This window comes from Pandoraea sp. E26, from assembly GCF_000681415.1.
GTDB lineage: Bacteria > Pseudomonadota > Gammaproteobacteria > Burkholderiales > Burkholderiaceae > Pandoraea > Pandoraea pnomenusa.
The window spans coordinates 57,284-114,954 of the sequence record NZ_AYXJ01000034.1 but is presented as its reverse complement, the minus strand read 5'-3'; the positions used below and the strand labels follow the sequence as shown (position 1 = coordinate 114,954).

The following is a 57,671-nucleotide window of genomic DNA, read 5'->3' as shown; positions in this document are numbered from 1 at the left end:
CAGGGGGATCCGCGCCTGGTCGTCACGTTCCCGGTGGAGCTGCCCGCCAGCGTCACCCCCGACGAGGTCGAGCAATGGCTCTCGGCGTCGGGCTACACGCGCGTGCAGGCCGAGCGGGAGGTCGCCACGGCCGAGGGCGCCCGCAAGGTGCTCGACGTCGTTGCCGACCGGTTCCGTTTGCAGAACACCGAGAAAGCGCGCGCGATGGAGGCCATCGAGTCGTCGCTCAAGCGCGGCCGCGGGCGCGTGAATGTCTATCTGCCGGTTGACGAAGGCGAGCCCGAGATCTGGCGTTACTCGCAGGATCTTCATTGCCCGGACAGCGATCTGCACTACGCCGATCCGCAACCCGCGCTCTTCTCGTTCAACTCCGCCTACGGCGCGTGCGAAGCCTGCCGCGGGTTCGGCCGGGTGATCGGTGTCGATCTCGGACTGGTGATTCCCGACGAGCGCAAGACGTTGCGCGGCGGCGCGGTGAAAACCATCCAGACGCCGGCATGGAAGGAAATCCAGGACGATCTGCTCGAATACGCGGGCAAGGCCGGCATTCCGCGCGATACGCCCTGGTCGAAGCTCTCGCCCGAACATCGAGAATGGGTGATCGAGGGCGATCCCGGGTGGAAGGGCGAGTGGAACAAGCAGTGGTACGGCATTCGTCGCTTCTTCGGCTATCTCGAGTCGAAGGCGTACAAGATGCACATCCGCGTGCTGCTCTCGAAGTACCGCAGCTACACCACGTGCGAGACCTGCGGCGGCGCGCGTCTGAAGACCGAAGGGCTGCTGTGGCGCCTCGGTACCAAGGAAAACGCGGACGCCGTGCTCCCTCCCGCACAGCGCTTCATGCCGCGTGGGGTGTCGTGGTCGCGCGAGCAGCTCGAGGCATTGCCGGGCCTGACGATGCACGACCTGATGCTCATGCCGATTTCGCGCGTGCGTCAGTTCTTCGATTCGCTGACCTTGCCGTCGAGCCTGCTCGACGACGCCCTGAAGCTGTTGCAGGAAGAAGTCGGCACGCGCCTGAAGTATCTGTGTGACGTGGGCATCGGCTACCTCACGCTCGATCGCCAGAGTCGCACGCTCTCGGGCGGCGAAGTGCAGCGTATCAACCTGACGACCGCGCTCGGCACGTCGCTCGTCAACACACTCTTCGTGCTCGACGAGCCCAGCATCGGCCTGCATCCGCGCGACATGGACCGTATCGTTGCGGCCATGCACCGGCTGCGCGATGCGGGCAACACGCTCGTCGTGGTCGAACACGATCCGGCCGTGATGCTCGCGGCCGACCGCGTCATCGACATGGGGCCGGGCCCCGGCGAGCGCGGCGGCCGCATTGTGTTCGACGGCACGCCCGACGAGGTGCGCAGCGCCGACACGTTGACCGGCAGTTACCTGGGCGGGCGCAAGCACGTGGCCAACGCGTCGAACTGGCGGGCGCGTCCCGTCGACGACGCCACGCCGCGCCTCTCGCTCACCGGTGCGCGCGAGCACAACCTCAAGCACGTCAGCGTCGACATTCCGCTCGGGCGCCTCGTGTGCGTGACCGGCGTGTCGGGCTCCGGAAAATCGACGCTCGTGCAGGACATTCTCAGTCCGGCGCTCGCGCGTCACTTCGGCGATCCGACCGAGGCGCCGGGCGCCCACGATTCGCTCGTCGGCGCCGAACAACTCGCGGGCGTGGTGTTCGTCGACCAGTCGCCCATCGGCAAAACCGCACGCTCGAATCCGGCAAGCTACGTGGGCGCGTTCGACGAGATCCGCAAGTTGTTCGCGGCCGAGCCGGTCGCCCTGCAACGTGGGTACAACGCGAGCACGTTCAGCTTCAACTCGGGCAACGGGCGTTGCCCGACGTGCGGCGGTTCGGGTTTCGAACACGTGGAGATGCAGTTCCTGAGCGACGTCTACCTGCGCTGTCCCGATTGCGACGGCAAACGCTATCGCGCCGAGGTGCTGGACGTGAAGATTCAGCGCGCCGTACCCGGCGAGGCGATGCGCGAGCTAAGCGTGTCGGACGTGCTCGAGCTGACCGTCAACGAAGCCGTCAAACTGTTTTCCTCGGATCGGGACGTGCTGCGCGTATTGCAGCCGATCGTGGACGTGGGCCTTGAGTATGTGAAGCTTGGCCAGCCGGTCCCGACGCTCTCGGGCGGCGAGGCCCAGCGCCTGAAGCTCGCGGGGTTTCTCGCCGAGGCGGCGCAGAAGAAGACGGCAAGCGGGCAGAAGGTGGCGCATCGCGGTCGCCTCTTCATCTTCGACGAGCCCACGACCGGCCTGCACTTCGACGACATCGCCAAGCTCATGCGGGCGTTCGCCAAGTTGCTCGACGGTGGCAATTCCCTGCTGGTCATCGAACATAATCTCGATGTGGTGCGCGCGGCCGACTGGATCATCGATCTGGGGCCGGAAGGCGGCGAAGGCGGGGGTGAAGTGTTGTGCGCGGGCACGCTGGCCGACGTCGTGGCGTGCGAGGGCTCGCACACCGGCCGTGCGCTGGCGGATTACGAACGCACCGTGGTAGCGCCGACGCGGACTGTTGCGGCCAGGGCGGGCGATCCGGGCATGCCGCTGCAAACGGCGTTGCGCGCCGCGCGCGCGCATCGCAAGCCGGCGGGCGGCGACGACATTCGCATCGTCAATGCGCGCGAGCACAATCTCAAGTCGCTGGACGTCGCCATTCCGCGCGGCAAGTTCAGCGTGATCACCGGCGTGTCCGGCTCGGGCAAGTCGACGCTTGCGTTCGACATCCTCTTCAACGAAGGGCAGCGCCGCTACCTCGAATCGCTCAACGCCTACGCCCGCTCCATCGTGCAGCCGGCCGGGCGTCCGGAGGTGGACGCCGTGTACGGCATTCCGCCCACGGTGGCCATCGAGCAGCGGCTCTCGCGCGGCGGGCGCAAGAGTACCGTGGCGACGACGACGGAGGTTTGGCACTTCCTGCGGCTGCTTTACGTGAAGCTCGGTATTCAGCACTGTATCCACGACGGCGCACCCGTCACGGCACAGAGTCCCGATTCCATCGTGGCCCAGCTCATGCGCGATCGTCGCGGCCAGCATGTCGGTTTGCTCGCGCCGCTGGTGGTCGGCCGTAAGGGCATCTATACCGATCTGGCGAAGTGGGCCAAGGCGCGCGGTCATACCCACTTGCGCGTCGACGGCGTGTTCCTGCCCGTGGACCCGTGGCCGAAGCTCGACCGTTTTCGCGAGCACACCATCGAGCTGCCGGTGGGCGACGTCGTCGTCACGCCCGAGAACGAAGGGCTGCTGCGCACGCAACTGGCGGCGGCGCTCGAACTGGGCAAGGGCGTGATGCACCTCCTCGCACCGCTCGACGGCCTGGGCGACGCCATGAACGGCGCGCAGCCGGGCGAAGGGGCGGGCGAAGGGGTCGGCGACATCGAGGTGTTTTCGGTCAAGCGCGCTTGCCCGGTGTGCGGCACGAGCTACCCGGATCTCGATCCGCGCATGTTCTCGTTCAACAGCAAGCACGGGTGGTGCTCGACTTGCGTTGGCACGGGGCTTGCGCTCACGCGCGAGCAGCGCGAGGCGTTCGACGACACCGTGCTCAATCAGGACAATCGCGGACGCGAGCATTCGCTGCCATCGCAGGAGCAGGAGCCGGAAGACGTCGGCGACCAGCCGTGTCCGGATTGCCACGGCGCGCGGTTGAACCCGGTCGCGCGCGCGGTGACCTTCGATAAGAATGCGATCTCCGATGTCGCGCAGTGGACCGTCACCGACGTGCGCGTCTGGATTCAGGGCCTCGAGCTGAAGGGGCGCGACGCGAGCATCGCACGCGATCTGATCAGCGAGATTCAGGGGCGTTTGGAATTCCTGGAGGAAGTCGGGCTTGGCTATCTCACGCTCGATCGCGCAGCGCCGACGCTCTCCGGTGGCGAATCGCAGCGCATTCGTCTCGCGGCGCAGCTCGGCAGCAATCTGCAGGGCGTTTGCTACGTGCTCGACGAACCCACCATCGGATTGCACCCGCGCGACAACGGCATTCTGCTCAGCGCGCTGCGCAAGCTCGGCGATCAGGGCAACACGCTCGTGGTGGTCGAGCACGACGAGGACACCATTCGCCGGGCCGATCACATCATCGATATCGGCCCGGGGGCGGGCAAGCGCGGCGGTACGCTCGTCGCGCAGGGCAACGTGGCCGATCTGGCGGCGCATCCCGATTCGCTGACGGGTCAGTTCCTCGCGCATCCGTTGCAGCACCCGATCGCCCCGCGCCGCGAGGTGGTGGCCCCGGCGAAGGGCGTCGATGCCGTGCCGCCGCATTGGCTGACCGTCCACGGCGCCACGCTGCACAACCTGAAGCGTGTCACGGCGTCGTTGCCGCTCTCGCGGCTCACCGCGATTACCGGCGTGTCGGGTTCGGGCAAGTCGACCCTGGCGCGCGACGTGCTGATGACCAATCTGCTCGACGCCGTGGGACGTTCCGTGCTGTCGTCGCCGGCGGAACGGCGCGCCCGCAAGGGAGCGGTGCGCCATGCCGTGAAGGCGGACGGCCGTCCGCGAGCGAAATCGGAGGCGTCCGCTGAGCCGCGTCGCCCGGTGGTCCACGCGTGGCACGGTTGCGAATCGGTCACGGGGTGGGAAACGATCGATCGCGTGCTCGAAGTGGATCAAACGCCGATCGGCAAGACGCCACGCTCCTGTCCGGCAACCTACATCGGCTTCTGGGACACGATTCGCCGCCTGTTCGCCGATACGCTCGAAGCGCGCGCACGCGGCTACTCCGCCTCGCGCTTTTCCTTCAACACCGGCGAGGGGCGTTGTCCGGCATGCGAGGGGCAAGGTGTGCGCACCATCGGCATGAGCTTCCTGGCGGACGTGAAGGTGTTGTGCGACGTTTGTCACGGCCAGCGGTTCAACGCCGAGACGCTGGCGGTCACGTGGCGTGGCAAGAGCATCGGCGACGTGCTGACGATGGAGGTCGACGAGGCCGTGGCGTTCTTCGCGTCGATGCCCAGCATTGCGCATCCGCTGCAACTGATGAAGGACGTCGGGCTGGGTTACCTCACGCTGGGCCAGCCCTCGCCGACGCTCTCGGGCGGTGAGGCACAGCGCATCAAGCTCGTGACGGAACTGACCAAGGTGCGTGACGACGTCACCCGCCGCGGACAGAAGTCGCCGCACACGCTTTACGTGCTCGACGAGCCGACGGTGGGCCTGCACATGGCGGACGTGGCGCGTTTGATCAACGTGCTGCATCGTCTGGTGAACGGCGGGCACACGGTCGTCGTCATCGAGCACAACCTGGATGTGATTGCCGAGGCCGACTGGATCGTCGATATGGGTCCGGAGGGTGGCAAGGACGGCGGCACCGTCGTGGCGGCAACTTCGCCCGATGCGCTGGCCAGGGTGGCGGCGAGTCACACCGGCATTGCGCTCAGACCGGTGCTGGCGCAAACGCCCGGCGCCAGCACCGCTGCGAAGACATCGCTCGACGCGACCGCCACGGCGAAATAGAAAATCGTGCGACGCATGGGCCGGCGGCCTCGCATCGCGAGCCGCCGTCGGTGCCTCATCACCACGGGACACCCACGGGTGTCCCGTTTTCATTCGGAGATCGCCAACCCGAATCGATGATTCGAAGTGAGCACACGCCACGCCTCCTGCGAAGACTTGCGGTGGTTTGTCGTTTATTGTTTCTGAAAATGAAATTAAAAATAGACGACTATAGACTTTATTGCGAATGATGATGGCAATAGACTGCAACTGTCGACGATGAATTGAACATCGCCGCGTTTCAAACAGACAGGAGAAACCATCATGAAGCGCACTCTTATCACCTCTGCCCTGATTTCCGCCATGCTGGCCGTTTCAGCCGGTTCGGCTTTTGCCAGCGATGCCTTCGACGGTCCGTCGGAGTTCTCGTGGGTTCCTCAGACCAGCGTACTGAGCCGCGCACAGGTTCGTAACGAGCTGGTGCAAGCGCAACAGGCCGGCCTGCTCCAGCAGCATGACTCGGTGTATCCGAAGCTGGTCGCCACGGCGGGCGGTGCAGCCGCAGCCGGCGTGACGCCGGGTTCGGTCGGTCAGATCGCCCAGGCTGGCAGCACGTACTTCGGCAACTGATTGCCGCACCGATCGCGATACTCGCATTGCCCGTGAGCCTGTGCCATCAGGGCGCAACGTGACTCCGGGTAGCCGTCTCCGATGACAAATCGGCCGCACTTATGGCGGCCGATCTTGTTTTGTCCGCCGGTATTCGAGCGGGCGCAGCCTGTGGACAAGCCTGTCGATAACGCTGTGTACAACCTGTGCCAAAGGTGTGGGCAACCCTGTGGACTGTATGTTGGAAAAGCGGTGGATAGCCCGTGGATATCCAGTGAATATCTCGGGGAAAACGCGATTGAATGCGGTGGGTAACCTGTGGGTATCCAGTGAACAGGTGGTGCATAAGTGGCAAAAATGCGTGGATAAGCCAGTGGATTTCCTGTGGAAATCCGAGGTGTGCCGCTATTTGTCGAAGGCCTTGGCGAGAAAGGCGGTGACGCGCTCGATGGCGTCGGCGCGCGCCTCGGGCTGCGTGCCGGTGATCGGCACCACATGCGTGACCGGATTGGTGAACTCCGGGCGGCGCCGTACCGGCAGGTTCGGATAATCGAAGTCATGCACCGCGCCGGGATAGAGGTGGAAGGTAACGGGTGAGCCTCTTGCGATCACGTCCTGCATCAGGGCCTCACACGGCGCCGCTTTGCTCCAGACATCGTCGGCCCCGCTCAGCACCAGCAGCGGGATGCGCGTGGACCAGTCCACACCCTGCGCCCTCGTGTTGCACCAGCCGGGGTAGAACGCCACAGCGGCGGCAAAGTCGGGAGGCTGTGCGGCGTCCGGGGCGCTGGCAGGGCCTCTGGGGCCGATGGAAAACAGAACCGTGCCGCCACCGTGCGACCAGCCCATCAGCGCTATGCGATCGGGGCGAATGCCGGGCTGGCGCTGCAGGTAGCGCAATGCCCCGTAGGCGTCCTTCGGACGTTCGACGGAGGCACGCGCGGTGCCGCCACCCCGGCACTCGCTGGCCTGCCCGCGCGAAGTGAAACTGTCCACCGCAAGCACGGTGTATCCGAGCGCATTGAAGCGCTGCGCCCAATCGAGTTCGCGCCGGTCGATGCCGCCTTTGCGCGTGAACATGCCATTGCACCCATGCATGAACACGACGGCGGGCGTCGGGCTTGTGGCGTTGGCGACGGGAAACAGGTACGCGTCGATCATCTCCGGCTTGCCGTCACCGTCGGTGTCCAACGAGGGCAGGCTGACTTTCTGCTGGGCGAACGCCGCGTCGCTCAGGACGAGCGCGGAAAAGGCGACGGCGGCGAATCCGACCCGAAGCACAACGGGTAATCCTTGGGGGAGTGCGACGGCGAATCTGCGCAGCATGATCGAATGCCTCCTGAAGACGCGGGCCTCCCGCGGTGCCGGATCGGCCCCGTGCGATGCGATGAGCGCGACGAACGCTGCCACCGCCGCCAACGCCGCCAACGTGGCTGCCGTCACGGCGAACCCGATGCGAGACGAGTATAGCCAGCCGCGGGTGCGCCAGATAGCGCGTGCGCCGTCTCCCATATTACGAACGATTGCGCGCCTGCCGGGTCCCCAACTCACCGCAGCCAAGCATTCGCAAAACGAAGATAAGCCGGGAGCGGGCAGCCGTTTAGAATGGCCTCGGATACCTAACCAATGCGCTCCGCAAAGAGAGAGCGCCAAACCTGTCCGGAGACATTCGACATGACCGAGAAGACGAACGCAGCCCCGCAAGCCCCGCAATGGCGTCTCGAGACGCTGGCCGTGCATGGCGGTTACCGACCGGACCCGACCACCCGCGCCGTGGCGGTGCCCATTTACCAGACGGTGGCCTTCGCCTTCGACGACACCCAGCATGGTGCCGACCTGTTCGACCTGAAGGTGCCGGGCAATATTTACACGCGCATCATGAACCCCACGCAAGACGTGCTGGAGCAACGCGTGGCGGCACTCGAAGGTGGCGTGGCGGCGCTGGCGCTCGCGTCGGGGCAGGCTGCGGTCACCTACGCGATCCAGACGATCGCCGAAGCGGGCGACAACATCGTCGCCGCGAGCGCGCTCTACGGCGGCACGTACAATCTGCTGGCGCACACGCTGCCGCTCTCGGGCATTACCACCCGCTTCGCCGATCCGCGCGACCCGGCGTCCTTCGAGCCACTCATCGACGACAGGACCAAGGCCATTTTCGCGGAATCGGTCGGCAATCCGCTGGGCAACGTCACCGATGTCGCGAAGCTTGCCGACATCGCCCATCGTCACGGCATTCCGCTCATCATCGACAACACGGTGCCCTCGCCGTACCTGCTGCGCCCGTTCGAGCACGGTGCGGATATCGTGGTCCACTCGCTCACCAAGTACCTGGGCGGTCACGGCACGAGCCTCGGCGGCGCCATCGTCGACTCGGGCAAGTTCCCCTGGGCCGAGCACAAGGCGCGCTACAAGCGGCTCAACGAGCCGGACGTGAGCTATCACGGCGTGGTGTACACCGAAGCGTTCGGCCCGGCCGCGTACATCGGACGCGCGCGCGTGGTGCCGCTGCGCAACACGGGCGCGGCGATCTCGCCCTTCAACGCCTTCCAGATCCTGCAAGGTATCGAAACGCTCGCACTACGGCTCGATCGCATCACCGACAACGCCCTGAAGGTCGCGCAATTCCTGCAGACGCACCCGAAGGTGGAGTGGGTGAACTATGCCGGTCTGCCCGACCATCCGGAGCATGCGCTTGTCGAGAAATACCTCTCGGGTCGCGGCCCCGGCATTCTCACGTTCGGCGTGAAGGGGGGACGCGAAGCGGGCGCCGCATTCCAGGACGCCTTGCAGCTCTTCACGCGCCTGGTCAACATCGGCGATGCCAAGTCGCTCGCCACGCATCCGGCGTCGACCACCCATCGCCAGCTCTCGCCCGAGGAACTGCGCAAGGCCGGTGTGAGCGAGGAGACCGTGCGGCTGTCCATCGGCATCGAGCATATCGACGATTTGCTCGCCGATCTCGATCAGGCACTGACAGCACGACGAAACTGAACGGGCCGCCGTGCCGCGCGGCGCGGCGGGTGCCAATCCCGGATGGCAGTCGTTTCTGACGGCGTATCATGCGCGGCAGCCGGTGGCGGGCAAGCGACCGGCGCCGTCGCCATGTGACCGTCATGAAATTGTCACGAACGCGGCGTAGTGTCCTTGCCCATTTCAAAAGGATTGCGCATGGACTATTTGCAAGTGCTCGTGCTCGCGATTGTGCAGGGGGTCGCGGAGTTACTTCCCGTGTCGAGCTCGGCACACGTGATCATGGCCGAGAAGGCGATGGGACTCGATCCGTCGGCGCCTGCCATGACGTTGCTGCTCGTCATGCTGCACACCGGCACGATGCTCGCCGTCATCGTCTACTTCTGGAATTCGTGGCGCGAGCGGTATTTCTCGTCGAAGCGCGACTTCGTGCACAACGCGAAGCAGGTCGTCATTGCGACCGGCTTTACCGGGGTGATCGGTCTGGCGCTGATGTTCTTCATCGAGAAGGTGCTGATGCGTGGTAGCGAGCACGCCGAGATCGAGCATCTGTTCGGCAACCTGTACATCATCTCGGCGGGCCTTGCGATGGCGGGCGTTCTGATCCTGATCTCGGGTCGCAAGCGCGCGCCGATGGGCGATCGTCCGATGCGCGCGGGCGACTCCGCGTGGATTGGTGCGGTACAGGGCTTGTGCCTGCCGTTTCGCGGCTTCTCGCGCTCGGGCTCGACGATCTCCACGGGCATGCTTCGCGGGCTCGACAAGGTGCGGGTGGAGGAATTCAGCTTCGCGCTGGCGGTCGTGCTCACGCCGCCCGTGATCGCGAAAGAGGCGTACCGCCTGTATAAGTCGGGTGGCGCGCAGACGCTGTCCGGTCACTTCATGACCGTGCTCACGCCGAGCCTGGTCGGCATGGTCTTCAGCTTCCTCGCCGGCCTCGTGGCGCTACGCTGGCTCTCGCGCTGGCTCGAGCACGGCCGCTGGTACCTGTTCGGCATCTACTGCCTGGTGGCGTCGGTTGCCGTGCTGGCGTCGAGTCGGATCCTGTAACACCGAAGTGCCGCAGTAACTGATTGGCGGGGGTGGCCGCGCATCCCCGCCGCACGTCACACCAGACCCGCGACCACCTCCAGAAACGCCGCGATGACCCGCGCGGCGCGGCGCTCCGCCAGGCACACAACGACGGTGGTCGTCTCCACGCGCGCATTGCTGATCGACACCGTGGCGAGCCGCTCGTCGGGCGTATGTTCGCGGGCCGACACGGCGGCAATCCCCAGTCCCAACATCACGGCTTCGCGAATCGCCTCGCGGCTGCCGATCTCCATCGCCACCTTCGGTGTCACGCCCGCGTCCTGAAGGGCCGCTTCGAGCGCGTGACGCGTGGTCGAGCCCGGCTCGCGCATGAGCATCGGCTCGCTGGCCAGTTCCGTGAGCTTCACGCTGCGGCGCCGCGCGAAGCGGTGCGTGCGCGGCACCAGCAGCACGACCGGATGTGTGCGATACGGCACGGTGTGCAACCGCGCGTCATCGTGATAGCGCGCGAGCACTGCCACATCCGTGCGATACGCGAGCAAGCCGTCGATCATCTCTTCCGAGTTGCCCGGCCGCATCGAGATGCGAATGCCCGGATAGCGCGGTTGGAACGCCGCCACGATTTCCATCGCGTGATGCGGCCCCACGGCGCCCAGCCGCAACTCCCCGGTGCGCAGCCCGCCATGCTCCTTGAGCAGGCCGAGCGCTTCGGCCTCGTCCGAGAAAATGCGCAGACTCACCGCGTAAAGCGCCCGGCCCGTCGGCGTGAGCGTCAATCCCCGGCCGTGCCGGTAGAAGAGTTCGACGCCGTAGGTTTCCTCCAGCGCACGGATCTGCGTGGTCATGGTCGGCTGGCTCACATGCAACGCCTGCGCCGCGCGCGTCACGCTGCCGTGGTGAGCGACCGCGTGGAATGAGCGCAATTGGGTAATTCGCATCGATACCGCTCCTGGAGGGTCTCTCGCGAGGTATAGGTTTTATCAATACTTCGTCGAAAAAATGTGAATTGGAAGTATAGGAGAACGCTCACCATAATCCAGCTCAATCTTCGTCAATCGATCGCAACGCCTGCGGGCGCGGCGGCACCGCTCTCACCATGACAGCTCGTTCCCATTTTCATAATCCGGTCGATGTTCACTTCGGTGCAGGCGCACTGTCGCACTTGCCGGCGCTGGTCGGCCCTCGCCGCGCGGTACTCGTCACCATGCCCGAAGCGCGCGCGCTGGGCATGACGGGGCAGGTCGAGGCGTTGCTGGGGCAGCGCCTGGCCGGCGTGATCGACCAGGTGAATCCGAACCCGGACGTGCGCGAGCTGGCGCCGATGTACGGCGACTTCTGGCGGCGTTACGGCCAATGCGAAGTGATTGTCGCGTTGGGCGGCGGCAGCGCGCTCGATACCGCCAAGCTGTTGATGGTGGCGGGCGACGACGACCGTTTCGCCACGCTCGTGGACGCGCTCGACGCGGGCGTCGCCCTGCGGCCGACACGCACCAAGCGTCTGATCACGATTCCCACGACCGCCGGCACCGGCAGCGAAGTCACGCCCTGGGCGACGCTCTGGGACCGCCATGTGAAGCGCAAGAAATACTCGCTGCACTTGCCGCAGACGTGGCCGGAAGCCGCCATCGTCGATCCGGATCTCACGCGCTCGCTGCCACGCGCCGTGACGTTGCAAAGCGGTCTGGACGCTTTGTCGCACGCGCTCGAGGCGATCTGGAACGTCAATGCCAATCCGATCTCGGACACGTTCGCCGTGACGGCCGCGCGCGACATGATGCGCGTGCTGCCCCGTCTCATGGCGTCGCTCGACGATGCCGATCTGCGCGCGCACGCGGCGCTCGCCGCGCTGCAGGCCGGCATGGCGTTCTCGAACACGAAGACGGCGCTCGCGCACTCGATTTCGTACGACATGACGCTGCGGCACGGGCTACCGCACGGCATCGCCTGTTCATTCACGCTGCCGGCGGTGATGCGTCTGGCCATTGGCCGACGGCCCGATCGCGACGCGGTGCTCGCCCGGGTTTTCGACGGCGATATCGCGAATGCACCCGGGAAGCTCACGGCGTTTCTCCATGACCTCGGCGTGGCCACGGAATTCTCCGCTTACGGCGTGAGCGAGACCGAGTCGAGCGCGATGATCGCCGCCGCGCTGGACGGCCCGCGCGGGCGCAATTTCATCGGCGCCGCAGCCTGAGAAGCCTGAGCGGCCCGGGCTGCTGTCGGCACCATCGGCGCAATCGTCGCCAAGGGCGCGCCTGCGCTCGAATGGGCCCGACCGATGTGTTGGGCGCATGCCCGTGCGCATGCGTGTTTTCGAGTCTTACCCGCAGTCCCCGCAATACCCATCATCACAACAACCGCCGCGTCATGAACTCGCGGCACCGAGACATCCAGGAGACAGACGCCCGGCGCAGACCGGTGCGTCGCAGCGCGCCGCCATGGCGCGGCGCACAACAGGAGGCGCAATGGAACAGGTTCTCACCGGTGTCGGCGACCGCGCTGCCGCCAATGCCGAAAAAGCGGTGCGCACGGTCGCGCTGGCCAGTCTGATCGGCACGACCGTCGAGTGGTACGACTTCTTTCTGTACGGGACCGTCACCGGGCTCGTGTTCAACAAACTCTTCTTCCCCAGCGGCGACGCGTTCGTCGCCACCGCGCTCGCCTACACCGTCTATGCCGTGGGCTTCGCCACGCGCCCGCTCGGCGGGATTCTCTTCGGACACTTCGGTGACAAGCTCGGGCGCAAACCCTTGCTGATCGTTACGTTGACGATCATGGGCGTTTCGACGTTCCTCATCGGACTCGTGCCGACCTACGACAGCATCGGCATTGCGGCGCCGCTGATCCTGCTGTTCCTGCGCCTGTTGCAGGGCATCGGGCTGGGCGGCGAATGGGGCGGCGCGGTGCTCATGGCATTCGAATACGCGCCGAGAGACAAACGCGGGCAGTTCGCCGCCTATCCGCAGATCGGTCTGGCAGTGGGATTGTGTCTGTCGACGGGTGTGGTCGCGCTGCTCTCGTCCACGCTGACCGACGCGCAGTTCATGGCCTGGGGCTGGCGTCTGGCCTTCATGCTCAGTCTGGTACTCGTGGCCGTGGGCATGTTCATCCGGCTACGTGTGCTGGAGACACCGGAGTTCGCCCGCATCAAGGACAGCCAGCACGTGGCCCACGTGCCGCTCTCGGAGATCGCTCGCGACTATCGGCGCAATGTGTTGCTCGGCTGGGGCGCGCGCTATATCGACGGGGTGGTGTTCAACGTCTATGCGGTGTTCGCGATTTCCTATCTCGTAGGCACGCTGCATTTCCCGAAGACACCGGTGTTGCTCGCGGTGACGGTGGCGGCGCTCGTGCTGATCGTCACGATTCCTTATGCGTCGAAACTCTCGGATCGCGTCGGGCGTCGCCGCGTGTTCGGCTGGGGCGCGCTGGCATGCGGCGTGTGTTCGATCCCGGCGCTGGCGCTCATGCATTACTCGTCGAACGTCTGGTGGGTGTCGCTTGCGGTGATCGTGCCGCTGGGTGTGGTGTATGCGTTCGTGTATGGGCCCGAGGCATCGATGTTCTGCGAGCTGTTCGACACACGCGTGCGATACACCGGCATCTCGGTGGTCTATCAGGTGTCGGGAATCGTCTCGAGTTCGATCACGCCGCTCGTGGCCGCAACGCTGCTCGAATACGGGGGACACAAGCCGTGGTGGATTGCGGTGTACGTGCTCGTGGTGGGATGCCTGTCCGCGGCCTGTGCGGCAGCGATGAAACGGACCTATTGAGGCAGACGCGGCGCAGGGGGAAGGCGGGGAGAAGGTTGCGCGAGGAGGCGCGCGAGAGAGAAATCTCGTCCCGGTGAGTCGGGAGCGCGGCAGGCCGGTGGATGGCTCCCCGGCTTGCCGCTTTTTTTACGGACTTACTGGCCGAAGTAGATCGAACCGGCGCGGTTCACGCGACCCGGCACTTCGTACACCGGAGCGACGACCGTCGACGATTGTGCCGCGACCGGACCCGGCTGGGCCTGTGCCTGAGTCTTCGCCTGAGCTTGCTGCTGGGCTTGCTGCGGCTGAGCGGCCGGCTGCTGTGCGCTCTCTGCGGCGCTGGCGGCACCGGCGACGAGCGCGAGGGCAAGGGTCGAGGCAATCAGAATCGGCTTCATTTTCATTTCTCCTGTCTGGCGAGACGTCCACCATGGGCGTCGTCATGGTTGCCAAATCTACGCTCGCGCGTGAGGGAGAAAAATGCGATCCCGAGGAAGGGCGCATTGCTGAAAACGAAATAATCACCCTTCAAAAATGCCGATTTTCCCTATTGGGCGGCAAGTCAGGGACGATATGTGCTCGCGCCGACCCGACGTGTCGGCGACATCCTTTTTGCAGTGCGGCAAGGCGTGCGCCGTGCGCAACTTACCGGCGGGTGATACGTACCGGCTGGCGGCGCGCACGCGCGGCGCGGCTGCGCAGATACGAGGCGGTCAGCAGCGAGGCGCTCACCAGCAAAAGGAAAGACCCGAGGGCAGCCATGGTAATGCTCCTGTTCGAACCGGGTCGTCCGCGGTGCGGCGCACCTTGCGAGCCACGATGCCGGTTGACTTCATCATGTTGTCACTCTACTGCCGACGCACTTTGCAATAAACCCCGTCGCGTCAAAGACCTTGTTGCGCGTGGCGGCATATCCGGTCGATTTCGCGCCCCGAAGGTGTCATTTACCTGCCACTTATGAGGTTTAACGGCGCTAACAAATTGATTTTCAATAGTTTTTTCGAATCGGACGATCGGTTGCGTTTTGTGGACGCTTAGTTGCGAAAAAACCACGGGTTTTCCCTAAGATTCATCCATGCCAACGCGACGGACACCGCAACGCAACAAACCAGGTGGTTCGATGCCCCGAACGCTAGCTGACCAAGCCGTTATCCAACATTGACAGGAGTCTCACCATGAACACTCGTATCCTTGCCGCCGTGGTTGCCGCCGCTTCGTTTGTGTCGGCCTCTGCTTTCGCCGATGCACGTTATGACAACAACGTGCCCGACATCGCCGTGACCGGTCAAAGCCAACTGAGCCGCGCCGAAGTGCGCAGCGAGCTTGCTCAGGCCGCCGCTGCCGGTGTGCTGAATCAAGTCGAAACCGGCGCACCGCTGGTCACGGCCAACCCGACGCAGGCCGCCGCGATCGCCGATCCGCTCACGCGTGCCGACGTGCGCGCTCAACTGAGCGATCGCACCCTGCTGCAGGACAACCGCTCGTAAGCTGCACACACGTCGATATCAAGCGACGCGAAGCCGCCAGCCCACACGGGCCGGCGGCTTTGTCGGTTGTGCGATTGCAGACAAGTGTGGCGCGTTCTTGCCGCCGGGCCGATCCATGCGTCGGCAGACGGTTACGGCGATGTTCGCAACCCCTGAGTGGCGGTGGGGACGACACGGTCGTGCACATCGCCGTCACAGGAACAACACCGGCGCCTGTGCGATCAGGTACAGCACGGCGCCAATCAACCCGCCGACGAGCGTGCCGTTGATGCGGATGTATTGCAGGTCCTGTCCGACGCTGAGCCGAATCTGCCGCGAAAGATGTTCCGCGTTCCAGCCGTGCACCGTGGCGCGGATGTGCTCCGTCACGAAGTCGGCGAAGCCCGGTGCCATGCGCTCGGCGGTGTCGAGCAGTTGGGCGTCGAGCGCGCGGCGCAACGATTCGCTGCGGGCAAGCTCCTGGCCGATCCACGCCGCGGCGCCCGTGATTTTCGCGCCGATGACGGAATCGTCGCGCGCGAGGTCGTGCTTCACCCAGTTTCGCCATTCGTTCCACAGCCCGCCCACGTAGGCGTTGAGCGCAGTATCGCCCTTGAGCTGGGCCTTGAACGCATCGAGCTTGTCCTGCAAGGTCGCGTCATGCTTGAGCCGTTCGATGAGCCCGGCGACCGCACGATCGAATGCCTGCCGCAACTGGTGCGTCTCGTCGGCTTCCATCTGCGCAAGCAAGCGCGTGAGGGCCGCCGAGATCATGTCCGATCCCTTGTCGCCGATCCACTCCGAGGGCAGCACTTTCTCCTTTTTCGGGTGATCGCTCTTGAGCCAGTCGACGATGCGCGCCGAAATGAATTCACGCGTGCGCGGTTCGTTCAGGAGTGCGATGAGATAGTCGAGCGTCTCGTCGAGCAACGCCTGATGACGCCCGTCGCGCGTGAGGGTATCCAGAATCGCCGCCGCCGATTGCGAGAAGTCCAGCCGGTCGATCATCGTGTCGAGTGCGCGACGGATGAACGCCTGCACGTTGCGCTCGTCCATCACGTCGAGCACGCCGCCCGTCACCTTCACCAGGACGGCACTCAATTGCCGGGTGTTTTCGTACGAGCCGAGCCAGTGCGTGACGGCGTCCGCCGGATTCTGCTGTCGAATGAGCCGCACGACCGACGGCGTGTCGAGAAACTTCTCGCGCACGAATCGGGCCAGGCCGTCGCCCAGCGCGTCCTTCTTTCGAATGAGAATGTTCGTGTGTCGCGAAAGCCCCGGAATCGGGATGCGCCGGAACAGCGCTTCGACCGCGAACCAATCGGCCAGCCCGCCGACCATCGCGGCTTCGGCCGCCGCGCGAATCCAGCCCGTCACGAAGTGCACGGGCATGAATAGCGTGGCGATGAAGATCGCCAGCGCGACCAGCAGAAAGGACAGGGCCCGGCGCTCGGCGCGCTGCAAGGCAATGGCGGGATCGGCGGAATCTGCGGAATCCATGCGCAGCCGGCTCCTGAAATGACGACGACGCTCGACAGGTTACCGCGACGGCCGCGTGATGATAAGTCCCGAATTCGCGTTTGCAAGCCCGTGTCCGCGCGCACCGGCGCGCTCGCGTGCGCGGTGTTGGGCCGATTCGCGCTGTCCGTGAAGCGAAACCCGGAAGTCGCGTTGGCGGACCGGGGAGGACACTTTGCGCGTGCTTCGACGCCATCGCGCCAAGGCGTGCGTCGTCGTGGTGCATCGTGACGTCGGTCCGACGCGCAGGCGCGCCGTCCGGACGCGGCGTTCCCGAGGATCTTGCCCGCCACGCGCGATAGGAGCCATGTCATGCCATCCACTGTTGACTACTGCGGCAACCACCCGCCGCTTTCCCCGGTGACGCCGCCGGCCCAGGATTTGCCGGACACGGATGACTTTTTCGAGCGAACGCTGACCGACATCATCGACGGCAAGTATCTCGTGGTCGTTCAAGGATTTGCGAATTCGGAATACGCGCAACCCGAGGGACTGAAGCTTGCGCTTACCCAGCAGTTGCTGACGACGCGCGATGCGCAGAATGGACGTCGGATCGTCGTCATCGGGGGCGGTAGCGATGCGAATATCGGGGTTGTCTACGCCCTGGCGCAGGAACTCGGCATGACGACGGCCGGCATCTACCTCGAGGGCGCGCTCGACACGACCCATTGTGATCGGTTTGTCGAGGTCAAACACGTGCCCGGTACGTCCGACCGGGGCACCGTGATGCCGACCTCCGGGGAGGATCTGTTCGTGGCGGCAATGCGGATCGCCAACGGCCCCAGGGGGCGGGTGGCACGATGCTGTGCTTCGGCGCCGACTCACCCACCGAAGCGCGCGCGAAGGCGGCGCACGAGGCGGGATATGACGTCACGCTGTTCCGGGAACACTGGCCGCAGGGGCAAGCCGCGGTCGTCGACTACCAGGACGTCATCGGCTCACTCATGGCGGCGGGTGTCGACGTGCGTTGAACAACGTTTTCGTTCCCCGGCGTGCAGACGTTGCGGCGTCGCCGCAATGAGAAACGCCCGGCGGGGATTCCCCACCGGGCGTCTTGTGCCGTGACCGGACGCCGCGATACAACGCGGCATCCGTCACGCGTCATCAGCCGCGTTGCTTCGCCTTCAACGCCAGACGGTACTTGTGCAGCAGCGGTTCGGTGTAGCCGTTGGGCTGCGTGAGCCCTTCGAACACGAGCGCGCTGGCCGCCTTGAACGCGAGCGAATCGTCGAAGTTCGGTGCCATCGGCACGTAGTGCTTGTCGCCAGCGTTCTGCTTGTCGACCACGACGGCCATGCGCTTCATGGTCTCTTCGACCTGCTCGCGCGTGATGACGCCGTGACGCAGCCAGTTGGCCAGGTGCTGGCTCGAAATGCGCAAGGTCGCACGGTCTTCCATGAGGCCGATGTCGTTGATGTCCGGCACCTTCGAGCAACCCACACCCTGATCGATCCAGCGCACGACGTAACCCAGAATGCCCTGTGCGTTGTTTTCGATCTCCTTGCGGATTTCATCGGCAGTCCACTCGGCCTTCGCCACGACCGGCACCGTCAGCAGACCGGTGAGCAGTGCGTCGCGCTCCTTCGCGTAGTCGATCTTCTCGAGCGCCTGCTGCACGGCTTGCACGTCGACCATGTGGTAGTGCAGCGCGTGCAGCGTGGCGGCGGTCGGCGACGGCACCCATGCCGTGTTTGCTCCGGCCTTCGGATGCGCGATCTTCTGTTCGAGCATCGCGTGCATCAGGTCCGGCATCGCCCACATGCCCTTGCCGATCTGGGCGCGTCCGCGCAGCCCGGCCGCCAGGCCCACGAGCACGTTGCTCTTTTCATACGCGGTGATCCATGCCGACGACTTCATGTCGCCCTTGCGCATCATCGGACCGGCTTCCATCGCCGTGTGCATTTCGTCGCCCGTGCGATCGAGGAAGCCCGTGTTGATGAACGCCACGCGCGCCGCCGCGGCTGCGATGCAGGCCGAGAGGTTCACGCTGGTGCGGCGTTCCTCGTCCATGATGCCCATCTTGAGCGTGTTGCGCGGCAGGGCGTACAGATCTTCGATGCGACCGAACAGTTCGTCGGCAAAAGCCACTTCGGCCGGGCCGTGCATCTTCGGCTTGACGATGTAGATCGAGCCGGTGCGCGAGTTCAGCTGGTGCTTGCGATCGTGCAGCGCGGCGAGCACGGTGACCACGCCGTCGAGAATACCCTCCGGAATTTCGTGGCCATCGCGATCGGTAATCGCCGGGTTCGTCATCAGGTGGCCGACGTTGCGAATGAACAGCAGCGAGCGCCCATGCAGCTTGACCGGCTTGCCATCGGCGCCGGTGTATTCGCGGTCGGCGTTCAGGCGGCGCGTGAAGGTCTTGCCGCCCTTGGCGACTTCCTCGGTCAGCGTGCCCTGCATCAGGCCGAGCCAGTTGCGATACAGGTCGACCTTGTCGTCGGCGTCCACGGCCGCGACCGAGTCTTCGCAGTCGATGATGGTCGTGACGGCGGCCTCGACGAGCACGTCCTTGATGTGGGCGGCGTCGGTCTTGCCGATCGGATGATTGGCATCGAACTGGATCTCGAAGTGCAGGCCGTTGTGCTTGAGCAGCACGGCGGTCGGTGCGGCAGCGTCGCCCTGGTGGCCCACGAACAGCGACGGCGTGGCCAGGCCGGTCGTGCCCTGCTTCGTGGTGACGACGAGCTTGCAATTCTCCACCCGATAGCCGGTCGCATCCTTGTGCGAGCCTTCGGCCAGCGGCGCGGCCTGATCGAGGAAGCCGCGCGCGAAGGCGATCACGCGTTCGCCGCGCTTCGGATTGTAGCCCGCGCCCTTCTCGGCGCCGTCGGTCTCGGGAATGGCGTCGGTGCCATACAGGGCGTCGTACAGGCTGCCCCAGCGCGCGTTCGCGGCATTGAGCGCGTAGCGGGCATTGGACAGCGGCACGACGAGCTGCGGGCCGGCCTGCTGTGAAATTTCGTCATCGACGTTCGCCGTGGTGGCCTTCACGCTCGCGGGCGCGGGCAGCAGGTACCCGATCTTCTCGAGGAACGCGCGATACGCGGGCGCGTCGGCGATCGGGCCCGGATTGGCGCGGTGCCAGTTGTCCAGTTCGCCTTGCAGGCGGTCGCGCTCGGCGAGCAGGGCGCGGTTCTTCGGCGCGAGGTCGTGGACGATGGCGTCGAAGCCCTTCCAGAATGCGTCGACATCGACACCGGTGCCCGGCAGGGCTTCCTTTTCGATGAACGCGATCAGATTGTCTGCGACCTTCAGGCCGCCACGCTGGGAAGTGGAAGTCATGATGCTGTACTCGAGTTTGAAAACCTGGTTGACGCGACTTCGTCGCCCGGCTTCGACGTTCCGGCACTCGTTTCACCGGGGAGTCGTCGGCAGGGCGGACGATAAGGGGCAGTCTTATATAAGACTCTGAGTGTAATCCTTCTCCGCGCGCTCGGAAACCCGGGATTTCAGGTGGCGACACCACCGTCGGTTATAGGTGGCATAAGGGTTTGCGTATGACGTCGGTGCGACAAGGCTTTGCGCCCCGTGCGCATTTTTTCATCGTCAGTTGCAGCATTCGATATGGCGTTTCACTTCATGAGAAATGGCCGCGACCCGCCGGTGGCGCGCGATGGCCATCGGATACCCCGGAATTTGTCGGTTCGTGCGGCGGGTACACTCGATGCTCTGGCCGGCCGATCCGGCGTGGTCCCCCGAGAAATTCTTTGCCCCCGGAGGCATGTGTCGTGAAACAGATTCTGATGATGAGCAGTTCCCGCAAGGGCAACCTGGGGTATCTGGAGCAGGTCGACGATCAGGTGCACGCGGTACTGCGCGGGCGTGCCCGGCGTGTGTTGTTCGTGCCGTACGCGGGCGGCATCACGTCCAGCTTCGATGACTACGAGGCACGCGTGAAACCGACCTTCGAGCGGCTCGGCTACGCGCTCGAGTCGATCCACCGAAGCCCGGACCCACGCGCCGCGGTGGCGCTCGCCGACGCGGTGGTGGTGGGCGGCGGCAACACGTTCGCCCTGCTCGATCGCCTTTACAACGCGGGACTCGTGGGTCTGCTGCGCGAGCGCGTGAATGCGGGCATGCCGTATGTGGGGTGGAGCGCCGGGGCGAACGTGGTGTGTCCTACGATTCGTACGACGAACGACATGCCCATCGTCGAGCCGCCGACGCTCAAGGCCCTCAACCTGATTCCGTTCCAGGTGAACCCGCATTTCATCAGCGGCAAGCCCGTCGGCCACAACGGCGAGTCGCGCGAGGAGCGGCTGGCGGAGTATCTGGCGATCAATCCCGATGAGTGCGTCGTCGCCATTCCGGAAGGCACCGCGTTGCACGTGCAGGGCGATCAGGCGACCGTGATGGGAGATTTCGACGCGTTGTGCTTCAGGCAGGGCGGCATCGTCGAGAAGCTCGCCCCGGGCAGCACGTTCGCGCTGGCGTCGATCTGATCAGGCGTCGTCGTCGAGCCAGGGCACTTCGACGTCGGTCAGGAAGGCGACCATGGCCAGCGGACGCGCCTCATGGCGCCCCATCTTGCCGTCGGCGCGATGCCACACGACCTGGAAGGTCTCCGGATGCCTGTCGGCGATCAGTTGCACGGTACGCAACTCTTCTTCGTCCGCGTCCTCGATCGGACCGTCGAACGACAGCACGAGCGTCTGCGGCCACACACCGTCTTCCGGGTCGTACACCTTGTCGCCGTTGGGCACGTCCACCACCGCCTCGACGCCGATCGTTGCCGACGCCGCCACGATCATCTCGCCAAGTGCGCGCAGCAGCGCCGTGGCACGGGCGGAGTTGATCTGGCGCATGGCGAGATCGCCGCGCGTCAGGGCTTGTTCCAGCTTGGGATTGGTTTTTTGATTGGACATGCGGTTCCTCGGTAAAACGTTGACCACCCCTTGGCGGCCGTGTCATGTCATTGCGACGCCGGTGCCTTGCAGGGGGTTCCGATGCTACCACCGTCGCGCATGCCGGGGCGCATTACAATGCGGTTTTCGTTACTTGCGGTGCTCCCGGTACCTGTCGTCATGGATTCCCCAAAGCCTCTCCCGTCCGACCCATCCGCCCAGGCCGCTGCCGCCGGGGCAAGCGACACCTATCTGCGTCTGCTCGGCGAGACTGCCAAGATCGACTGGAAGGACCTGGAGTCGTTCTTCGCGCGCGGCGCGCTCCTCTACGTCGCCCCCGGCGTCGATCTCGTGTCGGTCGCGCAAGCGGTTGCCGACGACGACACCACCACCGTATCGCAGTGGCTTTCGTCGGGCCTGGTGCAGCGAATGCAGGCCGAACAGGCGTCGGATTTCGCGGCGCGCACGCCCGAACTTTGGGCCGTCGTCGTGGCACCGTGGGTGCTCGTGCAGGAGCGCGGCACCGTCGCCTGACGGGCCTGCGCGGCCGCGCCCTCCGACGTGTTCCCCGCCGCTTATTCGGTAATGCCCGCCTCCACGAGGCGGCGCGTGCAATCTTCCAGCAAATCCTGCGCCACCACCGACGCGTACGCATAGTCCGCGTCGAGGGATTCCATCATCTCGTGCGCCGTGTATAGCCCCGCTTCGCGCGAGAGCGTGCCGGCCAGTTCGCGCGCAAAGTCGTCGCTCAGTGTCGAGAGCAGACGCCGCTCTTCCAGCGGCAATTGCAGCTTCGAGCGCGACAGCCACATCTGCGCGAGCGTCGCGCCCTGCTTGTCCGTCATCCACTGCCCATGTTCGTAGAATGCCGACAGACGCTCGGCCGTCAGCGCGAACAGCAGCGCGCGACGCGTGTTGAAATTCAGACGAATCGGGGTATTTTCCGGCATGACGGGAACCGCAGAATGCGGACAAAAACGGGATCAGGGGGCAAAGGTATCACGCGAACAGGCGCAACAGCGCATTGCGCGCGTGGCGGATCAGCTCCGTTTCGTCGGCGCGTCCGGGCAGCAGGTGGAATTCCGCGCGCGGCAGCGGCGGCAGGCCGAGCGATGGCGGGCAGACGACGAGGTCGGCGGTGAGCGCCGATTCGTTCAGACACGAAATACCCAACCCTGCGCTCAGCGCCAGCTGCATGCCGGCGACGCCCGCCGCCGAGTGCGATACGCGATATGGCACCTTGTGACGCTCGAGCACACCCAGCACGAGGCTTTGCAAAGCGCACGACGGCGGCAGGGTCACGAGCGGCAGCGGCTCGCCGACGGGCTCCGTCAGCGTCGACGACATGGCCCACACGAGACGTTCGCGCCGCACAAGCGTGCCTGGCGTGCGATACCCCAGCGCCCTGGCGCCTTTGCCGATATCTTCATTCATCAGCCGCAGCGCCAATCCCACGTCGAAGTGCTCGCCGGTCATCGCCGTTCGCTCGATCTGCGCACTTTGCATGGCGCTCACATGCAGCCGCAACCGCGGGTACAGACTCGTGAATCGCTTGAGCACGCGACCGACGTCGTGCGGTCGGTAGTAGTCCGTGATCGCGATGCGCAGTTCTCCGTCGAGCAACACGCCCTGCAGGTCTTCGAATGCGGCTTCGGAGAGCGCCGATATCTGACGGGCATACGCGAGCAGCCGTGTCCCCGCGGGCGTGGGGCGCATGCCCTTGCGCGAGCGCACCAGCAGTGGCTGTCCAGCACGTTCTTCGAGCTTCTTGAGTTGCTCGCTGACGGTGGACTGTGACAGGAAGATCTGTTCGGCCGCGGCGGAAATGCTGCCTGCGTCGTGAATGGCGATGAAGGTGCGCAACTGCGTGAGATCGAAGGCTCGGGCGTTCATGGCGGCTCTCGGATGTCGCGGAAACCCCCGACGGGAATCATGCCCTTCGCAGGCGCCCGTGACGACGCCTTCGGCGGATCACACCGCGCGGTTATCGGGCAGGACCCCGTCCGGACGAACGGGAGTATCCGTTCTGGTTAATCCGGAAAACACGATATAAGTCATCGAATTTTCCCGCTTTTCCGATGCAATGTCCATCCGTAGGATGAGGCCGTGGCGTTGGACTGTCCCCATGGCTGCATGGCCGAGGGGACGCGACGCCGCCGACCTCCCTCCGCTCTGAGTCGCGTGCCGTTCGGTTCGCGCACCGTGTCATCCATGAATGAACGTCTCTGTCCTGCTCCCGCCGTTTCCCCGAAGGCAGCGGCGCCCACTGCGTCGACGCCGCCCATCTCAGGGGGTCTCGGCCCAAACCATCGCTGGAAGGTGCTCGGCGTCGGTGTGGTCGCCAACGCCAGCTTTGCCGCCGCGATGGGCGGCATTCCCGCGACGGCCGTGCAAATGCGCAGCGCCTACGCGCTCGGCACCGGCGATCTCGGTATCGTGCTCGGCATGATCGGCCTGGGCATCGCCCTGTCCGAATTGCCGTGGGGCATGTTGACCGATCGTTGGGGCGACCGCAGGGTGCTCCTCGTCGGTCTGTTGGTGACGGCGCTGGCATTCGTCGGTCTGGGGGCCTGGGTGGTGCCCAGGGCGCCGTTCATTCCGTCGGCGCCGGTGCTCGCGGCGGGCATGCTGCTCATCGGCGCGCTGGGCGGCAGCGTCAATGGGTCGAGCGGGCGCGCGATCATGCGTTGGTTTCACGATCGCGAGCGCGGTCTCGCGATGAGCGTACGGCAATGTGCCGTGCCCCTGGGGGGCGGGATCGGTGCGCTCGTACTCCCGGGCACCGCCGTGCACTTCGGCTTCGGCGCCGTGTACATCGGGCTTGCGGCGGCGTCGCTGGCGGCGGCCGGCATGGCCTGGCTTTGGTTGCTCGAACCGCCGCAGGGGGCGAACGGCAGTGCGGCGCCGCCGGCGAGCGTCGCGGCGAAAGCGCGCGACGCCAACCAGCCGGCCCCGACCAACGGCGGCGGCTTGCCGATGCAGGACAGGCATTACTCGCCGCTGCGAGATGCCCGACTGCTGAGTACGGCGCTGGGCATGGCGGTGCTCGCCATGCCGCAGATCGCCGTGCTCACGTTCGGCACGGTGTTTCTCCACGACTTCGCGCACGCCAGCGTGGCGACGATTTCGCTCACATTGGGCGCGGTGCAGGCCGGTGCGGCGATCACCCGTGTGTGGAGCGGACGCTTTACCGACAAGCGTCGCAATCGTCCGCAGTATCTGCGCGTGTGCACGATCGTGGTCGGCGCGGTGTTCGCGCTGCTCGCCCTGCTCGTGGCGCTGCTATCGCTGCGTCCCGACTGGCTCGCGCACGGCACGCCGTGGGTGGTGATCCTGCTGATTGCGGGCGGTGTGGTGGCGTCGGCGTGGCACGGGGTGGCGTTTACCGAATTGGCCACGCTCGCCGGCGCGTCGCGCGCGGGCACGGCACTCGGTATCGGAAACACCGGCGTCTTCCTCACGATGTTCCTCACGCCGCTCAGTATCCCGCTGCTGCTGTCGATCGGTGGATGGGGGCTGGTGTGGGTGGGCGGCCTGCTTTGCGCGGCCATCGCGTGGCCGTTGTTTGTCTGGTCGCACCGCCAACGCGCGTGAATCGCGTGAATCGCGTGGCTCGTGTGACTCTGAGCCGCGCTAACGGCCTTTCTGTCTGTCGGTACGCTACGTACGACATACGTGCGTAGCGCTCGCGCGCTCGGGCCGCCGCGTCAGGGCAAGTGCACGTTGTCCACGAGGAAGTCGAGAAACGCTCGCACGCGCGCAGGCAAATGACCGCCCTGCCCGACGTACACTGCGTGCACCGGCTCCGCCTCGCCCGCGTTGTAGTCCTCGAGCACGGTGACGAGGCGTCCGGCGCGCAGGTCGTCGTCGACGTGGTACCGCGCATGACGCGCCAGCCCCACCCCCTGGAGTGCGAGCTTGCGCATTGTCTCGCCGTCGCTCAGCGACAGGTTGCCGGTCTGGTGGAAGTGCGTGACGCCGCCCGAGCCGTCGCGAAACGGCCAGCCCTGCACCTGGCGATCGAAGTTGAACGCCATGACGTTGTGATGCACCAGGTCGGCAGGCGTGCGCAGCGGGGCGCTGCGCGCAAGATAATCGGGCGACGCCACCACGTGCACCTGACTTTCGCCGAGCTTTCGTGCCACGAGTCGCGAGTCGCGCAGCGGACCGGCGCGCACGGCGACGTCGGCGCGCTGCTCCAGCAGGTCGACGACGGTGTCGGTGAGCGTGAGATCGAGCCGGATTTCGGGATACCGGGCGAGGAACGCCGGAATCACCGGCAAGAGGTAGTGGGTGCCGATCGGCACGCTCGAATTCACCCGCAACCATCCGCGCGGCACGGCGCCCGCAGCCGCTTCGCGCTCGGCCGCGTCGATATCGGCGAGCACGCGCATCGCGCGCTCATGGAATGCGCCGCCCTCGGGGGTAAGTTGCAGCCGACGAGTCGAACGGTTGAACAGGCGCGTGCCCAGACGCGTTTCGAGCCGCGCGATCAACTTGCTCACGGCCGAAGGCGTCATGTGCAATGCCCGCGCGGCGGCAGAGAACCCACCGAGTTCCACCACACGCGTGAATACTTCCATATCGCCGGAGCGATTGACGTCCTGTCGACCCATTCGATACCCGTGATTCCTGTCTGTCTCGGCCGCCCGGGCGGCCGCCTGCGTCCCGCCTTGTCCCTTGGCGTCCCGCCTCAGCGCCCGCTGTTCGCCGATTTGTGCCTTGATGTCACAAATCATATTCCCGGCGGCAGTCTATTTCATCAATGAAAGGACGTCTATATTCCGCACATTGCCGCGCCGTCGAACATGTCGACGGCGCGGCCGTTCCCTCGTTCAGAAAGGAGTTTTCCGTGCCCATCGCCCTTTACGCCCTCACCGCCGGTGCCTTCGGCATCGGCGTGACGGAGTTCGTCATCATGGGCCTGCTGCTCAACGTCGGCGCCGACTTCGGCGTGTCGATCGCGGCGGCGGGCCTGCTGATTTCCGGCTATGCCCTCGGTGTGGTGGTCGGCGCCCCGGTCATGACCACCGCGACCGCCCGCTGGCCGCGCAAGACCGTGCTGCTCGTGCTCATGGCGATCTTCACTGTCGGCAACGCCGCCTGTGCGCTCGCCCCGACGTACGGCGCGCTCATGGCCGCGCGCGTGCTCACCTCGTTCGCCCATGGCACGTTCTTCGGCGTCGGCTCCGTGGTCGCGACCGGATTGGTGCCGCGCGAGCGTCGGGCGTCCGCCATCGCCGTGATGTTCACCGGACTGACCGTCGCCAACATTCTGGGCGTGCCGTTCGGTACGTGGCTTGGACAGCATTTCGGATGGCGCGCCAGCTTCTGGGCCGTGACGGCCATTGGCGTGATCGCATTTCTGGTCATTGCGGGGTTCGTGCCGAGGATTGCCGCACCGACGCACGCGGGTGACTGGCGGGCCGACCTGCGCGCGCTGGCGCGCCGTCCGGTGTTGCTGGGCCTGCTCACGACCGTGCTCGGCTGGGTTGGCGTATTCGGCGTGTTCACCTATATCGCGCCGCTGCTGACCGAAGTGACGGGGTTTGCGGAAGGGGCCGTGTCGCCGATCCTGCTGGTCTTCGGCGGGGGTCTGGTCGTGGGGAACCTGCTGGGCGGCAAGCTCGCGGACCGTCATGTCGTGCGTACGGTATTGGGAAGCCTGATGGCGCTCTCGGTCGTGCTCGGCCTGATGACGTTCGCCATGCACTCGCACTGGCTGGCCGTCGTTTTCGTGGCGCTGCTCGGCGTGACCGCCTTCGGGACGGTGGCACCGCTGCAGTTATGGGTGATGGAGAAGACGTCGGGGGCGGGCGAGAGTCTCGCATCGAGCTTCAACATCGCCGCGTTCAACCTCGGCAACGCCATCGGCGCGTGGCTGGGCGGCTTCGTGATCGACCACGGCCCCGGGCTGGCTGCCGTGCCCTGGGTCGCGGCGCTGGTGCCGCTCGCCGGCGCCGGCGTGGCCGTGCTGAGCCTGCGACTGGATCGACGTGATGCCCTCCGTCAGGCCGTGCCGAACTGCGAAACGCCAGCGCTGTAAATCGCATGGCGGCCGGGGTCCCCGTCTTCGGGGCGTCAGGCCACCGCGCCATCAGGCCATCACACCGATGATCACGCTGGCGGCGGTAAACGCGGCCGTGGCCCCCACACCCGGCGCCAGCCCGCGCGCCGCGAGCGTATCGTGCGGCATGACGGCTGCGAGCCGCGTGCCGCCGGGCAGGGCGAGGATCACTTCGGCCTGCCCCTCGTCGTCCTCGATGGCGTCCACCGTGCCGCAGAGCCGGTTGGCCGTGGGCAAGCCGGCGAGATCGACACCGCGCGCGATTTCGATCCAGGGCGCTTTGATCAACGCAAACGCCTCGCCGCCGGTCGCCAATCCCAATGCCTGCGCGCTGTGATGGGTGAGCGACGCGACGATGGCCTCGCCGCCCGGCAGCGTCAGCGTCACTTCGTCGTTCACGCCGCAATGCCGGATGCCGCTGATCGTGCCGTGCAACTGGTTGCGCGCGCTGGTCTGGAGTCCGAGGCGCGCGATGATCGGCCACTGTTCGTCGAAACGCTCTAGATCGGCCGCGACGCGCGCGAGGAATTGCTGCTGCGCCGCCTCCACGGCACGGAACGCGGCGACCAGTTTTGCGCCGCGGGCGGTCAGCCGCGTACCGCCGCCGCCGCGCCCGCCCGTGCTGCGCGCCACGAGCGGCTCGCCTGCCAGTTGATTCATGGCGTCCACGGCATCCCACGCGGCCTTGTAGCTCATGCCCGCCGCCTTGGCCGCCGCCGTGATCGATCCGGTGGTGGCAATGTGTTCCAGCAGGGCGATGCGCGCCTGGCCTCCGAGCGACGAATTGCCACGATGCAACCACAGCGAACCGCTGACTTGCAGAGAGGTGTCCATTTCGTTGTGCAAAACGCCGGGCGGCGTTGAAGAAGGTTCGGAAACCATAATGATTTTTTCGATTCAATACAGCGGGTGGCCGCATTGTAGAGGGCGGGCGAACCGGCGGAAAACAACGCTGGACGGGGAACTGTTGCGGCGCACCAACGAAGCACGCTTCGGAGATTCCTTTGGGGGACGAATGGGGGACGTTTCTCCTCTACATTGAATTTGCCGCATGCCCCCCAAAAAGCCGGTCGTATCGCGTCAGGTCGAGTTTTGGCCGGATCAGCGCGCACCGGGAATGCGACGTTTGCCGAAGTGCCCACTCACCTGACACAACAGAAACGGGGTGAAATGATGCGCGTCAGGAATATCAAGGAAACGGTTGACGGGGCTCGATACTATCGTCTGGTTCGCACGCTGCCCAACGGCAAGCGACATCAGATGCAAATCTCTTTCTCCGCAGGTGAAATGCGCTTCAGAAGTTTCGTCGCACAGCGATTGTGGTTGCTGCGCGCCGAAATGCGGGCCAGCACGCGCGCGGCCGCCACGCCGGCGCCTCGCAGCAACATGCCGCAATTGGTCTTCTGACGTCCACGGCAGGATCGAAGTCGCGAAGCGCCGGCCTGGGCCGGCGTTTTCGCGATGCGTCTGCGTCGCCTCGGGACGGGGCATCATCCCGTCATGCGTGGAGACGGCAGCCGGGACGGCGCCGGCGCCCCGCGCTTGACCGCCGTCAGCCCGGTGCCCGCATGGGCGATTGCGAATTGCACCAGCTCGTCGAACGAGATCGGGCGGGCAAACAGATACCCCTGGGCATAGGTGACGTTGCGCGTGCGCAGGTAGCTCGCCTGCATCTCGTTCTCGACGCCCTCGGCCACGATCGTCATGTCCAGCCGCTCCGCGAGGTGGATGATGGAATCGCAAATGTTGCGCGTGACCACATCGTCCTCGGTCACGGGCAGGAATTCCTTGTCGATCTTCAGATAGTTGAAGTCGTAGCGCTTGAGATACCCGATGGAGTTGTTCTCGGCGCCGAAATCGTCGAGCGCGGTCTCGATGCCGCGCCGCTGGAGCTCGGCCATCACGCCGCGTGCGGCGGCCGTGTCGCGAATCACGTAGCGCTCGGTGATCTCGGCGACCATCGGATAGGTGTCGTTCAGCGTGCCGTAATACCGCTCGATGTCATGCACGATGGTCATGTCGCGCAAGTGGCGCTCGGCGAGGTTAATGCCGATATGAAAGCCCTGCGGTAACGCGCCTTTGGCCACGTCGTTGCGAATCTGACGCAACAGCGAGCGGGTGAGTTCGATGATGAGGCCGTTGTCTTCGGCAATCGGAATGAACGCGTCGGGCCGGACCAGCCCCGCGACCGGATGATGCCAGCGCACCAGCGCCTCGGCGCCCGCGCAGCGGCCCGTCGCCAGCTCCATCACCGGTTGGTAGTAGACCTTGAATTCGTTATGCCGAATGCCCTGCGCGATCTGTCGCTTCATGAACTGCGCAGGGCCCAGGCGGCGGAATGTCATCACGCCGAGCAGGAATGCGACGACCCCTCCGAACGAAAGAAAGATCGGCGCCTGGTTGGCCGCGAGCGATTGCATCAGCGACGGGCTGCCTGCGAGCGACGTGACGAAGTGCTCCGACGCCAGCGTTACCTGCGCGCCGCGTGTCGCGATCCCGGCCGACTCCAGTCTCGGACCCTCGGAAGTGAGTGCCACCTTGCCCACCGTCATGGCGGTCCAGGCCAGGTCGCTGTTCTTGATGCTCAGGAGGGTTTCCGTGAGATAGATGCCGTCGACGAAGCCGAGCACGCCGTCCGTCGCCGAGGTCGGCACGTAGAGGGCGAGTGCCGGTGCGTCGGGGACGTACGGCGAACCGCCGACGAGCAGGGTACGCGTGCCGGTCAGCATCGGCACGAGATCGGCGGGTAGCGGCAAGCTCACGGGCATATCTGACCGAACCACCGACGAGCAATAGAGCTGGCCGCGAGAGACAAGCCAAATGGAGCGGAAGTATGGGCTGAGCGTGCCGGCCGCCTGGAGCGAAGTACTCACTTCGCCGCAAGCGCGCCCCACCCAGGGGGCGGCGCCCCGGAGCGTACCGTCGGCTTGCGCGATGATGCGCTCGATGGCATCGCGCTGACGTTCGGCATTTTCCTGAAGCACCGATTGCGACATGTGATAGATGCGCAACCAGCCCAGCACCAGGACGACGACGAGCGTGACCGCCACGACAAGTCCGGTCACCAGCCACTGCACGACTCTGGAGTGTTGAATCATGTTCTGCTGCCAACCAAGGAAAGCGTCGGGCCGCCGACTGCACCGGGCGCGTCGACCATCCGGGACCCCTGGAATGCCGCTCGCGCGCGCCGTGTTGCACGGCACAACTCGTCAATCGACTCTACACGAATCCCCGACGGCGTCCGACCCCCGATAAACCCGCACAGCCCCGGAAAACCTGCCGCCGAGCCTCGGGATGTGTGATTTGCCGCGAGTCCACCGCAGCAGGATGCGCCCGGATCGTCTTGCGATTTCAGGCGTCATCGGTTTTCGAGGAATCCGCAGTTTGCGGAGACTGGAGATGGCGCAATCGCGACAAAACTTGGCGTAACGACGATTTACGCATGCTCTACACTTCAGTCATTCCATTTCCGACGAAAATTGGGATTAATCCCAACTTTTGCGCATAGCTGGGCGAAAGCCGTCGGAATTGCCGCGTTTTCCTAAGCCTTTGACGTCATTGTTCCCGTCCATGTCGAGTCAACCTGCAACGACCCTTCCCGGCACCCCCGCGCCGGCGGCGCAGGGCACCGCGTTTCGCGTGCTGTCCGCGATCAGCTTTTCCCATCTGCTCAACGACATGATCCAGTCGTTGATCCTGGCGATTTATCCGCTGCTCAAGGCCGGCTTCAATCTGAGCTTCGCGCAGGTCGGCCTGATTACGCTGACGTATCAGGTCACGGCGTCGCTGCTGCAGCCGGTGGTAGGCCTGTATACCGACAGGCATCCGAAGCCGTACTCGCTGCCGGTCGGCATGGGCTTCACGCTCGTGGGCCTGCTGCTGCTGGCCGTTGCACCGAACTTCGGCGTGCTGCTCGTGGCGGCGGCGCTGGTGGGCATGGGTTCGTCGGTGTTCCATCCGGAGTCGTCGCGTGTGGCCCGAATGGCCTCGGGGGGCCGTCACGGTATGGCGCAGTCGTTCTTCCAGGTCGGCGGCAATGTGGGTTCGTCGCTCGGGCCGTTGCTCGCCGCGCTCATCATCGCACCGCACGGCCGCGGGAGCGTGGCGTGGTTTTCGGTGGCGGCGCTCGTCGCCATCTTCGTGCTGTTCCAGGTGAGCCGCTGGTACGCCGCGCAGCGCGCCGCGCACCTGGGCAAGCCGGCCGCGCGCCGTGGCGGCACGGCGCATCTCTCGCGCAACCAGGTGATGTTCGCGATCGGCATTCTGCTGGTGCTGATCTTCTCGAAGTATTTTTATCTCGCCAGCATCAGCAGCTACTTCACGTTCTACCTGATCAGCAAGTTCCACGTATCGGTGCAAAGCGCGCAGGTGCACCTGTTCGTGTTCCTGTTCGCCGTGGCGGCGGGCACGATGATCGGCGGTCCGCTGGGCGACAGGATCGGTCGCAAGTATGTGATCTGGGGCTCGATCCTGGGGGCGGCGCCGTTCACGCTGATGCTGCCGTATGCCAACCTCTTCTGGACCGGCATTCTGACGGTCGTGATCGGCCTGATTCTCGCCTCGGCCTTCTCGGCGATTCTCGTCTATGCGCAGGAGTTGATTCCGGGCAAGGTGGGCACGGTCTCGGGCCTGTTCTTCGGCTTCGCCTTCGGCATGGGCGGCGTGGGCGCGGCGGTGCTCGGTCAGCTCGCCGATGCAACGAGTATCGACTTCGTCTATCACGTGTGCGCTTACCTGCCGTTGCTCGGCATCGTCACGATCCTGCTGCCGAACGTCGAAGGCCACAAGAAAACGGCAGCCGCCTGACGCGGGAAGGCGCACGACATTGCCGGTATCCGCACACCGGCACCGCCATGAAAAAAGCCGGTTCCGAGATGTCGGAACCGGCTTTTTCCTGTCCGCGCGGCGACGCGGTTCGGATGGCTGCCACGGCGCGCTTACTTCGAACCGCGCTTCTGCAATTCCCAGCGGCCGTTCTCACCCTTTCGGCACGCCGCCAGGCGCAGCGTGACTTCCTGACCGCGCGCGCCGAGCAGCACGATCAGATCGCGGCAGGTCTGGGCGTCGGTCTTCTGGGTGTTGGTCGGGGTGAGTTGCGCGGTGATGGCGGTCGGATTGCCCGTGCCCTTGTTGCTCCACTCGACGGTTTCGTTGTCTTGCTGATCGGACAGCGCCGCACCCGCGGCCTTGGCGATCGAGGCGTTGTCGGCCTTGCGCATGAAAGCGAGCGGCGAGTTATCCATGAACGCGAGATTCGAAGCGGCGAACGCGGGCGTGAACGCGCCTGCGCCGATGGCGAGCGCCGTGCCAAGCGCGAGGGAGCGGGCACGCGACAAGCGGATATGTGACATTCGGAGTCCTTGAGATTGTGGACAGGGGACGGAGCCTGCACGACACCGGTCCGGCGCTTGGGCCGGCGCCCGGCGGCAGGGAGCAAAGCGATCATAAAAGAAACAGCGGGCGGCGTCATCCCGGCGGGCCGAAGATGCTGCCCCTATTGCCGTCTGGCGGCGCGCACGACATCGGCGACTTGCCTGAGCGCCGCTTGCAGTGCCTCGTCGCTGCCGGGCGAGCCGAGCGCGACGCGAATGGCCGACGGCGCGCTTTGGCCCGGCGCGGCGAAGGCATCGACCGGCGTGACGGCAATGCCTCGCGCGTGCAGGGCGGCGACCGCGTCGTCGCAGCGCATGGGCGCGGGCACCGGCAGCAAGCGATGGAAGGAACTGTCGTGTCCCGTCGAATCGAGCCCCGCGAGACAGGCTTTCGCGATAGCCTGACGCCGCTGCGCCAGCGCGCGCTTGCGCCCGATCCAGAGATCGAGCGTGCCGTCCTCGAGCCATCGGGAAGCGAGTTGCGCCATCAATGGCGCGGCGCTCCACACGCTGGCCCGCATAGCGGCATGCACGCGCGGCAGCAGTTCGGGCGGCGCGAGCAAATACGCCACGCGTAAGCCCGGGGCGCCCGGCTTGGAAAGGCTGCAGACCTCGAACGTGCGCTCCGGGGCCAGGTGCCGGAGCGGGGGCGGTGCGTCGGCCACGAGAAATCCGTACGCGCTGTCCTCGATGAGCAGCAGATCATGGCGGCGGGCGACCTCCACCAGGGCGGCACGCTGCGCCAGCGGCATCACGCCGCCCAGCGGGTTGTGCAACGTCGGCATCGTGTAGACGATCCGCAACCGGCCGGCATGCGTTCGGCAAGCCGTGTCGAGTGCGGCGGGGTCCATGCCGTCGGGCGTCATGGCGACGGCGACGAGCGGTATGTCGCGCAATGCGGCCAGCGCCTTCCAGCCGGGATAAGTCAGCGACTCCACGGCAACCGGTTCGCCCGCCCGGCACAGCGCCAGCTGGAGCACGTCAAGCGCGTGCTGGCCACCGGCGCACACCACCAGGGCATCCGGCGAGAGCGCCACGCCGTCGCGACGCGACAGCCATTGCGCGGCCGCGCGCCGGTCGTGCGGATGGCCGTCGTGCGGAGCATGAGTGAGCAAGGCGCGCAGGTCGCCGGCGGCGGCCGTCTCCCGCAATGCCTGCCGGAATGCCTCGGTCTGTTCCGGCAACACCGGGTAGTTGAACGCCAGATCCACGCCGCCGAGGGCGCCGGGCGCCGGTGACCACTGGGCAAACGCGGCCGCCGCGCCGACGGCGGGCGACCGCACGAACGTGCCGCGCCCGACCTCGCCGACCGCAAGGCCGCGACGCGCCAGCTCGGCGTAGATCCGGGTCACCGTGGAGACCGCCAGGCCGTGCGCATCGGCGTAGTCGCGCTGCGGCGGCAGACGCGTGCCCGAGGCCAGATCGCCGCGGGCGATGGCGTCAGACAGACGTTCGACATGTTCGAGATAGCGGGCAGGGGCGGCCATGTGCAATCCATGCGCAACGCAGGGAAGCGCGCGGGGGAAACATTGATATCAGGACAATTCAATAATTGCACCGAGGTGGCGGCGTGGCAATACTGGGCGCGTGCCTTGCGCCAGTCGTCTTCCCCAACGGATTCGCCGTATGTCTCGTCCAACACCTGCCCCGACGCCCGCGATTCGCGTGCCGCGCCACGCCATTCCGCTGCTCGCGCTGCAACTCTTTCTGGTGACGTTCTCCGTCAATCTTCAGGCGCCGCTGGTGCCGCACTACGCCGCCGCGAGCGGCTACGGCGCCGGCGCACAGGCGCTGGCGTTCGCCTGTTACGTGGGTGCGCTCGTACCGACGCTGCTGCTGCTTGCGGGACTTTCGGACCGGGTGGGGCGGCGATTGCCGCTCGCCGCCGCCTTGCTGCTCGGGGTGGCGGGCACGTGGTTGACGCTGAAATGGCCGACGCTTGTGGCCCTGGGCGGCGCGCGCGCGTGTTATGGACTGGCGACCGGCCTGGTGGCGGGCAGCGGCACGGCCTATATGACGGAGCTGTATGGCGCGCGCGAGGATGCCGCCACGCGAGGCGCGGCATTGGTGGCCGCCGCCACGTCGCTCGGGTTCGGCACCGGCGCGCTCGTGACGGGGCTGTGCCTGATCGGGGCGCCGACGACGTTGCCGCCGGTGAGCCTGTGGGCCTACCTGCCGGTGGCGCTGATGGCGGCTATGGCCGTGATCGCGCTCCCGTCGCCCGCGCGTCATCCGGGCGCTGCCTGGTTGCGCTGGCCGGTCGTGGCCCCGGGCACCGTGCCCCTGGGTGTGGCGATTTTGCTCGCCTGGGCGGCGGTGGGCGTGGTCATCGGCGTGGTACCGGCCGCGCTGGCGGTGCACGGGCACGCGGCGTGGGCGGGCTTCGCCACGTTTTTCGTCGTCTCGACCGGGTTGCTGTTTCAGCCGGCCGCGCGACGCCTGTCACCCGTGCGCGCGGTGGGCATCGGGCTGGTGCTCGTGCCGTCGGGCTTCGTCGTGCTGGCGCTTGGCGTGGTTCATGCGAACCTGCCGGCGCTGCTCGTGGGCGCCGCCATCGCGAGTTCGGCGTGCTACGGCTTCACATACCTGGGCGGACTGGCGGCCGTCAACGCTGCCGTGGCACCGGCCTTGCGCGCGCGCGCCGTCGCCGGCTATTTCCTGTTCGCGTACTTTGGCTTCTCGGTGCCGGTGGTCACGAGCGGGTGGCTTGCCGATCGCTTTGGCATGCCGGTGGCATTGATCGTGTTCGCGGGGGCGCTGATCGCGGGCAGCGCCGCACTCGGGCTCAGCCTGCGCCGCGGGACGGCGTCGGTCACGCGTCCGGTTTGACGCGCGCGCCCGCCGGGGTGACGTAGGCGCCGGTGCCGTGCAATTGATCCTCGGCCATCTCCAGCGCGCGCACGGCGCCGCGCCCCTTGCGGGCGAGCAACATTTCCACGAGTGTCTCGACCACGGCAATGCCCGCCGTGATCGACGGGAAGAACGACGGACTCTCGTGCGAGAACAATACTGTCACGTCGGCGTCGAGCGCGAGCGGCGAGACGGTCGAGTCCGTGAGCGCCAACACCCGTGCGCCGGCCGCGCGCGCTGCGCGGGCCACGATCAGCGCCTCGTTCGAATAGGGCGCAAAGCTGATCACTACCACGACGTCGCGTGCCGACAGCGCACGCAATTCCATCTCCAGCGTGCCCGCTTCGCCGCGGATCAGATGCACCGTCGGGCGGAACAGCCGATAGACATACTGAAATGTGAAGGCGATGGGAAAGCACGCCCGAAAGCCCGCGACATGCACGGTGCCCGCGTTGGCGAGCAGGTCGACCGCTGCGCCCAGCGACGCGTTCGCGCCCGCTTCGGTCAGGTCGAGGTTGTTGTGCTGAACGCGAAACATTTCCGGCACCATGCGCGCGGCGTCGCCCTCCCGGATCACCTGACGCGCGCGGCTCGCATACGGTTGCGGCCCGAGGCGGATCGATTCGAGAAACAACTCGCGCAGGCCATGCCAGCCGTCGAAACCCAGGTGTTGCGCGAGTCGTACGAAGGTCGCGGGCTGCACGCCCGCCTCGGCGGCTATCGCCCGCATGGAACTGATCGGCACGCGCTGCGGATGGTCGAGCAGAAAACGCGCTCCCGACTGAAACTGCGGGCTGAGCTGCGAATAGCGCTCGCGCAACAGGGTATTGAGTTGTTCGAGCGTCTGCGGCGGCGCTGAGACTTGTGTCATTGGGAAAATGGCAACACGGCGGCGAAAGAATGTAACGATTGTTGCATGAAATGCCGCGACCGCGCACGCGCTTTCCCCGACGTTCGTCGGCTGCGACGCAACATCGTGTGGGGTAATGGGGTTGCGCGAAGTGTTGCGAAGATAAAATGAATGAAACATATGTTGCGAATGCGGTGCGTTGCGCCTACACTGAGCGTCATCGTTCGCGAGGCGACGGCCGGGTGGCCGTGGTGCCCCACCGTCTCGCGTCAACTTTCTCCGTCAGAGGTTCAGGCATGACTCACGTGTTTCACCGCAATCCGCGCCAGACACTGCCCGTCGCGGTCGGCGGCCAGGGAATCGAGTTGATCGACAGCACCGGCAAGCGCTATCTCGACGCATGCGGCGGCGCGGCCGTCTCGTGCCTGGGTCACGGACACCCGCGCGTGATCGAGGCGATGCAACGCCAGGCGGCGCAACTGGCCTATGCCCACACGTCGTTCTTCACCACCGAGGTCGCCGAAGCGCTGGCCGATACGCTCGCGGCGAGCGCGCCGGGAGACCTGAATCATGTGTATTTCGTGAGCGGCGGTTCGGAAGGTGTCGAAGCCGCGCTCAAGCTGGCGCGCCAGTACTTCGTCGAGATCGGCCAGCCGCAGCGTCAGTACTTCATCGCGCGGCGCCAGAGTTATCACGGCAATACGCTCGGGGCGCTGGCCATCGGCGGCAACGCGTGGCGCCGCGAGCCGTTCCTGCCGTTGCTGGTGCCGGCGCACCATGTCTCGCCATGCTTTGCCTACCGCGAGCGATTCGAGGGCGAAACCGACGACGCGTATGTGCAGCGCCTGGCCGACGAGCTCGAGGCGAAGATTCTCGAACTCGGTGACGACAAGGTGATCGCCTTCGTGGCGGAAACGGTGGTCGGCGCGACGGCCGGCGCCGTGCCGCCGGTGGGCGATTACTTCAAGCGTATCCGCGCCGTGTGCGACAAGTACGGCGTGCTGCTGCTGCTCGACGAAGTCATGTCGGGCATGGGCCGCACCGGCTATCTGTTCGCCTGCGAGGAAGACGGTGTGGTGCCGGACATCCTCGTCATCGCCAAGGGGCTGGGCGCGGGCTACCAGCCGATCGGCGCCATGCTGTGCTCGGACAGGATTTACGACGCCGTGGTGGGTGGCTCCGGCTTCTTCCAGCACGGTCACACGTATCTGGGACATGCGATGGCCTGCGCGGCGGCGCTCGCCGTGCAGCAGACCATTGCCGAATCGCGCCTGCTGGAGAACGTGCAGGCACGCGGCGAACAACTGCGCGCCCGTCTGCGCGAGGTTTTCGCCGAGCATCCGAATGTGGGCGACGTGCGCGGCCGGGGTCTGTTCGTCGGCGTCGAGTTCGTTGCCGACCGGACGACCCGGCAGACGCTGCCCGTGGAGGACAGGACGCACGCCCGGTTGAAGGCCGCGGCGAAGGCGCGCGGTTTGCTGATCTATCCGATGGGCGGCACGGTCGACGGCGTCCATGGCGACCACGCGCTCATCGCGCCGCCGTTCATCTGCGAGCCGGGCGACATCGACCGTATCGTGGCGTTGTTCGCGCTGGCCGTGGGCGACGTGGTGGGCGCGAAGGTCGGGGTCGCGGCATGACGCGCGCCTTTGCACTGGCCGTCGCGCCGAACGGCGCGCGACGCACGCACGCCGATCACGCGGCGCTACCCATGACGCCCGCCGAACTCGGCGACTGTGCGAAGGCCTGCCTGGCGGCGGGCGCGGCCATGATCCATCTGCACGTGCGCAAGGCGGACGGCACGCACAGCCTCGAAGTGGCGGACTACACGGCCGGCATCGACGCCGTGCACCGCGCCGTCGGCAACGAACTGGTGGTGCAGGTCACGACCGAAGCCGTGGGCATCTACACGCCGGCGCAGCAGATCGAGACGGTGCGTGCGTTGCATCCTGAAGCGATTTCGGTGGCCCTGCGCGAAGTGCTGCCCGATGCCGCGCATGAACCGGCGGCGCACGCGTTTTTCGCCTGGCTCTGGCAGGAACACATCACGACCCAGTACATCCTTTACGACACCGAAGACGTGGCGCACTACTGGCGTTTGCGCGCGAGCGGCGCGATCCGCCCGGGCCGTCACTGGGTGCTGTTCGTGCTGGGCCGCTACAGCAAGGGGCAGTTGTCGTCGCCGTCGGACTTGCTGCCGTTCCTCGCGGCCTGGGAGGCCGGCACGCAGGCGCAGGGCGAGGCCGTCACCGCAACGCCGTGGGCCATGTGCGCCTTCGGTCCGCGCGAGGCGGAATGCGCGCTTGCGGCCGTGTTGCATGGCGGCCACGCCCGCATCGGCTTCGAGAACAACCTGTATCTGCCCGACGGGAGCGTCTCGCCGGACAACGCGGCGTCGCTGCGCGCGCTCACGGCCGCCGCCGCGCCGCTCGCGCTCGCGCCCATGACGGCGCAGGCGCTGCGGGCGCTGACGCGCTGAGCGGCCCGGTGCCCGCGCGCATCGCGGTGCGTTCATTGCACGCGCTTTCGGAGGCTTGATGTCACGCGCCGGCACGCCGGAAACCAAAAAATAAAAGCAAATACACGTCCTGTCCGGCATTGCCGGGCCGGGACGCTGTAATAGAATCGGCGTAACCTCAAAAAAGGCCCGCGTCGCCCTCCCCCGGCACCGGGCGTGAACAACGAACGGGAGCGCGGCGTGAAACACTGGTCGATCCGACATCGCATTCTGGCCAGTTTTGGCCTGATCCTCGCCTTGATGGCCTTCATGGCCGGCATCGCCTACACGCGCCTGGTTGCCATCGATCAGGAGGCCAACAGTGTGGAGACCGACTCCACGCCGGGGCTTTACTACAGCACGATGTTGCGCGGTGCCTGGTTCGAGAGCTATCAACTGCTCCAGCAGGCCGTGGCCATCGACGACAACGAGAAGACCCGTGCGGTCGACCTGGACGCGCTGCGCGCCGCCGAAGCCCGCATCGACGGCTGGATCAAGGACTACGGCACCACGGTCAATCGTGCCACCGACCGCGCGCAGTACGACGAAGTGCGCGGGGTGCGTCAGCAATACAGCCGCGTGGTCGGCCAGATCCTCAAGCTGACGGCGGACGGTCAGATCGCCGCCGCGCGTGCGGCGCTCACGGAACAGCTGTATCCCGAATGGGGGCGCGGGCGCGTGGCGACCCAGCGACTGGTCGACATCAACAAGGCGTTTGCCGAGGCGTCGACCCACAGCATCGGTGAATCGGTGGCGGCCGCCAAGGCGACATTGCTCATCGCACTGTGCGTGGCGCTCGCGGCCGCGATACTCGCCGGATGGTTGCTGTTCCGCGCGATCAGCGTGCCGCTGGCGAGCGTGATGCAAATTCTGGAGGTCATGCGCTCGGGCGACCTGACCAAGCGGCTCGATCTGGCGCGTCGCGACGAATTCGGCGCCCTCGAATCGGGCTTCAATCGCATGACGGACGAACTCACGGGGCTCGTCGGGCAGGCGCAGAAATCGGCATTGCAGGTGACCACGTCGGTCACCGAGATCGCCGCCACGTCGCGCCAGCAGCAGGCGACCGCCTCGGAAACCGCCGCGACGACCACCGAAATCGGCGCCACGTCGCGCGAGATCTTCGCCACTTCGCGCGACCTGGCCCGAACCATGACCGAAGTCGCGGGCGTGGCCGAGCATGCGGCGTCGCTCGCGGGCACCGGCCATGTGGGCCTCACCCGCATGGAAGACGCCATGCGGCACGTGATGGACGCGGCCGGGTCGGTCAATGGCAAGCTCGGCATCCTCAACGAGAAGGCGGGCAACATCAACCAGGTCGTGACCACGATCACCAAGGTCGCCGACCAGACGAACCTCCTGTCGCTGAATGCGGCGATCGAAGCCGAGAAGGCGGGTGAGTACGGGCGCGGCTTCGCGGTCGTGGCCACCGAGATCCGCCGCCTTGCCGATCAGACCGCCGTGGCCACCTACGACATCGAACAGATGATCAAGGAGATTCAGTCGGCCGTGTCGGCCGGTGTGATGGGCATGGACAAGTTCTCGGAGGAAGTGCGTCGCGGCATGGACGAGATGCGCCAGGTGGGCGACCAGCTCGCCCAGATCATCGCGCAGGTGCAGACGTTGCCGCCGCGCTTCCAGGTCGTCAACGAAGGCATGCAGGCTCAGGCGACGGGGGCGGAGCAGATCAATCAGGCGCTGGTGCAACTCTCGGAGGCGGCGCAGCAGACCGCCGAATCGCTGCAACAGTCGAGCCAGGCCATCGAAGAACTCAATCACGTCGCCAACGGCCTCAAGAGCGGCGTGTCGCGCTTCAAGATACAGACGCTCCCGCCCGCCGGGCTCGTGTGACGGGAACGTGCCGCGCACAGCGCTCACCGAGCCGTTTTAGCACGCTGTCTTCGACCATCGCGCACACCGATATGTTGTTCCTGCGTTTCGCCATCGCGACCGATCACTATGTCATCGAGGCCAGCCATGTGGCCGAGGTGCTGCCGTGGCTCGCGCTCAAACGTCTGCCGGCAGCCCCGCCCTGGGTGGCCGGGGCGTTCAGCTATCGCGGCGAATCCGTACCCGTGATCGACCTGACGCATCTGGCGACTGGCGTGCCGGCGCCGGCGCGACGATCCACGCGTCTGGTGCTCGTGCACTATCCCGCGCCCGGCCCGGCCGCGCGCCGGCTCGGGGTGCTCATCGAGCGTGCGACCGACACGCTGCGGGCGGACGCGGCGGCGTTTCAGCCCAGTGGTGTCGATCTGTCCGAGGGCCGCTACCTCGGGCCGGTGCTCGACACCGACGACGGGCTCGTGCAATGGGTGCGAGTCGATCAGTTGCTCACGGATGCGGCACGCGCCCTGCTCTTCGACGCCGCGCGCGATGCGATGGCCGAAGCCGCCGCGGCGCGCCCGGCATCGGGAGAGTCGCCATGAGCCATGTGCGCGACATCGAGCGCCTGCTGCGCGACACGATGGGCCTCGATGCCGAGACGCTCGGCGCGAACGCGGTGGAGCGGGCGGTGCGCGCCCGGCTTGCCGCGCTCGCCGAATCGTGGCCGGAAACACGCGACGGTTCCGCCGACGTCTTGTATTGGCAGCGATTGCAACAGTCGCCGGACGAATTGCAGGCGCTGATCGAGGCGCTTGTGGTGCCGGAGACATGGTTCTTCCGGCATCGCGACGCTTTCACGGCCCTCGCGGAAATGGCGCAGGATGAACGGCGCGCGCGGCGAGGCACGGTGCGCGAGGCGCAGCCGCTGCGTTTGCTGAGCCTGCCGTGCTCCACCGGTGAAGAGCCGTATTCGATGGCGATGACCCTGTTCGATGCGGGCTTCGGCGCCGACGAATTCACCGTCGATGCCCTGGACATCAGCGAGCGCGCGCTCTCGGTGGCGCGCGCGGGGGTCTACGGCCGCAATTCCTTTCGCGGTCCACCCGCCACCCTGCAGTTTCGCGACCGGTATTTCACGCCGGTCGGCGAGCATCATCGCGTCGTCGATGCCTTGCGCACGCAAGTGCGCTGGCACGCGGGGAATCTGTTCGACGAAACACTGATCGACCGGCTGGGTACGTTCGACTTCGTCTTTTTCCGCAACGTGCTGATCTACTTCGACCGCGATGGGCAGCGACGCGCCATTGCCGCGCTGGAACGCCTCATGCGCATGGGGGCGACGCTGTTTGCCGGACCCGCCGAGGGCGGCACGCTGACCAGCAACGGCATGACATCGACCGGGCACGTGCAGGCTTTCTCGTTTCGTGTCGCCGGGCCGGTGCGCGACGTGACGCCGCCCGCGCCAGGGGCGCCGCGCTTCACGGGCACGCTCGACACGTTCAGCACCACGGCGCCCGCCAACGCGATGGCGGCGTTCGCGCAGCGGCTCACGGCATCTGGCCACGTTGCGCCGACGGCACCGCTCGCACCGGTCGCGCCTCCCGCGTCTTCCTCGCCCGCATCGCCGGCACGATCGGCACGATCGGCGCCCGCGCCCGTGGCTTCGGTATCCGCCGCCGTGGCGCGCCCCGCCGCGCCGTCGGCGCAGCGGGCCGACACGGGCGCATTGCTCGAACAGGCGCGCCTGGCGGCCGACGCGGGCGACTTCGTGCGCGCCGTCGCGCTGTGCCGCGACGTGCTCGCGGCGGATCGTGCCAACGCGCAGGCGGAGTACTTGCTGGGACTGGTCGAGGACGCACGCAACAACGCACAAGGTGCGATGATTCACTACCGCCGGGCGTTGTATCTCGACCCCGGCCACTACGAGGCCCTCGTGCACTGCGCGGCACAACTCGAAGCGCGCGGCGACACGCAAGGCGCCCGGCGCCTGCTCGAACGCGCCGGGCGCGTCGCGCCTGCCGAAACCCCTGATCGCGACCATCGTCACGGGACCCGACATCGATGACTCAACGCGACATCGCCCATGAGGCCGGCTCCGTGTCCGGCGAGCACCCGCGAATGCTGCGACCGGACGCGGACCGCCAGTCGCTGCATCGGCAGGCGGCGACGCTGCTCGACCGGCTGCCGGTCGTGCCCGCCGATCCATCGCCGTGGCGCGCCGCACTCGATGCACAGGGCGCCACGCGGGGGGCATCGCTGCTGTTGTTTCGGCTCGGCGACGAATGGCTCGCATTGCCGGCGTCCGCCATCGAGGAGGTCGCGCCGATGCGGGGCTGGCATTCCGTGCCGGGGCATCGCCAGCGTGCGCTGCTCGGACTGGTGAATCTGCGTGGCGCGCTGGTGCCGTGCCTGTCGCTGGGCGAGTTGATCGGCGTACAGCCCACGGTTGCCCAGACGACACCCACAGGCGCTCCGCGCGCGGGCACGTCACGATTGCTGGCGTTGCGCCATGGCCACCATCTGAGCGCCTTCCCCGTGACCGAAGTGCACGGCACGGTGACGCCCACGACCGAACGGCTCGGGGCCGTGCCCGCGACGGCACTCGGCGCGGCCGACGGGTTTTCCGTGGCGGTGCTGCACTGGCGCGAGCAGGTGGTGGGCGTGCTCGATCCGTTGCGGGTAGGCGCGGCGTTCGATCGGAGTCTCGCATGAGCGACGATCTGCGCAACGCCACGTTGCTCGACCTGTTCCGAATGGAGACGGAAACCCAGGCGCAGGTGCTCGGCGACGGGTTGCTGGCACTCGAGCGCACGCCGACCGACGCATCGCGCCTCGAAGCGTGCATGCGCGCCGCGCATTCGCTCAAGGGGGCGGCGCGCATTGTTGGCGTCGACGCCGGCGTTGCGCTGGCCCACGTGCTCGAGGACGCGTTCGTTGCCGCCCAGCGCGGCGCGCTCGCCATCGACGTCCCGGTCATCGATCGCATGTTGCAGGGCGTCGATTTGCTCATGCGGCTTGCTCACCCGCCCAGCCATGATCCGGGATGGGCGCAGGGCGCCGGCAAGGCAGAGATCGACGCCTATGTCGCCGCCTTCACCGAAGCCCTCACGGGGCTGACGAACGATGCTGCGCACGAACCCGCACCGCAGACACCGCAGGGCTCCGGGCGGGACGCCGCCGCCGGAGGCGCGCAAGGGGAGGCGTCGCTGGACGAGGACGCCGCTTTCGATTACGCCAGCTACGGGGGCGAGACGGCGGCGGCAACCGAGGCGAGCCGGGAGGTCCCGGAGGCATGGGCGCCTGATGGTGGCGTCGACCGCACCGGAATGCGCGGCGGGTGGCGCGACGACGGGCATGACGATGGGCGCCAGGACAAGACCGACGGCGAAGGCGTGGACAACGCATCGCGGGCGCTGCGCGTTTCCGCCGACAGTTTGAACCGGCTGCTGCGTCTGTCGAGCGAAGCGCTCGTGGCGTCGCGCTGGTCGCAGCCCTTCGCGCAGTCGCTGCTGCGGCTCAAGCGTCATCAGCATGAGGCGGGCGACGCGCTCGATCGCGTGAGTGCCGCACTGGAGGGTGTCGCGGACCGTGCCGACGAGAACCGTCAGATGTTGCTCGCGGCGCTGGCCGACTTGCGTCGCGCGCTGGGCGTCGGCGGCCAGTTGCTCGCCGAGCAGATTCACGAGCTCGACCAGTTCGACCGACGCTCGACGCAACTGTCGCAGCGTCTGTACGACGAAGCGCTCGCGTGTCGCATGCGTCCGCTGGACGACCGCCTGGGGGGCTTCGCGCGCATGGTGCGCGATCTTGGACGCTCGCTCGGCAAACCCGCGCGGCTCGAGATCCGCGGGGCGGACACGCAGGTCGATCGCGATATTCTCGACCAGCTCGAAGCGCCGCTTGGACATCTGTTGCGCAACGCCGTCGATCACGGTCTGGAGAGTCCGGCGCTACGGGCAGCGGCGGGCAAGCCAGCCGAGGGAGTCATCACGCTCAGTGCGCGGCACAGCGCGGGACTGCTGCTCGTGAGCGTGGCCGACGACGGTGCGGGAATCGATCTCGAACGGGTGCGTGCGGCGGTGGTCGCGCGCGGTCTGGCACCGCCGGAGACCGCGCAGCGGCTCGACGACAACGAGCTCGTCGAATTCCTCATGCTGCCGGGCTTCACGCTGCGCAGCACGGTAACGGATATCTCGGGACGCGGCGTCGGCCTGGACGCCGTACGCGCCATGGTGGCGCAGGTGCGCGGCACGGTGCGTATCGAGCATGCGCGAGGGCGCGGCACGAAAGTCATCCTTCAGTTGCCGCTCACGCTTTCGGTCATGCGCAGTCTGCTCGTCGAGATTGCGGGCGAGCCCTATGCCTTGCCCCTCGCGAACCTGTCGCGCACGCTTGCGTTGCCGCGCGAACGGATCGACATGCTCGAAGGGCGCCCGCATTTCACGCTGGACGACAGGCAGATCGGGCTCGTCAGCGCACAGCAGGTGCTGTGCGGCAGCGAGCCGTCGGCCGCGCCGGGGGATCAGCCGGTGGTCGTGTTCGGCGACGGCGAGTCGCGCTATGGCCTGGCGGTCGACAAATTCCTGGGCGAGCGCATGCTGGTCGTGCAGCCGCTCGATCCGCGGCTCGGCAAGCTGCCGAATATTGCGGCCGGGGCGCTCAACGAAGACGGCTCGCCGTTGCTCATCATCGACACGGCGGATCTGGTGCGCTCGATCGCCAAGGCCGTGGAGATGGGCTCGCTCGAACGGCTGCCGGTACGCGCGGCACAGACGAGCGGACGGGGCCGCAAGCGCGTGCTCGTCGTCGACGATTCCTTGACCGTGCGCGAGCTCGAACGCAAACTGCTCGCGGCGCGCGGCTACGAAGTGAGTGTCGCCGTCGACGGCATGGATGGCTGGAACGCGGTGCGCAGCGAGACGTTCGACATGGTGATCACGGACGTCGACATGCCGCGCATGGACGGTATCGAACTGGTCACGCTGATCAAGCGCGACGCCCGTACCGCGGAACTGCCGGTCATGATTGTTTCCTATAAAGATCGCGAGGAAGACCGTCAGCGCGGGCTCGATGCGGGCGCCGACTATTACCTCGCGAAAGGCAGCTTCCATGACGACGCGCTGCTGCGCGCCGTGGTGGATCTCATCGGGGAGTCGGGGTCATGAAAATCGGTATCGTGAACGATTCGGCCATTGCGGTGGAGGCGTTGCGCCGCACGCTCGCGCAACGACCGGGTCTCGAAGTGGCGTGGGTAGCGCACGACGGCGCACAAGCCGTTTCGATGTGCGGGCCGAATCCGCCGGACCTCGTGCTGATGGACCTCGTCATGCCGGTCATGGACGGCGTGGCCGCCACACGGGAAATCATGCGGCGCACGCCCTGCCCGATCCTGATCGTGACGTCCGACGTCGGCCATCATGCGAGCCTGGTGTTCGACGCCATGGGCGCGGGCGCGCTGGACGCCGTCGACACTCCGGTGCTCGGTGCGGCGGACATGACACGCCCGGCGTCGTCGCTGCTCGCGAAGATCGACGCCGTGGCGGCGCAGCAGGCCGACGCGCGCAAGCCCGCGCTCGTGGTGGCGCCCGCGGCGGCGGCAGTCAGCGACGCGCTGGTGGCGATCGGCGCGTCGGCGGGCGGACCGGCGGCGCTTGCAACGCTGCTCGGACGCCTGCCCGCTAACTTTGGCGCCGGGGTGATCGTGGTGCAGCACGTCGACGACGCGTTCACGCCCGGCATGGCGACGTGGCTCGATCAGCAGACGGCGCTCACGGTGCGCCTCGCGAAAGCGGGCGACCGGCCGACGGCGGGCACCGTGTTGCTCGCGGGCGGCAATCGCCATTTGCGGGTCGACGGGAGCGGACGCTGCACGTACAGTGACGAACCGAAAGACGCGGTCTACCGGCCGTCGATCGACGTATTCCTGAGCAGCGTGGCCGAACACTGGCGCGCGCGCGCCGTGGGCGTGCTGCTCACGGGCATGGGGCGCGACGGCGCGGCCGGGCTCGGCGACATGCGCACGCGAGGTTTCATTACGATCGCGCAGGACCGCGCAACGAGCGCGGTGTACGGCATGCCCAAGGCGGCGGCCGAGGCAGGGGCCGCGTCGGAGATTCTGCCGCTGCCGACCATTGCGCCACAACTGGTGGCGCTATTTGGAACCGTATGACAGGAAGCCAATCATGACGACAACCCCGCGCCAACTCAATCCCGCAGTGCAGCCGATCGGCGGCGAGAGCAGCCTGAACGATTCGTCGGCGATGGTGTTGCTTGTCGACGACCAGGCGATGGTTGGCGAGGCGGTGCGGCGCGCGCTGGCCGGCGAGTCGAACATCGACTTTCACTATTGCGCCAATCCGGACGACGCGTTGCGCGTGGCCGAGCAGACGCGCCCGACCGTGATCCTGCAGGATCTGGTGATGCCGGGCACCGACGGTCTGCAACTGGTTCGCCAGTACCGCGCAAGCCCGCTCACGCGCGACATTCCTATCATTGTGCTGTCCACCAAGGAAGAGTCGACCATCAAGCGCGAGGCGTTTGCCGCGGGAGCGAACGATTATCTGGTCAAGCTGCCCGACACGATCGAACTGGTGGCGCGCATTCGCTATCACTCGCGCTCGTACATGAACCTGCTGCAACGCGACGAAGCGTATCGCGCGTTGCGCGAGAGCCAGCAACAGTTGCTAGAGACCAATCTGGAGTTGCAGCGTCTCACGCATTCCGACGGTCTCACGGGGCTGGCGAACCGACGTTACTTCGACGAGTATTTCGGCGCGGAATGGCGCCGTGCATTGCGCGAGCAGCGCGAGATGGCGCTGTTGATGATCGATGTGGACAACTTCAAGATCTACAACGATACCTACGGCCACATTGCCGGCGACGACGTGCTGCGGCGCGTGGCGGGCACGATCGCTGAAGCGGCGGCGCGTCCGGCCGATCTCGCGGCGCGCTTCGGTGGCGAGGAATTCGTGATGGTGCTGCCGAACACGTCGCCTGCCGGTGCGGCGGTGATCGCCGAAAAGGTGCGCGCGCAGATCGACGCGATGGCGATTCCGCACATCGGCTCGGCCAACGGCCGCCACGTGACAGTCAGTGTCGGCGGCGCGGCGCTGGTGCCGCGCACGCACATGGCGTCGACGTCGCTGATCGAGTCGGCGGATCTGGCGCTGTATCGCGCCAAGCAACAGGGCAAGAATCGCGTGGAGATGCAGCCCGGCGCTTCCTGAGCCCGAGGAGGGTGCATGACCTTCGAGCTGTTCTATTGGCCGGGCCTGCAGGGGCGCGGCGAGTTCGTCCGGCTTGCCTTCGAGGCCACCGGCACGCCATATGTGGAAATCGTGCGGGGCGATGGCACCGGTCAGGGACTCGACGCGCTGCTCCACGCGATGGACGATCCCGCGTGCATCGATCCGCCGTACGCGCCGCCCTTCCTGCGCGTGGGCGACGAGTTGATCGGGCAGACGGCGAACATCCTCGCCTATCTCGGTCCGTTGCTTGGTCTCGTGGGGGAATCGCCGCGTGCGCGACGCTGGGTCAATCAACTGCAACTCACGCTGGCGGATCTCGTGGCCGAAGTGCACGACGGTCACCACCCGATCGCCAGCCGGCTTTACTACAGCAATCAGCGCGCCGAGGCGCGCAAGCGCACCGCCGACCTGATCGACTACCGCCTGCCGAAGTTCTTCGAGTACTTCGAGCGCGTGCTGGCGCATAACCCGCACCCCGGTGGGTGGCTCTCGGAGGGGGCAATGTCCTACGCCGACCTCTCGCTGTTCCAGGTCATCGAGGGGCTGCACTACGCGTTTCCCCGCGCGATGACGGGCTTTGCCAAGGCATTCCCACGCTGCCAGGCGGTGCGCGACGCCGTGGCGCGTGAACCGCGCATCGCGGCATATCTGAAGTCTTCCCGCCGTATCGCCTTCAACACCACGGGCATCTTCCGGCATTACAGGGAACTGGACCGCGCCTCGCCGTTTTGACCCTTGCCGCTCGAGCGGCGCGTCAGCGCGATGACTCGGGCAGCGTCGCATCGCCGGCGTTGAGCGGGCGTTGCATGAGCACGGTGTCGACCCATCGGCCGAACTTGAAGCCGACCGATCTGAGCACGCCTGCCTGAACGAAGCCGCAGGCGCTGTGCAGCGCAAGCGAAGCCACATTGCCGCTGTCGCCGACGTTCGCGATCAACTGCCGCCACGGACCGCCCTCGCACCGCGCGATGAGCGTGAGCAGCAGCGCGCGCCCGATCCCCTGTCCGGTCGCGTCGGCGGCGATGTACACCGAGTCTTCCAACGTGAAGCGGTAGGCCGAGCGCGGTCGGTAATGGGTGGCATAGGCATAGCCGAGCACCTTGCCGTCGCGTTCGGCGACGAGATAAGGCAGACCGGCGTTGAGTACCTTCGCGCACCGCGCGCGCATCTCGGACTCGTCCGGCGGAATTTCCTCGAATGAGGCCGATCCAGTGCGCACGTGGTGCGCATAGATGGCCGTGATGGCCGGCAAATCGGCCTCGGCTACGGGACGCACGGCGCAGGCGCTGCGCGCCAGCTCGGTGCCCACGCGTTGCGCATTGCTGGATGAGGGGACGGCAGACGACGGCATTCGGACACGCTAATTCGTTGAGGAACACGACGGACCGGCGAACCGGCCGCTACCTGCGGGCAGTGTGCGCCGCGTACGTCCATAAGAAAAGCTTGTGCTCATTATGAATTGCATAAGCATTACTTTGAGATGCCGCCGGTTCGATCGGCTCAGGCGCTGGCGCCCGCCTCGGGCGGCACCCCTCCGGCGCGCTGGACCGCGTGCGCGCCCGCCAGCCCGCCCGCACCCGCGCCGACGGGCTCGGGGTGCATGGCATCGAGCCGCTGGCGCACGAAGCCGATATGCTCGCGAAGCACATAAAACTGATCCGCATAGGCGAGCGGAATCTTCAGCCGGTTGACGGCGGCTTCGATGGCGTCGAGTCGATGCCGCAGGTTCGTGGATTCGGCGTGCGCGTCGTCGGCCAGCGCCTCGCGCTCGAGCGCGATGAGTGCGCCGTACCAGCGGTAAAGACGCGATTTCACGCGCCAGCTGTACAACGCCGGTACCAGGCGGAACGCGGGAATCAGGACCACGATGATGGGCACGAGCAGCACGACGATGCGATCGGCGAGGCTCGCGATCCAGAACGGCAGATGCCGGTACAGGAATCCCTTGCCTGACTGGTAGTAGCGCGCCGCATCGTCGGAGAGCGGGAATTCGTGCACCTGCGCGGACGGGAATTCCCCTGCCCGTTGCAGCAGGTTCGCCTTGCCGTGCACTTCCTTCGCGGCCTCGATGAGCAGATCCGACAGCGCGGGATGCAGGCTGTCGCGGGCCACGAGTTCGACGGTCGGGCTGATGACGTGGACCGCCTGCGCGGGCAGGTTGCGTCCGAGATCGAAGACGCCACGCGGCAGCGTGAGCTGATTCAGATACGTGAAGCGGCGCGTGTACGCGTCGGCCTGCGCGAAGTCCATCAACCGGATGCCCGGTTCGCGGATGAGCTTGCCCATGGTGGGGCCGGTGGCCGTGTCGCCGGTGAGCATGGCGGCGTCCACGCGTCCTTCGATCAGGGCCTGGGCGGCTTCCTGGCCATCGTACGCGGTGAGCGTCGTGGGCCCGCCCGGCTCGATGCCGTTGGCCTTGAGCAGCGTCAGGGAGAGGGCACGCGCGCCGCTGCCTTCGCGGCCGATCGCGATGCGCTTGCCGGTGAAGTCGGAGAGCTTGGTCACGCGCGGACCGCGATAAAACACGGAAATCGGCGCGTAGAACACGCTGCCGAGCGACACGAGTCCGTCGACGTTCAGGCCTTGCGATACGCCGCCCTGCACCAGACCGAGATCGACGTTCTGCGAGTCGTCGGCCAGACGCTCGACGTTCTGCCGCGAGCCTTCCGACGTCAGAACGTTGAGCGTGATGCCGTCGCGCGCGAGGATCGTCTTGTAACGCTGCGCCGCGTTCCAGAACGAGCTGCCTTGCGGCCCGGCGCTGATCGTGACGGTGCGCGGCGGCGCCGGCTTGACCAGCCACACCGCGAGCCAGATGGCGGCAATCGACACGAGCACGACAGGCCCGAAGGAAACGGCGAGATCACGCCAGGAAATCGCGACGAAGCGCGCACGGAGTCGCCGATGGGCGGGTTGGTTCGAGTCGGTCTTCATCGATCAGGCAGGCTTTATCCAACACCCGGCCGATAATACGCCATCTGCGGTGCGGGACTTCGACGCATTCCCAAGTTACCGATGGGCGAGACTCTGCGCGAGTTGCTTCCACAGGTGATCGGCCGCCGGCGAGAGGCGCCGCCCGACGCGCGTCATCATCTGGCTGGAAAACCCGAGCGCGATCGGGTGATCGATCGGCACGGCCACGAGTTCGCCCAGATCGATGCCGCGTCGCGCGGTGATGGCCGACATGAACGCCACACCCAGACCGGCCGCCGCCAGCGTCTGCGCGGTATTGAACAGGTCGACGCGATAGGCGGGCGTGACATTCAGACGAGCCGTATCGAGCACCGAGTGCACGAACTGCTGCACGCCGTGGGCTTCGGTCATGAAGATGAGTCGCTCGTGCTCCAGCTCGGCGGGCGGCACGCTGGCGAGCTTCGCGAAGCGGTGTGTCGGTGCGACCACGGCGCACAGCGCCTTCGGCGCGAAGGGGTGGATGCGCATCGAAGGATCGTCCGCGGAACGCGCGCACAGACCGATGTCCACCACGTCGTCGCGCACGAGCGACAGCACGGCGGGCGTGGGGCCGGATCGGATCTCGACCAGGATGTCCGGATAACTCATCGAAAAGCGTTGCAATGCCTGGGCGATCAGGCGGCCGATGAAGCCTTCGCCGACGCCGATCGCCACCTTTCCCCGTTTCAGATGGCGATACTCCTCGAGCCGGGCCGAGAGGTCGCGCTGGCGGCGCTGGCCGTCGCGGTAATAGTCGATGAGCACTTGCCCGATCTCCGTCACGCTGACGTTGCGCCCGCGCCGCTCGATGAGCGGAAAGCGCAGGCGCCGTTCCATCGCCGCGATCTGCCGGCTCACCACCGACGGATTCACTCCCAATGACTCGGCCGCCATGCGAACGCCGCCGGTCGCCGCAATTTCCGCGAGATATTTGAGCGGACGCTCGCCGATGTCGTCCATCCAGGTGTCGATCGTCATGGCGCGCTGTGCGTCCGATTGTTGCCTTGAGAGCAACATTTTGGCCTGGATTGCGTCATGGGTGGGAATTTTCGTCGGTGCAATACTCCGCGATATTCGAAAAAAAAGAGAGGGAACCCCGATGAGTGAGACTCGCTATTGCGAAGTCGGCGATCTGGCCGACGCCCGCGAGCAACTGGCCGACATCCGGCACCATATCCACCAGCATCCCGAGCTGTCCTACGAGGAAGTCGACACCTCGCGCTACGTGGCCGATAAGCTCGAGCAGTGGGGCTATCAGGTCACGCGCAACGTTGGCGGTCATGGCGTGGTGGCGTCGCTGCGCGCGGGCACCAGCGGGCGTACCGTGGGCGTGCGCGCCGACATGGATGCCCTGCCGATTCACGAGCAGACGGGCCTGGCGTACGCCAGCGTGCATGACGGCAAGATGCACGCGTGCGGTCACGACGGCCATACGACCGTGCTGCTGGGCGCCGCCCAGCAACTCGCCAGGACGCGCAACTTCGACGGCACCGTCCACCTGATTTTCCAGCCGGCGGAAGAAGCCGGTTCGAACAGCGGTGCCGAGCAGATGATCGCGGATGGCTTGTTCGAACGTTTCCCGTGCGACGCAATTTTCGGTTTGCACAATCACCCGGGCGTTGCCACGGGCACGTTCGGCTTTCGCGTCGGCCCGCTCATGGCCGCGTGCGACACCGTGAAGATTCGCATTCACGGGCGCGGGGGGCATGCCGCGCGCCCGCATCTGGCAATCGATCCGGTGATGATCGGCAGCAGCCTCGTGATGGCGCTGCAGACGGTGGTGGCCCGCAACATCGATCCGACCGAAGCGGCCGTCGTCACTGTCGGTACCTTCCATGCCGGCTTCGCACCGAACGTGATTCCCGAGGAGGCGGTCATCGAGATGAGCGTGCGTTCGTTCTCGGCGACGGTGCGCGCCACGCTCGAGTCGCGCATCTGCGCGCTGGCGAAGTCGCATGCCGAAGGCTACGGCGCGAGCGTCGACATCGACTACATCCGCGGTTATCCGGTGCTCGTCAACACCGAGGCGGAAACGGAATTCGCGCGCGGCGTGGCCGAAGAACTGGTCGGTGCAGATCATGTCATCGCCCCGTTCCCGCCCATCGCGGGCAGCGAGGACTTTGCGTACTACCTGCAAAAGGTGCCGGGCTGCTTCATCCGCCTGGGCAACGGCGAAGGCAAGCCGATGCTGCACAACGCCAAATACGATTTCAACGACGACAATCTGACCATCGGGGCCGCTTTCTGGACGCGTCTGGTCGAACGCTTTCTTGCCAAGGACCGCGCATGAACACCGCCGCACAATCCACGCAATCCGCGCGATCGCTTCCGACCGAGGGTGCACAGCCCTTGCCGATGGATGCCGCGCAGCAGCGCAAGATCGTTTTCGCCGCCGTCATCGGCAACCTGCTGGAATTTTTCGACTTCACTGTCTACAGCTATTTCGCGCTGACCATCGGCAAGCAGTTCTTCCCGTCGCATGATCCGATCACGTCGTCGCTGCTCGCGTTCGCGGTGTTCGCGGTGGGCTTCGTGATGCGCCCGCTCGGCGGCATCGTGCTCGGCCGTTACGCCGACCGCGCCGGACGCAAGCCCGCGCTCACGCTGACCATCCTGTTGATGGCGCTTGGTTCGGCCGCCATCGGTCTGGCCCCGACCTATGCGCAGATCGGGCTGGCCGCGCCGTTGCTGATCGTCGGCGCGCGTCTGCTTCAGGGTTTCGCGCAGGGCGGCGAATTCGGCGCGGCCACGGCCACGCTGCTGGAAGTTGGCGGCGCGAAAAGCCGTGGGTTCCGCGCGAGCTGGCAGCTGGCAAGCCAGGGTGCGGCGGCGTTGCTCGGTTCGGGGCTGGCGGCGAGCCTCGGCTTCCTGCTCTCGGACGACACCATGCACAGCTGGGGCTGGCGCATTCCGTTCCTGCTCGGCACGCTGATCGCGCCGGTCGGCATCTATTTGCGCCGGCACATTCAGGAGGAGCCGCCCAAGGTCAAGGTCGTGGCCGGTCGCCACGATCCGAAGCATGGCGTGTACGTGCGCAACTGGTTCCTCACGATCTTCTCGATCATGGGCATGTCGGTGTCGACGTACGTGATGATGTACTACATGCCGACGTACTGTATCCAGTACCTGGGTCTGCCGCCGAAGATGTCGATGCTCGCGGGGGTGGCGGCCAGCACGATCTCGCTGGTGATGTGCCCGATCTACGGTGCATGGTCGGACAGGATGGGCCGTCGCAAGCCGCTCACGATGGCAGGCCGGGTGGCGCTCATCGTGCTGCTGTACCCGGCGTTCTGGATCATGACGCACTTTCCGTCGCTGCCGGTCGTGCTCGCCGCGCTGGTCGTACTGATGCTGTGCTACACCATGGGCTCGGCCCCGGCGTATGCGCTCATGCCGGAGAACTTCCCGAAGCACCTGCGCGCGGGCTACATGTCGAGCGCATACGCGATTGCGGTGTCGGTGTTCGGTGGTACTGCCCAGCTCGTCGCGGGCTGGCTGATTCGCGTGACCGGCAACAAGATGGCGCCGGCGTGGTACATGATCGTCTGCGTGCTGATCTCGCTCGTCGCCGTGTCGATGTTCGAGGAAACCGGCAACAAGGTGCTCGACGAATAAGGCGCACGCCCCAAGGCGCATCGGCCGCGCGCTCCCGCGCGCCTGGCCGATGCGTCGTGAACGTCAAAGACGTTCAAAGATGGCGGCGATGCCCTGTCCGCCGCCGATGCAGGTCGTCACGAGCGCATAGCGCCCGCCGGTGCGTCGCAGTTCGTGCACGGCCTTCGTCACCATCACCGCACCGGTCGCCCCGACCGGATGCCCCAGCGCTATGGCGCCCCCGTTCGGATTGACGCGGGACGCGTCCAGCGCCATCTCCCGCAGGAACGCACCGACGATCGAGGCGAACGCTTCGTTGAGCTCGATCACGTCCATCTGATTCATCCGAAGCTCGGCGCGCCGAAGCACCTCGCGCGTGGCGATCACTGGGCCGATGCCCATGTCCTCCGGCATCACACCCACGCGCGCGTGGGCGATCAGACGCGCCACCGGGTGCCGACCGAGTGCGCGCGCGCGCTCACGGCTTGCGAGCAGGACGGCGGCGGCGCCGTCGTTGATGCCCGAGGCGTTCGCCGCGGTGATGGTGCCGTCATTGCGACGGAAGGCCGGTTTGAGCTTCGCGAAATCGTCTGCGTGCGCGGCGGCGCGCACGCGCTCGTCGCGCGTGAACGTGGCCGGCTTGCCCGGCGACCCGACGTCCACCGGCACCGTCTGTTCGTCGAAGTATCCGGAGGCCATGGCGCGCGCGGCCCGTTGATGCGAGGCGAGTGCGATGGCGTCCTGTTGCGCGCGGCTGATGTCGAAGCGCGCAGCGATGCGCTCGCCCAGCTCTCCCATGTGCGCACCGGTCATCGGATCGATCAGTCCGCCCATCAGCGTGTCGGCCGCGACGACGTCGCCCGGATGCGCGCCGAAGCGGTGCGCGGGCAGCAGGTACGGCGCCAGACTCATCGTCTCGGCGCCGCCGCCCACGGCGGCTTGTGCCTCGCCCGACTGGATGAAATGCGCGGCGAGCAGAACGGCTTCGAGCCCCGAGCCGCACAGACGATTGACCGTGAGCGCCCCCGCATGCGGCGCGATGCCGCCGCCGAGGGCCGCCACGCGGCCGAGGTACATGTCGGCCGGCGCCGTCTGATGCACGTTGCCGAAGACCGTCTGCTCGACGTCCTCGCCGGAGACGCCCGTGCGCGTGAGCAGCGCACGCACGACGCATGCGCCGAGCTCGGCGGGCGGTTTGTGTCGCAGGCTGCCGCCGAACTCGCCAATGGGGGTGCGAACCGCCCCGAGAATGACCACGTCGTTGTCCATCGTCCTGTCCCCCGAACACGTCGGGCGATCGACCGGCGCACGCATGCGGCCCGGCGTCGAGGAAGATCGGATGAGGATCGCCCGACGTCTAAGCGTAGGACGCAATCGCTCGCGGGGCACCTGACAAGGTTGACAGGTGCCCCGCGTGGGTCAGGCGCGAACGGTACTGCCTAACCCTGGAATGTCGCGTCGCCATCGAGCGGATACACCGGCCGTTTCACCCGCGAGAACGGGAACAGGCCGTAGTTCGAGCTGGTGACGCCGTCGCTGTCGCATTCCACCAGACCGGCCGAGATCGGCACGAAGACCGGGCGGCAATACATGCGCGACTTGAGCAGCAGGAAGCGCTCGCTGCGCGGATCGAGGCCGACGCACGTGAACACGCCGTGATCCCACGGCTCGTGGGTACGCTCCGTGACCACGATGCGCGCCGGGCCGATGTCGAAGAGCACCGTGCGGCCCATATAGCAGCGCTGGCCGGTGTAGGTCGGACCGCTCACGACGTACTCGCCGTTGCTGATCCTGCGCACGATGCCCGTGAGCACCGTCGGCGTCTTGGTGATGCCCAACTGCGTGAGCGCGCGCTTGTTGCCGAGCGCGAGCGTGATCTCGGCGCCCTCGCCCGCGGCAATCAGCGCTGCCACGGCTTCCGGATCGCACAGCGGCCCCACGCCAATGCCGGTCAGACCCCCCGCGAGCGCGGCTTCGAGCACGTCCATGGTGTCGCACGTGCCGCCCGACATGCAGTTGTCGCTGTGGTCGAGCAGCAGCACCGGCTTGTGTGCGCCGTCGGCGAGACGTTTCGCCTCGGCGATCGACGCCGCGAGCGGCGCGCTGCGGTAGACGAAGCCGTCGCGCTCATCCCACGCTTGCGCGGCGATGCGGTCCGCCACCGCCTGCGCGCGCGCGATGCCCGCCGCGTCGCCCTCGGCCGTCACCACGACGCTAAGACACGGCGCGGGAATGTCGGCGAGCGAGAAGCCCGAGAACACCGACACCGCAAGAATGCCCTCCTCGGCTTCGGCGCGCCGCGCCGCCTCGATGGCGCGCTTCATCGCACCGTCGTGGCTCGTGCTGCGCAGCGAGTGCACCATGAGCGGGGGCTGGCGCCACACGACTTTCGGGCGACGCTTGCCCGCGAGCATGTCGAAGAGCAACCGCCCGGCGTGCTCGCCGGTTTCGTACATGTCGACGTGCGGGTAGGTCTTGAAGCCGACCACGATGTCGGCGTTGGCGATGATTTTCGGGGTGACGTTCGCATGCAGGTCGAGCGCCACGGCAATCGGTGTGTCGGGCGCCGCCTCGCGCACCCGCGCGAGCAGATCGCCCTCCCCGTCGTTGCTGTTCTCGGCAACCATCGCGCCGTGCAGGTCGAGCAGGATCGCGTCGACCCCCTTGCTCGCCGCCACGATCCGGCCGCAGAGTTCGTCGTAGGCACCCGCCGCCACCGGACCGCTCGGATTGGCGCTCGCGGATACGGGCGTGATCATCTGCGCACCGG

Annotated in this window: 47 protein-coding genes (2 of these 47 running past the window's edge); 26 read left to right on the top strand and 21 right to left on the bottom strand. The window is 66.5% G+C overall.

The features are described 5' to 3' along the window. Both uvrA and W930_RS28385 read left to right on the top strand, forming a co-directional pair. Positions 1-5,472, top strand: partial view of an excinuclease ABC subunit UvrA gene (gene uvrA, locus W930_RS0121480; protein ID WP_023872710.1) — the 3' portion only. The gene continues 468 nt to the left of window position 1, outside the view; 5,472 of the gene's 5,940 nt are visible here — the last part of the coding sequence; its start codon lies off the left edge, out of view; the stop codon is at positions 5,470-5,472. A 303-nt stretch (positions 5,473-5,775) separates the two neighbouring features. Next, positions 5,776-6,081: a DUF4148 domain-containing protein gene (locus W930_RS28385; protein ID WP_023598229.1), complete on the top strand. Its 306-nt coding sequence runs from the start codon at positions 5,776-5,778 to the stop codon at positions 6,079-6,081. A gap of 384 nt (positions 6,082-6,465) precedes the next feature. On the opposite strand, the gene W930_RS0121470 is transcribed toward W930_RS28385, so the two are convergent. Continuing rightward, positions 6,466-7,503 (bottom strand): dienelactone hydrolase family protein, encoded by a 1,038-nt coding sequence (locus tag W930_RS0121470; protein WP_158516322.1) that lies wholly within the window; start codon positions 7,501-7,503, stop codon positions 6,466-6,468. Between the two features lie 231 nt (positions 7,504-7,734). Between W930_RS0121470 and W930_RS0121465 the strand changes: the two genes are divergently transcribed. After that, entirely contained in the window at positions 7,735-9,051 is a 1,317-nt protein-coding gene (locus W930_RS0121465; protein WP_023598227.1) for an O-acetylhomoserine aminocarboxypropyltransferase/cysteine synthase family protein, read from the top strand. A 177-nt stretch (positions 9,052-9,228) separates the two neighbouring features. Further along, the gene (locus W930_RS0121455; protein ID WP_023598225.1) at positions 9,229-10,080 is read left to right on the top strand and encodes an undecaprenyl-diphosphate phosphatase; all 852 of its coding nucleotides are present in this window, start codon (positions 9,229-9,231) and stop codon (positions 10,078-10,080) included. A 56-nt stretch (positions 10,081-10,136) separates the two neighbouring features. On the opposite strand, the gene W930_RS0121450 is transcribed toward W930_RS0121455, so the two are convergent. Then, complete coding sequence (locus W930_RS0121450) at positions 10,137-11,000, bottom strand: LysR substrate-binding domain-containing protein (protein WP_023872715.1); 864 nt, start codon at positions 10,998-11,000, stop codon at positions 10,137-10,139. Between the two features lie 158 nt (positions 11,001-11,158). On the opposite strand from W930_RS0121450, the gene psrA reads away from it, so the two are divergent. Both psrA and W930_RS0121440 read left to right on the top strand, forming a co-directional pair. Beyond that, positions 11,159-12,256 (top strand): iron-containing alcohol dehydrogenase PsrA, encoded by a 1,098-nt coding sequence (gene psrA, locus W930_RS0121445; protein ID WP_023598223.1) that lies wholly within the window; start codon positions 11,159-11,161, stop codon positions 12,254-12,256. Positions 12,257-12,527: 271 nt separating this feature from the next. Beyond that, positions 12,528-13,835 carry an MFS transporter gene (locus W930_RS0121440; protein WP_023598222.1) on the top strand — a complete coding sequence of 436 codons (1,308 nt, stop codon included), beginning with the start codon at positions 12,528-12,530 and terminating at the stop codon, positions 13,833-13,835. 134 nt (positions 13,836-13,969) lie between these two features. On the opposite strand, the gene W930_RS0121435 is transcribed toward W930_RS0121440, so the two are convergent. Continuing rightward, positions 13,970-14,212, bottom strand: coding sequence for a hypothetical protein (locus W930_RS0121435; RefSeq protein WP_023598221.1), 243 nt, complete (start codon positions 14,210-14,212; stop codon positions 13,970-13,972). Positions 14,213-14,989: 777 nt separating this feature from the next. Between W930_RS0121435 and W930_RS0121430 the strand changes: the two genes are divergently transcribed. Next, entirely contained in the window at positions 14,990-15,301 is a 312-nt protein-coding gene (locus W930_RS0121430) for a DUF4148 domain-containing protein (protein ID WP_023598219.1), read from the top strand. 192 nt (positions 15,302-15,493) lie between these two features. On the opposite strand, the gene W930_RS0121425 is transcribed toward W930_RS0121430, so the two are convergent. Both W930_RS0121425 and W930_RS0121420 read right to left on the bottom strand, forming a co-directional pair. Further along, positions 15,494-16,780, bottom strand: a complete 1,287-nt coding sequence (locus W930_RS0121425; RefSeq protein WP_024788741.1) for a DUF445 domain-containing protein — start codon at positions 16,778-16,780, stop codon at positions 15,494-15,496. A gap of 39 nt (positions 16,781-16,819) precedes the next feature. Further along, on the bottom strand, positions 16,820-17,494 hold the full coding sequence (locus W930_RS0121420) for a hypothetical protein (RefSeq protein WP_023872716.1): 675 nt from the start codon (positions 17,492-17,494) through the stop codon (positions 16,820-16,822). A gap of 104 nt (positions 17,495-17,598) precedes the next feature. Between W930_RS0121420 and W930_RS30510 the strand changes: the two genes are divergently transcribed. Next, the gene (locus W930_RS30510; RefSeq protein WP_023872717.1) at positions 17,599-17,769 is read left to right on the top strand and encodes a hypothetical protein; all 171 of its coding nucleotides are present in this window, start codon (positions 17,599-17,601) and stop codon (positions 17,767-17,769) included. A gap of 133 nt (positions 17,770-17,902) precedes the next feature. On the opposite strand, the gene W930_RS0121410 is transcribed toward W930_RS30510, so the two are convergent. Next, positions 17,903-20,083, bottom strand: coding sequence for a malate synthase G (locus W930_RS0121410; RefSeq protein ID WP_023872718.1), 2,181 nt, complete (start codon positions 20,081-20,083; stop codon positions 17,903-17,905). Between the two features lie 446 nt (positions 20,084-20,529). Here W930_RS0121410 and pepE point away from each other — a divergent pair, with 446 nt between their 5' ends. Further along, on the top strand, positions 20,530-21,243 hold the full coding sequence (gene pepE / locus W930_RS0121405; RefSeq protein ID WP_023872719.1) for a dipeptidase PepE: 714 nt from the start codon (positions 20,530-20,532) through the stop codon (positions 21,241-21,243). Here the strand turns inward: pepE and W930_RS0121400 are convergent, their stop codons facing one another. Beyond that, positions 21,244-21,666, bottom strand: coding sequence for a hypothetical protein (locus tag W930_RS0121400; RefSeq protein WP_023598213.1), 423 nt, complete (start codon positions 21,664-21,666; stop codon positions 21,244-21,246). It abuts the gene before it with no gap. Positions 21,667-21,825: 159 nt separating this feature from the next. Between W930_RS0121400 and W930_RS0121395 the strand changes: the two genes are divergently transcribed. Further along, positions 21,826-22,179 carry a DUF2288 domain-containing protein gene (locus tag W930_RS0121395; protein WP_023598212.1) on the top strand — a complete coding sequence of 118 codons (354 nt, stop codon included), beginning with the start codon at positions 21,826-21,828 and terminating at the stop codon, positions 22,177-22,179. A gap of 41 nt (positions 22,180-22,220) precedes the next feature. Here the strand turns inward: W930_RS0121395 and W930_RS0121390 are convergent, their stop codons facing one another. Both W930_RS0121390 and W930_RS0121385 read right to left on the bottom strand, forming a co-directional pair. Continuing rightward, on the bottom strand, positions 22,221-22,595 hold the full coding sequence (locus W930_RS0121390) for a hypothetical protein (RefSeq protein ID WP_023598211.1): 375 nt from the start codon (positions 22,593-22,595) through the stop codon (positions 22,221-22,223). Positions 22,596-22,644: 49 nt separating this feature from the next. Next, positions 22,645-23,538, bottom strand: coding sequence for a LysR family transcriptional regulator (locus tag W930_RS0121385; RefSeq protein WP_023598210.1), 894 nt, complete (start codon positions 23,536-23,538; stop codon positions 22,645-22,647). A 318-nt stretch (positions 23,539-23,856) separates the two neighbouring features. Here W930_RS0121385 and W930_RS0121380 point away from each other — a divergent pair, with 318 nt between their 5' ends. Further along, positions 23,857-25,239 (top strand): MFS transporter, encoded by a 1,383-nt coding sequence (locus tag W930_RS0121380; protein WP_080685235.1) that lies wholly within the window; start codon positions 23,857-23,859, stop codon positions 25,237-25,239. A 113-nt stretch (positions 25,240-25,352) separates the two neighbouring features. On the opposite strand, the gene W930_RS0121375 is transcribed toward W930_RS0121380, so the two are convergent. Further along, positions 25,353-26,261, bottom strand: coding sequence for a LysR family transcriptional regulator (locus W930_RS0121375; protein WP_023598208.1), 909 nt, complete (start codon positions 26,259-26,261; stop codon positions 25,353-25,355). Between the two features lie 236 nt (positions 26,262-26,497). Between W930_RS0121375 and W930_RS0121370 the strand changes: the two genes are divergently transcribed. Next, positions 26,498-27,691, top strand: a complete 1,194-nt coding sequence (locus W930_RS0121370; protein ID WP_023598207.1) for an MFS transporter — start codon at positions 26,498-26,500, stop codon at positions 27,689-27,691. A gap of 51 nt (positions 27,692-27,742) precedes the next feature. On the opposite strand, the gene W930_RS0121365 is transcribed toward W930_RS0121370, so the two are convergent. The 3 genes from W930_RS0121365 to W930_RS0121355 form a co-directional block, all read right to left on the bottom strand. Continuing rightward, complete coding sequence (locus W930_RS0121365; protein ID WP_023872721.1) at positions 27,743-28,546, bottom strand: TOBE domain-containing protein; 804 nt, start codon at positions 28,544-28,546, stop codon at positions 27,743-27,745. A 267-nt stretch (positions 28,547-28,813) separates the two neighbouring features. Then, a complete protein-coding gene (locus W930_RS30230; RefSeq protein WP_144347444.1) occupies positions 28,814-29,206 on the bottom strand; it encodes a hypothetical protein in 393 nt (130 codons plus the stop codon). Then, positions 29,203-30,810, bottom strand: coding sequence for an EAL domain-containing protein (locus tag W930_RS0121355; RefSeq protein WP_023598204.1), 1,608 nt, complete (start codon positions 30,808-30,810; stop codon positions 29,203-29,205). Before W930_RS0121355 ends, W930_RS30230 begins: the two co-directional genes overlap by 4 nt. Before the next feature lie 472 nt (positions 30,811-31,282). On the opposite strand from W930_RS0121355, the gene W930_RS0121350 reads away from it, so the two are divergent. Then, positions 31,283-32,518, top strand: coding sequence for an MFS transporter (locus tag W930_RS0121350; protein ID WP_023872722.1), 1,236 nt, complete (start codon positions 31,283-31,285; stop codon positions 32,516-32,518). Positions 32,519-32,649: 131 nt separating this feature from the next. On the opposite strand, the gene W930_RS0121345 is transcribed toward W930_RS0121350, so the two are convergent. Continuing rightward, positions 32,650-33,063 (bottom strand): RT0821/Lpp0805 family surface protein, encoded by a 414-nt coding sequence (locus tag W930_RS0121345; protein ID WP_023598202.1) that lies wholly within the window; start codon positions 33,061-33,063, stop codon positions 32,650-32,652. Positions 33,064-33,206: 143 nt separating this feature from the next. Beyond that, on the bottom strand, positions 33,207-34,571 hold the full coding sequence (locus W930_RS0121340) for a PLP-dependent aminotransferase family protein (RefSeq protein WP_023872724.1): 1,365 nt from the start codon (positions 34,569-34,571) through the stop codon (positions 33,207-33,209). A gap of 139 nt (positions 34,572-34,710) precedes the next feature. On the opposite strand from W930_RS0121340, the gene W930_RS0121335 reads away from it, so the two are divergent. Beyond that, positions 34,711-35,913, top strand: a complete 1,203-nt coding sequence (locus tag W930_RS0121335) for an MFS transporter (RefSeq protein WP_051399229.1) — start codon at positions 34,711-34,713, stop codon at positions 35,911-35,913. Here the strand turns inward: W930_RS0121335 and W930_RS0121330 are convergent. Beyond that, entirely contained in the window at positions 35,897-36,805 is a 909-nt protein-coding gene (locus tag W930_RS0121330) for a MurR/RpiR family transcriptional regulator (RefSeq protein ID WP_023872726.1), read from the bottom strand. The two genes, W930_RS0121335 and W930_RS0121330, sit on opposite strands and share 17 nt — an antisense overlap. 275 nt (positions 36,806-37,080) lie before the next feature. Between W930_RS0121330 and W930_RS0121325 the strand changes: the two genes are divergently transcribed. From W930_RS0121325 to W930_RS0121280, 10 genes are all read left to right on the top strand, one after another. Further along, entirely contained in the window at positions 37,081-38,424 is a 1,344-nt protein-coding gene (locus W930_RS0121325; protein WP_023598198.1) for an aspartate aminotransferase family protein, read from the top strand. After that, positions 38,421-39,263 carry a 3-keto-5-aminohexanoate cleavage protein gene (locus W930_RS0121320; protein WP_023872727.1) on the top strand — a complete coding sequence of 281 codons (843 nt, stop codon included), beginning with the start codon at positions 38,421-38,423 and terminating at the stop codon, positions 39,261-39,263. The genes W930_RS0121325 and W930_RS0121320 overlap by 4 nt, the downstream gene beginning before the upstream one ends. A gap of 195 nt (positions 39,264-39,458) precedes the next feature. Continuing rightward, the gene (locus tag W930_RS0121315) at positions 39,459-41,132 is read left to right on the top strand and encodes a methyl-accepting chemotaxis protein (protein WP_369798692.1); all 1,674 of its coding nucleotides are present in this window, start codon (positions 39,459-39,461) and stop codon (positions 41,130-41,132) included. A gap of 71 nt (positions 41,133-41,203) precedes the next feature. Further along, positions 41,204-41,710: a chemotaxis protein CheW gene (locus tag W930_RS28380; protein WP_024788740.1), complete on the top strand. Its 507-nt coding sequence runs from the start codon at positions 41,204-41,206 to the stop codon at positions 41,708-41,710. Further along, on the top strand, positions 41,707-43,173 hold the full coding sequence (locus W930_RS28375) for a CheR family methyltransferase (RefSeq protein ID WP_023598194.1): 1,467 nt from the start codon (positions 41,707-41,709) through the stop codon (positions 43,171-43,173). The genes W930_RS28380 and W930_RS28375 overlap by 4 nt, the downstream gene beginning before the upstream one ends. Then, the gene (locus W930_RS28370) at positions 43,170-43,820 is read left to right on the top strand and encodes a chemotaxis protein CheW (protein WP_023872730.1); all 651 of its coding nucleotides are present in this window, start codon (positions 43,170-43,172) and stop codon (positions 43,818-43,820) included. The genes W930_RS28375 and W930_RS28370 overlap by 4 nt, the downstream gene beginning before the upstream one ends. After that, positions 43,817-46,273, top strand: coding sequence for a hybrid sensor histidine kinase/response regulator (locus tag W930_RS0121295; protein WP_023872732.1), 2,457 nt, complete (start codon positions 43,817-43,819; stop codon positions 46,271-46,273). The genes W930_RS28370 and W930_RS0121295 overlap by 4 nt, the downstream gene beginning before the upstream one ends. After that, the gene (locus W930_RS0121290) at positions 46,270-47,277 is read left to right on the top strand and encodes a chemotaxis response regulator protein-glutamate methylesterase (protein ID WP_023598191.1); all 1,008 of its coding nucleotides are present in this window, start codon (positions 46,270-46,272) and stop codon (positions 47,275-47,277) included. Before W930_RS0121295 ends, W930_RS0121290 begins: the two co-directional genes overlap by 4 nt. Before the next feature lie 13 nt (positions 47,278-47,290). Further along, complete coding sequence (locus tag W930_RS0121285) at positions 47,291-48,334, top strand: diguanylate cyclase (RefSeq protein WP_023872733.1); 1,044 nt, start codon at positions 47,291-47,293, stop codon at positions 48,332-48,334. A gap of 15 nt (positions 48,335-48,349) precedes the next feature. Then, positions 48,350-49,087, top strand: a complete 738-nt coding sequence (locus W930_RS0121280; protein WP_023598189.1) for a glutathione S-transferase — start codon at positions 48,350-48,352, stop codon at positions 49,085-49,087. 22 nt (positions 49,088-49,109) lie between these two features. Here the strand turns inward: W930_RS0121280 and W930_RS0121275 are convergent, their stop codons facing one another. The 3 genes from W930_RS0121275 to W930_RS0121265 form a co-directional block, all read right to left on the bottom strand. Next, positions 49,110-49,706 (bottom strand): GNAT family N-acetyltransferase, encoded by a 597-nt coding sequence (locus W930_RS0121275; protein ID WP_023598188.1) that lies wholly within the window; start codon positions 49,704-49,706, stop codon positions 49,110-49,112. Positions 49,707-49,855: 149 nt separating this feature from the next. Further along, positions 49,856-51,289, bottom strand: a complete 1,434-nt coding sequence (locus tag W930_RS28365; protein WP_023598187.1) for a TAXI family TRAP transporter solute-binding subunit — start codon at positions 51,287-51,289, stop codon at positions 49,856-49,858. A gap of 75 nt (positions 51,290-51,364) precedes the next feature. Next, on the bottom strand, positions 51,365-52,285 hold the full coding sequence (locus W930_RS0121265) for a LysR family transcriptional regulator (RefSeq protein WP_023598186.1): 921 nt from the start codon (positions 52,283-52,285) through the stop codon (positions 51,365-51,367). A 121-nt stretch (positions 52,286-52,406) separates the two neighbouring features. On the opposite strand from W930_RS0121265, the gene W930_RS0121260 reads away from it, so the two are divergent. Both W930_RS0121260 and W930_RS0121255 read left to right on the top strand, forming a co-directional pair. After that, entirely contained in the window at positions 52,407-53,597 is a 1,191-nt protein-coding gene (locus W930_RS0121260; RefSeq protein WP_023872736.1) for a M20 aminoacylase family protein, read from the top strand. Next, entirely contained in the window at positions 53,594-54,922 is a 1,329-nt protein-coding gene (locus W930_RS0121255; RefSeq protein WP_023598184.1) for an MFS transporter, read from the top strand. Before W930_RS0121260 ends, W930_RS0121255 begins: the two co-directional genes overlap by 4 nt. 63 nt (positions 54,923-54,985) lie before the next feature. Here W930_RS0121255 and W930_RS0121250 read toward each other — a convergent pair whose 3' ends face one another. Both W930_RS0121250 and W930_RS0121245 read right to left on the bottom strand, forming a co-directional pair. Next, a complete protein-coding gene (locus W930_RS0121250) occupies positions 54,986-56,170 on the bottom strand; it encodes an acetyl-CoA C-acyltransferase (protein WP_023872737.1) in 1,185 nt (394 codons plus the stop codon). Between the two features lie 170 nt (positions 56,171-56,340). Next, on the bottom strand, positions 56,341-57,671 hold the 3' portion of the coding sequence (locus tag W930_RS0121245; protein ID WP_023872738.1) for a M81 family metallopeptidase. The gene runs 169 nt beyond the window's last position; only the last 1,331 of its 1,500 coding nucleotides appear in the window; its start codon lies off the right edge, out of view — the gene reads right to left on this strand; the stop codon is at positions 56,341-56,343.

What these genes read in the sequence shown, in the direction of transcription:
- W930_RS0121275 (WP_023598188.1), bottom strand. Translation starts at nt 49,706, where the DNA reads ATGCCGTCGTCTGCCGTCCCCTCATCCAGCAATGCGCAACGCGTGGGC.
- W930_RS0121455 (WP_023598225.1), top strand. Translation starts at nt 9,229, where the DNA reads ATGGACTATTTGCAAGTGCTCGTGCTCGCGATTGTGCAGGGGGTCGCG.
- W930_RS30230 (WP_144347444.1), bottom strand. Translation starts at nt 29,206, where the DNA reads ATGATGCCCCGTCCCGAGGCGACGCAGACGCATCGCGAAAACGCCGGC.
- W930_RS0121260 (WP_023872736.1), top strand. Translation starts at nt 52,407, where the DNA reads ATGAGTGAGACTCGCTATTGCGAAGTCGGCGATCTGGCCGACGCCCGC.
- W930_RS0121335 (WP_051399229.1), top strand. Translation starts at nt 34,711, where the DNA reads ATGTCTCGTCCAACACCTGCCCCGACGCCCGCGATTCGCGTGCCGCGC.
- W930_RS30510 (WP_023872717.1), top strand. Translation starts at nt 17,599, where the DNA reads ATGCTGTGCTTCGGCGCCGACTCACCCACCGAAGCGCGCGCGAAGGCG.
- W930_RS0121390 (WP_023598211.1), bottom strand. Translation starts at nt 22,595, where the DNA reads ATGCCGGAAAATACCCCGATTCGTCTGAATTTCAACACGCGTCGCGCG.
- psrA (WP_023598223.1), top strand. Translation starts at nt 11,159, where the DNA reads ATGACAGCTCGTTCCCATTTTCATAATCCGGTCGATGTTCACTTCGGT.
- W930_RS0121425 (WP_024788741.1), bottom strand. Translation starts at nt 16,780, where the DNA reads ATGGATTCCGCAGATTCCGCCGATCCCGCCATTGCCTTGCAGCGCGCC.
- W930_RS0121295 (WP_023872732.1), top strand. Translation starts at nt 43,817, where the DNA reads ATGAGCGACGATCTGCGCAACGCCACGTTGCTCGACCTGTTCCGAATG.
- W930_RS0121395 (WP_023598212.1), top strand. Translation starts at nt 21,826, where the DNA reads ATGGATTCCCCAAAGCCTCTCCCGTCCGACCCATCCGCCCAGGCCGCT.
- W930_RS0121330 (WP_023872726.1), bottom strand. Translation starts at nt 36,805, where the DNA reads ATGACACAAGTCTCAGCGCCGCCGCAGACGCTCGAACAACTCAATACC.
- W930_RS28380 (WP_024788740.1), top strand. Translation starts at nt 41,204, where the DNA reads ATGTTGTTCCTGCGTTTCGCCATCGCGACCGATCACTATGTCATCGAG.
- W930_RS0121285 (WP_023872733.1), top strand. Translation starts at nt 47,291, where the DNA reads ATGACGACAACCCCGCGCCAACTCAATCCCGCAGTGCAGCCGATCGGC.
- W930_RS0121250 (WP_023872737.1), bottom strand. Translation starts at nt 56,170, where the DNA reads ATGGACAACGACGTGGTCATTCTCGGGGCGGTTCGCACCCCCATTGGC.
- W930_RS0121345 (WP_023598202.1), bottom strand. Translation starts at nt 33,063, where the DNA reads ATGTCACATATCCGCTTGTCGCGTGCCCGCTCCCTCGCGCTTGGCACG.
- W930_RS28375 (WP_023598194.1), top strand. Translation starts at nt 41,707, where the DNA reads ATGAGCCATGTGCGCGACATCGAGCGCCTGCTGCGCGACACGATGGGC.
- W930_RS0121400 (WP_023598213.1), bottom strand. Translation starts at nt 21,666, where the DNA reads ATGTCCAATCAAAAAACCAATCCCAAGCTGGAACAAGCCCTGACGCGC.
- W930_RS0121375 (WP_023598208.1), bottom strand. Translation starts at nt 26,261, where the DNA reads ATGGGTCGACAGGACGTCAATCGCTCCGGCGATATGGAAGTATTCACG.
- W930_RS0121440 (WP_023598222.1), top strand. Translation starts at nt 12,528, where the DNA reads ATGGAACAGGTTCTCACCGGTGTCGGCGACCGCGCTGCCGCCAATGCC.
- W930_RS0121365 (WP_023872721.1), bottom strand. Translation starts at nt 28,546, where the DNA reads ATGGACACCTCTCTGCAAGTCAGCGGTTCGCTGTGGTTGCATCGTGGC.
- W930_RS0121325 (WP_023598198.1), top strand. Translation starts at nt 37,081, where the DNA reads ATGACTCACGTGTTTCACCGCAATCCGCGCCAGACACTGCCCGTCGCG.
- W930_RS0121265 (WP_023598186.1), bottom strand. Translation starts at nt 52,285, where the DNA reads ATGACGATCGACACCTGGATGGACGACATCGGCGAGCGTCCGCTCAAA.
- W930_RS0121255 (WP_023598184.1), top strand. Translation starts at nt 53,594, where the DNA reads ATGAACACCGCCGCACAATCCACGCAATCCGCGCGATCGCTTCCGACC.
- W930_RS0121290 (WP_023598191.1), top strand. Translation starts at nt 46,270, where the DNA reads ATGAAAATCGGTATCGTGAACGATTCGGCCATTGCGGTGGAGGCGTTG.
- W930_RS0121465 (WP_023598227.1), top strand. Translation starts at nt 7,735, where the DNA reads ATGACCGAGAAGACGAACGCAGCCCCGCAAGCCCCGCAATGGCGTCTC.
- W930_RS0121435 (WP_023598221.1), bottom strand. Translation starts at nt 14,212, where the DNA reads ATGAAGCCGATTCTGATTGCCTCGACCCTTGCCCTCGCGCTCGTCGCC.
- W930_RS0121380 (WP_080685235.1), top strand. Translation starts at nt 23,857, where the DNA reads ATGAATGAACGTCTCTGTCCTGCTCCCGCCGTTTCCCCGAAGGCAGCG.
- W930_RS28385 (WP_023598229.1), top strand. Translation starts at nt 5,776, where the DNA reads ATGAAGCGCACTCTTATCACCTCTGCCCTGATTTCCGCCATGCTGGCC.
- W930_RS28370 (WP_023872730.1), top strand. Translation starts at nt 43,170, where the DNA reads ATGACTCAACGCGACATCGCCCATGAGGCCGGCTCCGTGTCCGGCGAG.
- W930_RS0121340 (WP_023872724.1), bottom strand. Translation starts at nt 34,571, where the DNA reads ATGGCCGCCCCTGCCCGCTATCTCGAACATGTCGAACGTCTGTCTGAC.
- W930_RS0121385 (WP_023598210.1), bottom strand. Translation starts at nt 23,538, where the DNA reads ATGAACGCCCGAGCCTTCGATCTCACGCAGTTGCGCACCTTCATCGCC.
- W930_RS0121280 (WP_023598189.1), top strand. Translation starts at nt 48,350, where the DNA reads ATGACCTTCGAGCTGTTCTATTGGCCGGGCCTGCAGGGGCGCGGCGAG.
- W930_RS0121350 (WP_023872722.1), top strand. Translation starts at nt 31,283, where the DNA reads ATGTCGAGTCAACCTGCAACGACCCTTCCCGGCACCCCCGCGCCGGCG.
- W930_RS0121450 (WP_023872715.1), bottom strand. Translation starts at nt 11,000, where the DNA reads ATGCGAATTACCCAATTGCGCTCATTCCACGCGGTCGCTCACCACGGC.
- W930_RS28365 (WP_023598187.1), bottom strand. Translation starts at nt 51,289, where the DNA reads ATGAAGACCGACTCGAACCAACCCGCCCATCGGCGACTCCGTGCGCGC.
- W930_RS0121430 (WP_023598219.1), top strand. Translation starts at nt 14,990, where the DNA reads ATGAACACTCGTATCCTTGCCGCCGTGGTTGCCGCCGCTTCGTTTGTG.
- W930_RS0121320 (WP_023872727.1), top strand. Translation starts at nt 38,421, where the DNA reads ATGACGCGCGCCTTTGCACTGGCCGTCGCGCCGAACGGCGCGCGACGC.
- W930_RS0121410 (WP_023872718.1), bottom strand. Translation starts at nt 20,083, where the DNA reads ATGACTTCCACTTCCCAGCGTGGCGGCCTGAAGGTCGCAGACAATCTG.
- W930_RS0121355 (WP_023598204.1), bottom strand. Translation starts at nt 30,810, where the DNA reads ATGATTCAACACTCCAGAGTCGTGCAGTGGCTGGTGACCGGACTTGTC.